General features: G+C 56.2%; 52 protein-coding genes (2 of these 52 running past the window's edge). 23 read left to right on the top strand and 29 right to left on the bottom strand.

The window, feature by feature from the left end; genetic code table 11:
* The 5 genes from Q0835_RS17825 to Q0835_RS17805 form a co-directional block, all read right to left on the bottom strand.
* Positions 1-1,234, bottom strand: the 5' portion of a protein-coding gene (locus tag Q0835_RS17825; RefSeq protein WP_298963513.1) for an NAD(P)-dependent oxidoreductase. 113 nt of this gene lie to the left of the window's left edge; the window shows 1,234 of its 1,347 coding nt (coding positions 1-1,234); the start codon lies at positions 1,232-1,234; the stop codon falls past the left edge of the window.
* Between the two features lie 377 nt (positions 1,235-1,611).
* On the bottom strand, positions 1,612-1,866 hold the full coding sequence (locus Q0835_RS17820; RefSeq protein WP_298963511.1) for a hypothetical protein: 255 nt from the start codon (positions 1,864-1,866) through the stop codon (positions 1,612-1,614).
* 230 nt (positions 1,867-2,096) lie between these two features.
* Positions 2,097-3,761 (bottom strand): CRTAC1 family protein, encoded by a 1,665-nt coding sequence (locus Q0835_RS17815; protein ID WP_298963509.1) that lies wholly within the window; start codon positions 3,759-3,761, stop codon positions 2,097-2,099.
* A complete protein-coding gene (locus tag Q0835_RS17810) occupies positions 3,758-5,185 on the bottom strand; it encodes a di-heme oxidoredictase family protein (RefSeq protein WP_298963507.1) in 1,428 nt (475 codons plus the stop codon). The genes Q0835_RS17815 and Q0835_RS17810 overlap by 4 nt, the downstream gene beginning before the upstream one ends.
* A complete protein-coding gene (locus Q0835_RS17805) occupies positions 5,182-6,444 on the bottom strand; it encodes an ROK family transcriptional regulator (RefSeq protein WP_298821645.1) in 1,263 nt (420 codons plus the stop codon). Before Q0835_RS17805 ends, Q0835_RS17810 begins: the two co-directional genes overlap by 4 nt.
* 268 nt (positions 6,445-6,712) lie before the next feature.
* Here Q0835_RS17805 and xylF point away from each other — a divergent pair, with 268 nt between their 5' ends.
* The 5 genes from xylF to xylA all read left to right on the top strand — a co-directional run bounded on the left by xylF (position 6,713) and on the right by xylA (position 12,901).
* Positions 6,713-7,744: a D-xylose ABC transporter substrate-binding protein gene (xylF, locus tag Q0835_RS17800; protein WP_298821642.1), complete on the top strand. Its 1,032-nt coding sequence runs from the start codon at positions 6,713-6,715 to the stop codon at positions 7,742-7,744.
* 134 nt (positions 7,745-7,878) lie between these two features.
* Positions 7,879-9,168: a sugar ABC transporter permease gene (locus tag Q0835_RS17795; protein ID WP_298963506.1), complete on the top strand. Its 1,290-nt coding sequence runs from the start codon at positions 7,879-7,881 to the stop codon at positions 9,166-9,168.
* Positions 9,169-9,171: 3 nt separating this feature from the next.
* On the top strand, positions 9,172-9,960 hold the full coding sequence (locus tag Q0835_RS17790) for an ATP-binding cassette domain-containing protein (RefSeq protein ID WP_298821637.1): 789 nt from the start codon (positions 9,172-9,174) through the stop codon (positions 9,958-9,960).
* Positions 9,961-10,109: 149 nt separating this feature from the next.
* Positions 10,110-11,561 (top strand): xylulokinase, encoded by a 1,452-nt coding sequence (gene xylB, locus Q0835_RS17785; protein ID WP_298963497.1) that lies wholly within the window; start codon positions 10,110-10,112, stop codon positions 11,559-11,561.
* Positions 11,562-11,581: 20 nt separating this feature from the next.
* On the top strand, positions 11,582-12,901 hold the full coding sequence (gene xylA / locus Q0835_RS17780) for a xylose isomerase (RefSeq protein ID WP_298963494.1): 1,320 nt from the start codon (positions 11,582-11,584) through the stop codon (positions 12,899-12,901).
* 24 nt (positions 12,902-12,925) lie between these two features.
* Here xylA and Q0835_RS17775 read toward each other — a convergent pair whose 3' ends face one another.
* The 3 genes from Q0835_RS17775 to Q0835_RS17765 form a co-directional block, all read right to left on the bottom strand.
* Entirely contained in the window at positions 12,926-13,090 is a 165-nt protein-coding gene (locus Q0835_RS17775; RefSeq protein WP_298963541.1) for a DUF2256 domain-containing protein, read from the bottom strand.
* Positions 13,091-13,092: 2 nt separating this feature from the next.
* Positions 13,093-14,646, bottom strand: a complete 1,554-nt coding sequence (locus Q0835_RS17770; RefSeq protein ID WP_298963492.1) for an FAD-binding domain-containing protein — start codon at positions 14,644-14,646, stop codon at positions 13,093-13,095.
* Positions 14,647-14,719: 73 nt separating this feature from the next.
* On the bottom strand, positions 14,720-15,229 hold the full coding sequence (locus Q0835_RS17765; protein WP_298821628.1) for an MmcB family DNA repair protein: 510 nt from the start codon (positions 15,227-15,229) through the stop codon (positions 14,720-14,722).
* A 169-nt stretch (positions 15,230-15,398) separates the two neighbouring features.
* Here Q0835_RS17765 and Q0835_RS17760 point away from each other — a divergent pair, with 169 nt between their 5' ends.
* Positions 15,399-15,881, top strand: coding sequence for a hypothetical protein (locus Q0835_RS17760; RefSeq protein ID WP_298963490.1), 483 nt, complete (start codon positions 15,399-15,401; stop codon positions 15,879-15,881).
* Positions 15,882-15,889: 8 nt separating this feature from the next.
* Here Q0835_RS17760 and sulP read toward each other — a convergent pair whose 3' ends face one another.
* From sulP to Q0835_RS17735, 5 genes are all read right to left on the bottom strand, one after another.
* Positions 15,890-17,674: a sulfate permease gene (gene sulP / locus Q0835_RS17755; RefSeq protein WP_298963540.1), complete on the bottom strand. Its 1,785-nt coding sequence runs from the start codon at positions 17,672-17,674 to the stop codon at positions 15,890-15,892.
* A 77-nt stretch (positions 17,675-17,751) separates the two neighbouring features.
* On the bottom strand, positions 17,752-19,422 hold the full coding sequence (locus Q0835_RS17750; RefSeq protein WP_298963487.1) for a bifunctional protein tyrosine phosphatase family protein/NAD(P)/FAD-dependent oxidoreductase: 1,671 nt from the start codon (positions 19,420-19,422) through the stop codon (positions 17,752-17,754).
* 105 nt (positions 19,423-19,527) lie between these two features.
* On the bottom strand, positions 19,528-20,421 hold the full coding sequence (locus Q0835_RS17745) for an MBL fold metallo-hydrolase (RefSeq protein ID WP_298821622.1): 894 nt from the start codon (positions 20,419-20,421) through the stop codon (positions 19,528-19,530).
* A gap of 32 nt (positions 20,422-20,453) precedes the next feature.
* The gene (locus tag Q0835_RS17740) at positions 20,454-20,891 is read right to left on the bottom strand and encodes a DUF6691 family protein (RefSeq protein WP_298963485.1); all 438 of its coding nucleotides are present in this window, start codon (positions 20,889-20,891) and stop codon (positions 20,454-20,456) included.
* A 4-nt stretch (positions 20,892-20,895) separates the two neighbouring features.
* Complete coding sequence (locus Q0835_RS17735) at positions 20,896-21,324, bottom strand: YeeE/YedE thiosulfate transporter family protein (protein ID WP_298963484.1); 429 nt, start codon at positions 21,322-21,324, stop codon at positions 20,896-20,898.
* 183 nt (positions 21,325-21,507) lie between these two features.
* On the opposite strand from Q0835_RS17735, the gene Q0835_RS17730 reads away from it, so the two are divergent.
* The gene (locus Q0835_RS17730) at positions 21,508-22,575 is read left to right on the top strand and encodes a DUF1176 domain-containing protein (protein WP_298963483.1); all 1,068 of its coding nucleotides are present in this window, start codon (positions 21,508-21,510) and stop codon (positions 22,573-22,575) included.
* On the opposite strand, the gene Q0835_RS17725 is transcribed toward Q0835_RS17730, so the two are convergent.
* Entirely contained in the window at positions 22,556-24,592 is a 2,037-nt protein-coding gene (locus tag Q0835_RS17725) for a bifunctional DedA family/phosphatase PAP2 family protein (RefSeq protein ID WP_298963481.1), read from the bottom strand. The genes Q0835_RS17730 and Q0835_RS17725 overlap by 20 nt on opposite strands.
* A 219-nt stretch (positions 24,593-24,811) precedes the next feature.
* Here Q0835_RS17725 and pap point away from each other — a divergent pair, with 219 nt between their 5' ends.
* Positions 24,812-26,284 carry a polyphosphate:AMP phosphotransferase gene (pap, locus tag Q0835_RS17720; RefSeq protein WP_298821612.1) on the top strand — a complete coding sequence of 491 codons (1,473 nt, stop codon included), beginning with the start codon at positions 24,812-24,814 and terminating at the stop codon, positions 26,282-26,284.
* A 70-nt stretch (positions 26,285-26,354) separates the two neighbouring features.
* On the opposite strand, the gene Q0835_RS17715 is transcribed toward pap, so the two are convergent.
* Positions 26,355-27,533 (bottom strand): aminotransferase class V-fold PLP-dependent enzyme, encoded by a 1,179-nt coding sequence (locus Q0835_RS17715; RefSeq protein WP_298963479.1) that lies wholly within the window; start codon positions 27,531-27,533, stop codon positions 26,355-26,357.
* Between the two features lie 383 nt (positions 27,534-27,916).
* On the opposite strand from Q0835_RS17715, the gene Q0835_RS17710 reads away from it, so the two are divergent.
* Positions 27,917-28,933: an N-formylglutamate amidohydrolase gene (locus Q0835_RS17710; RefSeq protein ID WP_298963477.1), complete on the top strand. Its 1,017-nt coding sequence runs from the start codon at positions 27,917-27,919 to the stop codon at positions 28,931-28,933.
* A gap of 197 nt (positions 28,934-29,130) precedes the next feature.
* On the opposite strand, the gene Q0835_RS17705 is transcribed toward Q0835_RS17710, so the two are convergent.
* Positions 29,131-30,348: an acyl-CoA dehydrogenase gene (locus Q0835_RS17705; protein ID WP_298963475.1), complete on the bottom strand. Its 1,218-nt coding sequence runs from the start codon at positions 30,346-30,348 to the stop codon at positions 29,131-29,133.
* Between the two features lie 157 nt (positions 30,349-30,505).
* Between Q0835_RS17705 and Q0835_RS17700 the strand changes: the two genes are divergently transcribed.
* Positions 30,506-31,429, top strand: coding sequence for a LysR substrate-binding domain-containing protein (locus Q0835_RS17700; protein WP_298963539.1), 924 nt, complete (start codon positions 30,506-30,508; stop codon positions 31,427-31,429).
* Positions 31,430-31,623: 194 nt separating this feature from the next.
* Positions 31,624-32,532 (top strand): lipid kinase YegS, encoded by a 909-nt coding sequence (yegS, locus tag Q0835_RS17695; RefSeq protein WP_298821603.1) that lies wholly within the window; start codon positions 31,624-31,626, stop codon positions 32,530-32,532.
* Between the two features lie 19 nt (positions 32,533-32,551).
* Here yegS and Q0835_RS17690 read toward each other — a convergent pair whose 3' ends face one another.
* The 8 genes from Q0835_RS17690 to Q0835_RS17655 all read right to left on the bottom strand — a co-directional run bounded on the left by Q0835_RS17690 (position 32,552) and on the right by Q0835_RS17655 (position 39,356).
* Positions 32,552-33,343, bottom strand: a complete 792-nt coding sequence (locus tag Q0835_RS17690) for a cephalosporin hydroxylase family protein (protein WP_298963473.1) — start codon at positions 33,341-33,343, stop codon at positions 32,552-32,554.
* A gap of 14 nt (positions 33,344-33,357) precedes the next feature.
* Positions 33,358-34,176 carry an NAD(P)-dependent oxidoreductase gene (locus Q0835_RS17685; RefSeq protein ID WP_298963471.1) on the bottom strand — a complete coding sequence of 273 codons (819 nt, stop codon included), beginning with the start codon at positions 34,174-34,176 and terminating at the stop codon, positions 33,358-33,360.
* Positions 34,173-34,664 (bottom strand): DapH/DapD/GlmU-related protein, encoded by a 492-nt coding sequence (locus Q0835_RS17680; protein WP_298821598.1) that lies wholly within the window; start codon positions 34,662-34,664, stop codon positions 34,173-34,175. Before Q0835_RS17680 ends, Q0835_RS17685 begins: the two co-directional genes overlap by 4 nt.
* Before the next feature lie 34 nt (positions 34,665-34,698).
* Complete coding sequence (locus Q0835_RS17675; RefSeq protein ID WP_298963469.1) at positions 34,699-35,940, bottom strand: class I SAM-dependent methyltransferase; 1,242 nt, start codon at positions 35,938-35,940, stop codon at positions 34,699-34,701.
* Positions 35,937-36,482, bottom strand: coding sequence for a dTDP-4-dehydrorhamnose 3,5-epimerase (rfbC, locus tag Q0835_RS17670; protein WP_298963467.1), 546 nt, complete (start codon positions 36,480-36,482; stop codon positions 35,937-35,939). Before rfbC ends, Q0835_RS17675 begins: the two co-directional genes overlap by 4 nt.
* Positions 36,479-37,525, bottom strand: coding sequence for a CDP-glucose 4,6-dehydratase (gene rfbG / locus Q0835_RS17665; protein WP_298963465.1), 1,047 nt, complete (start codon positions 37,523-37,525; stop codon positions 36,479-36,481). The genes rfbC and rfbG overlap by 4 nt, the downstream gene beginning before the upstream one ends.
* Positions 37,526-37,531: 6 nt before the next feature.
* Positions 37,532-38,296 carry a glucose-1-phosphate cytidylyltransferase gene (gene rfbF / locus Q0835_RS17660; RefSeq protein ID WP_298963462.1) on the bottom strand — a complete coding sequence of 255 codons (765 nt, stop codon included), beginning with the start codon at positions 38,294-38,296 and terminating at the stop codon, positions 37,532-37,534.
* Between the two features lie 190 nt (positions 38,297-38,486).
* Positions 38,487-39,356: a glycosyltransferase family 2 protein gene (locus Q0835_RS17655; protein WP_298963460.1), complete on the bottom strand. Its 870-nt coding sequence runs from the start codon at positions 39,354-39,356 to the stop codon at positions 38,487-38,489.
* A gap of 230 nt (positions 39,357-39,586) precedes the next feature.
* Between Q0835_RS17655 and Q0835_RS17650 the strand changes: the two genes are divergently transcribed.
* The 3 genes from Q0835_RS17650 (at position 39,587) to Q0835_RS17640 (ending at position 42,430) form a co-directional block, all read left to right on the top strand.
* Entirely contained in the window at positions 39,587-40,327 is a 741-nt protein-coding gene (locus Q0835_RS17650; protein ID WP_298963457.1) for a sulfotransferase family 2 domain-containing protein, read from the top strand.
* The gene (locus tag Q0835_RS17645; protein ID WP_298963454.1) at positions 40,314-41,465 is read left to right on the top strand and encodes a glycosyltransferase family 2 protein; all 1,152 of its coding nucleotides are present in this window, start codon (positions 40,314-40,316) and stop codon (positions 41,463-41,465) included. Before Q0835_RS17650 ends, Q0835_RS17645 begins: the two co-directional genes overlap by 14 nt.
* Before the next feature lie 260 nt (positions 41,466-41,725).
* Positions 41,726-42,430, top strand: a complete 705-nt coding sequence (locus Q0835_RS17640; RefSeq protein WP_298963451.1) for an FkbM family methyltransferase — start codon at positions 41,726-41,728, stop codon at positions 42,428-42,430.
* Between the two features lie 20 nt (positions 42,431-42,450).
* On the opposite strand, the gene Q0835_RS17635 is transcribed toward Q0835_RS17640, so the two are convergent.
* Both Q0835_RS17635 and Q0835_RS17630 read right to left on the bottom strand, forming a co-directional pair.
* Positions 42,451-43,515 (bottom strand): glycosyltransferase, encoded by a 1,065-nt coding sequence (locus Q0835_RS17635; RefSeq protein WP_298963448.1) that lies wholly within the window; start codon positions 43,513-43,515, stop codon positions 42,451-42,453.
* Positions 43,505-44,452 (bottom strand): glycosyltransferase, encoded by a 948-nt coding sequence (locus Q0835_RS17630; protein WP_298963445.1) that lies wholly within the window; start codon positions 44,450-44,452, stop codon positions 43,505-43,507. The genes Q0835_RS17635 and Q0835_RS17630 overlap by 11 nt, the downstream gene beginning before the upstream one ends.
* A gap of 183 nt (positions 44,453-44,635) precedes the next feature.
* On the opposite strand from Q0835_RS17630, the gene Q0835_RS17625 reads away from it, so the two are divergent.
* The 6 genes from Q0835_RS17625 to Q0835_RS17600 are packed head-to-tail and all read left to right on the top strand — an operon-like array spanning position 44,636 to position 50,845.
* On the top strand, positions 44,636-46,258 hold the full coding sequence (locus tag Q0835_RS17625) for a long-chain fatty acid--CoA ligase (RefSeq protein ID WP_298963443.1): 1,623 nt from the start codon (positions 44,636-44,638) through the stop codon (positions 46,256-46,258).
* Positions 46,252-47,076 (top strand): SDR family oxidoreductase, encoded by an 825-nt coding sequence (locus Q0835_RS17620; protein ID WP_298821678.1) that lies wholly within the window; start codon positions 46,252-46,254, stop codon positions 47,074-47,076. Before Q0835_RS17625 ends, Q0835_RS17620 begins: the two co-directional genes overlap by 7 nt.
* Positions 47,073-47,573, top strand: coding sequence for a MaoC family dehydratase (locus Q0835_RS17615; RefSeq protein ID WP_298821568.1), 501 nt, complete (start codon positions 47,073-47,075; stop codon positions 47,571-47,573). Before Q0835_RS17620 ends, Q0835_RS17615 begins: the two co-directional genes overlap by 4 nt.
* Positions 47,567-48,553 carry a nitronate monooxygenase family protein gene (locus tag Q0835_RS17610; RefSeq protein ID WP_298963441.1) on the top strand — a complete coding sequence of 329 codons (987 nt, stop codon included), beginning with the start codon at positions 47,567-47,569 and terminating at the stop codon, positions 48,551-48,553. Before Q0835_RS17615 ends, Q0835_RS17610 begins: the two co-directional genes overlap by 7 nt.
* Before the next feature lie 21 nt (positions 48,554-48,574).
* Positions 48,575-49,810 (top strand): acyl-CoA dehydrogenase family protein, encoded by a 1,236-nt coding sequence (locus Q0835_RS17605; RefSeq protein WP_298963538.1) that lies wholly within the window; start codon positions 48,575-48,577, stop codon positions 49,808-49,810.
* Between the two features lie 3 nt (positions 49,811-49,813).
* The gene (locus Q0835_RS17600; protein WP_298963439.1) at positions 49,814-50,845 is read left to right on the top strand and encodes a phosphotransferase family protein; all 1,032 of its coding nucleotides are present in this window, start codon (positions 49,814-49,816) and stop codon (positions 50,843-50,845) included.
* 15 nt (positions 50,846-50,860) lie between these two features.
* On the opposite strand, the gene Q0835_RS17595 is transcribed toward Q0835_RS17600, so the two are convergent.
* The 3 genes from Q0835_RS17595 to Q0835_RS17585 all read right to left on the bottom strand — a co-directional run bounded on the left by Q0835_RS17595 (position 50,861) and on the right by Q0835_RS17585 (position 54,429).
* A complete protein-coding gene (locus Q0835_RS17595) occupies positions 50,861-52,966 on the bottom strand; it encodes a 3-hydroxyacyl-CoA dehydrogenase NAD-binding domain-containing protein (protein WP_298963438.1) in 2,106 nt (701 codons plus the stop codon).
* A gap of 89 nt (positions 52,967-53,055) precedes the next feature.
* Entirely contained in the window at positions 53,056-53,529 is a 474-nt protein-coding gene (gene tsaA, locus Q0835_RS17590; RefSeq protein ID WP_298963436.1) for a tRNA (N6-threonylcarbamoyladenosine(37)-N6)-methyltransferase TrmO, read from the bottom strand.
* 18 nt (positions 53,530-53,547) lie between these two features.
* The gene (locus tag Q0835_RS17585; protein ID WP_298963433.1) at positions 53,548-54,429 is read right to left on the bottom strand and encodes a substrate-binding domain-containing protein; all 882 of its coding nucleotides are present in this window, start codon (positions 54,427-54,429) and stop codon (positions 53,548-53,550) included.
* A 314-nt stretch (positions 54,430-54,743) separates the two neighbouring features.
* Here Q0835_RS17585 and Q0835_RS17580 point away from each other — a divergent pair, with 314 nt between their 5' ends.
* The 3 genes in view from Q0835_RS17580 to Q0835_RS17570 are tightly spaced (at most 3 nt apart) and all read left to right on the top strand, a layout consistent with a single transcriptional unit that may run on beyond the window.
* Positions 54,744-55,679, top strand: coding sequence for a branched-chain amino acid ABC transporter permease LivH (locus Q0835_RS17580; RefSeq protein ID WP_265680070.1), 936 nt, complete (start codon positions 54,744-54,746; stop codon positions 55,677-55,679).
* A gap of 3 nt (positions 55,680-55,682) precedes the next feature.
* Positions 55,683-57,017 carry a high-affinity branched-chain amino acid ABC transporter permease LivM gene (gene livM / locus Q0835_RS17575; protein WP_298821550.1) on the top strand — a complete coding sequence of 445 codons (1,335 nt, stop codon included), beginning with the start codon at positions 55,683-55,685 and terminating at the stop codon, positions 57,015-57,017.
* A protein-coding gene (locus Q0835_RS17570) for an ABC transporter ATP-binding protein (protein ID WP_298963431.1) crosses the window boundary here: on the top strand, positions 57,014-57,671 show its 5' portion. The gene runs 188 nt beyond the window's last position; 658 of the gene's 846 nt are visible here — the first part of the coding sequence; its start codon is at positions 57,014-57,016; the stop codon falls past the right edge of the window. The genes livM and Q0835_RS17570 overlap by 4 nt, the downstream gene beginning before the upstream one ends.

Raw genomic sequence — 57,671 nt, 5'->3', positions numbered from 1 at the left:
CCAGACTCGTCTGTCGGTCGTCACCCACAACGATCCGGCCCTTCTCAAGGGTTAATGACCCGCCCAGGTCCGTTTGAACCAATGTTTGCCCCACGGCCTTGAACACCATGTCGGCGGGCAACGTGATTGTTTCGCCGGTTCCACTGAAAGAACCGTCCTGGTCCTGGGTCCGCTCCAGCTCGATTCCCGCGATCGCGCCATTGGCGCCGACAAGGGCCTTCGGCTGAGCCCAGGTCATGATTTTGACGCCAGTGGTTTGCGCCAGATGCTGTTCATATTCAGAGGCGTTCATCCGGTCCTGGCCGCGGCGATAGGCGATGGTAACGTCTTCAGCGCCAAGCAGCTTGGTCTGTACCGCGATATCGACGGCTGTCATTCCTCCACCGATGACGACAACGCGACGTCCCACCGGAAGTTTGGAGAGATCCTTGGCCTGACGAAGGTCTGCAATGTAGCTGACCGCGTCCATTGAACCCGATTTGTCTTCACCCTCAACACCAAGCGAATTGACGCCGCCAAGGCCAATGCCCAGGAACACGGCGTCATAGGAGGCACGCAATTCTGAAAGCTCCAGGTTTTCGCCAAGGCGCATCCCGGTCTTTAGCTCGATGCCGCCGATCGATAGAATGAACTCGACCTCACGGGCGGCGAAATTGTCTACAGACTTATAAGACGCGATTCCGAATTCGTTTAGGCCGCCAGCTTTTTCCCGCGCATCGAAAAGGCTCACATCGTGACCGTGAACGGCAAGTCTGTGGGCACATGAAAGTCCGGCCGGGCCGGCGCCTATAACGGCAACTTTCTTTCCGGTAGCAGCGCCACGCGTAAATGGTGTCGTGTCGTTTTCAGCCATGTAGTGGTCAGTCGCGTAGCGTTGAAGCTGGCCGATCTTGACTGGTTTGCCTTCCGCGACTTCGCGCACACAAACCTGCTCGCACAAGGTCTCTGTCGGGCAAACGCGTGCGCACATGCCACCAAGGATGTTCTGGTCGAAAATGGTCTTCGCCGAACCTGTCGGGTTTCCGGTTGAGATCTGACGAATGAATTGCGGAATGTCGATGCTAGTCGGACAGGCCTGCATGCAGGGTGCATCGTAGCAGAAGTAGCAGCGATCGGCCTCGACCTGGGCTTCATGCGATTCCAGCAGCGGATGCAGGTCGCTGAAGTTTTCTGCGTAAACGTCCTCAGGCAAGCGCCCGGCGACAATGTCCGGGCCGGCTTTAGTCTGGGTCATAGAGATCTCCGGAAGGTTGGCGATCAAATTTCAAGGGGGCCTTCTTCGTTGTTTGAGAAGGCTTAGATCTCCATTGGAAAAAAATTTGAACAATTAGTCAAATATTTTTAGAACGATTAAAAACTTGAAGGTTAAATTCAGCAATAAAATTGCCGAAATTACAGCACCTTAGACCAAAAACACGGCATGATTAAAAATGCGCCATGGCGCATGGGGGCGCCAAAGCGCTCGAGTTTGACTATGGTTTTTGGAAAAACCGTGCGCAAACCTGACCGGAACAACGACTTTGCGGATAGCGAAAAACTGAACTTTTCAACTCAAAACCCGGCAGCGAACTGCAGCAGTTCCAATCGGGCAAGTCGGATTTTGATATCGCCTCAGTTCAACTTCTGGGAAGCACCAAAAGGGCCTTGCCATTCGACACTCTTAAGCTGCTTGTTCAGCATCGTGGCCAGACTGGTGACACCCAGCACGACCAGCGTTATGGGCCAGAATACAGAAGTTACCAGGACACCAAGAAGGCGACCGGGAGTGCTTAGCCTGTTGCCCAAGAGCTCGGCTGAAGACACAATCAGAAACAGCAACGTGACGGTACCATATAAAACGGTTCCGGCGAAAAACCCGACCATCATTTGCAAGTCCCACCTTTAGCTATCCAATACCGCGTCCCATGCCCTGTCGCGATATCCTACCCATCTTCATCACACGCGCAATATTTGGTGTAAATGTGGCAATCTCGCCTAAAGGTTGGATAAGTCAAATCAACCGAGATCGCTCTGGATCGCGGGGATAACTGCCGGAAAGCGGGCCAGACGCCAAATCAAAGCCGGGAACAGGAAGGTCCAAAAAGTCGTTGTTACGGCTATTCCGGATACCAGAACTTTGCCTTCTCGGATCCGCGCTCGATAATGACGTGTCCGTTGGCGAAAACCCGGTAACCATGGCTCCAATCACCATCCGGCCATTTGATCCGGACATTGGCACGCTCTGCAACACCAAGACCAAAATGTACAAAGCCCATCTGGCCAGATGCATGACCTGCTCCGACCTGTATGTCCTTGACCACAGTCCGGTTGCCGGTCTTGACACTGATCTTGGCACCAACGGCTCGTGTGTTCGGCTGCCCGGGCTGTCGTATGTCAACGGCGAGCCAGTTTCCAAGCGGTTTGGTGGTTTCAACTGAGCCTTGCCCAAGATTGCGGAACAAGCTAACGGGTGCAGCACGGTTCACAACAATCAGGTCGAGCAATCCATCTGAGTTGAAATCTGCCAGACCTGCCCCACGTCCTCTCCTGTCCAGGCCGATGCCGGCCTGGTCGCCGACCTCGGCAAATTTGCCGTTCCATTGGCCAATCAGCAGGTTGTCCGGGTCATAGGCTGCGAAGTCAGGCATGGCTTCGACGTTGCCCTTGGCAATGAAAAGGTCCCAGAGACCGTCATTGTTGACGTCCTGAAATTCCGAATGCCAACCGGTGGATGGTTTCAGGTCATCACCGGCATAAGGCCTGTGGGCAGTCACGCCCAGGTCGAAGGCGATATCCTGGTAAACGGGAACTGTCTCGTCATCTTCGCCGTCGAGTTTCTGCAGCTTGGTGTCACCCATGCTTGTCAGGGCATATTCCGGGAACCCGTCTACATCCAGGTCGATGGAAGCAATGCCCATGCCCCAGATTTTCAGGTGCTGCCAACCGTCTGCCCGCCGGAAAGGCCGCGCAGGACGCCCGGAAGGTACCGACCAGAGCTGCTCCTCACCGCCTCTGTAGTAGTGCCGGTCGTTCGATATTCTTAATGCGGGTTCGCCGGACCGGTTCCAGTCAGTGAAGAGAATTGAAAGCGTGCAGAACCCCGGCGAAAGGCGATTTGCCTCTGGGTATCGCACACTGCCATCAGTTGCGCTTTGCGGACGAAAGAGGAAGTTGTCATGGCATGTTCCCCAGGGCGAACCTGGAGCGGACCGGTCCACATAGTTGCCGAACGCGAGCGTGGGGAAGTCCTGCTCCGCATCGTATGTCGCAGAAAAGGCAGTTGTCCATTCCTGCCCTCCGTCAAATCCAAGAGCCCTGTTTGCAACTTCGAACCGGCAGTCGCCCTTGCCTTCCAGAAGCAGGTTTTCACCAAGCCGAAGCAGAACAAGGTCCAGAGTGTCATCATTGTTGAAGTCGAGCGGATAAGCACCAAGGACCTTGCCCGCCTGCTTGGCGGTCAATCCGCTTTCAACCGGAATGAATTTCAAGGCGCCGCCGGTCTGACTTTCATTTCGAAACAGAGCAGCAGGGTTTTTCCCGCCGGCGATAAAAATATCAGCTCGTCGGTCGCCGTTGCAGTCGAATATGGCCGTGCCACCACCGACAAAAAATTCCCATGCGCCGTCATATGTGTGGTTGACCCCGGCTGATTGAGCCTCTTCTGAAAAGACTGGAACAGGCGCAAGAGAGGTAAGGCGCTCGTCCGCAGCAGCTGCGGTAAATGATCCGGAAACCGCGTTTGCCAGAGCGCAAAATGCAAGAGAAAGGCTCAATCGGGTCATTCGGCAATCTCCAGACTGCGCAGGAATGCGATAACGGCCTGCCGGTTGTCCTCGGAAAGGGCCTCATAGTTCTTCCGGCTTTCCGTGGCCTCGCCGCCATGGGCAAGGATGACTTCGTTCAGCGTCGTCAGGTCACCACGGTGTCCATATGGCGCGGTACTGCCGATGCCCCAAAGTTCCGCGGTGATGAAGACATCCCGGGCAACGAAGCGCTGTGCAAGAAGCTCGTTGCCAAAAGTATCATTGGCTGCGTCCGCGATCTTGTGTCGTTTCAAATCGCCGTAAAGAGGCACCAGAACACGACCGTTTTCGTCCCGTGGCAGCGCCTGGACCCAGCTCAGCGTAGCCAGATCAAGGGCAAGAGGGGCCGTCATGTCGCTTTGTCTCAAAGTGCCTGCGGTATCGATTGGCCCCGGATCATGAAACACAAGACTGTCGAGCGGTAACGCAGGGATATGACAGGAAACGCAACCGATATCCGCAAAGACCTTTTCACCGTTGTCGGCTGCCTCTTGCCACGCATCCGGCAGGTTTTCCTTGCGGGTCGGCGCTGGAAGAGTTGCCTGGAAGGCGACCAGCGCCGATATCTGACCGGGCGACATTTCATCTGCAAAGCCGTCCAGATCATGATCGTCCGTTCCTGTCCAGGTACTGCCGAAGCGCTCGCTTGGCTGTATTCCGTGGTGGGCGTTCATGGCATTCACCGTGAATTGCCGGAGCGACGAAAAAACCCCCTTCTGGCTGAAGGGCCGAAGCGTCAGGTCGTCGTCGATGCCCTCAAGACCAGAGACATCCAATGTACCGTCAGGAAATGCGGTCAATGTACCAAAAGTGACACCTTTGGAGACAAGGTCGATCTCCTGGGCTTGCCGGCTCTTACGGGCATTCGCCAGAACAGATTTCCTTTGAGCCCGCAACTCTGCGGTCATTTCCCGTGCGAGCAGTTCAATCAGTCCTACACCCTGCAATGCATTGGTGTTGCGTTCGTTGGAAAACTGCGGGTCGATCGTGTCGAAGTCAGCGCTTTCGAACCCCTCGGACACAAAGACATTTGCGGTAAATGACCCGGCACCGCCTGTCACAGGCTCATTGTGGCAGGACGCGCAGGCATTGGCGTCTGGGCCCGCCAGTCGTTGAAATGTCAAATGTGAGCGTCTGCGCACCTTGGTTGGGACAATCGCACCAGTGGCATCCGGGCGTCCCGCTCCGTCGAGGGTAGTGAATTTGGCTGAGAACAGGTCTTCACCCAGGGGAAGTAGTATCTCAAGCGGGTCCTGACCTGATGCGGCCAGTGCATCGATATCGACATCCTCCTGAATTGCCCTTTCGCTCCAGGGCGGCACATCCGGATCCGCTACTGCAGGGCTGGCCATCATGGCCGTCAGGACGGTTGCCGGTAATGTCAGCTTCTTGGTGAATGTCATGCGGACACCTTCTTCCCGGAGCCTGCCGTTCGCTCTCCTGGCAGCGAATCTGTTCCAAGAAAGTCCTTGTCGAGCCGCTCCATGGACTGGGCGATTAGACCACTGCGGATAAAATCTTCATTCCAAGGCATCACATCGAGCGAAAAATTGTTCCTCAGATCGGCCACAAGGGCTTCCTCGAGCCCCTCCCACATGCCCTTGTCCATGAAGGAAAAGGCACGCATCGCCGCGCCGGTCAGAACCACCCGTTTCGGATCGATCATGGCGATCACCCGGGCAAGGCCGTAACCCAGAACGCGGCCGGCTTCATGAAATGCGGTGCGGGCGTCGTTGTCTCCGGAACTCGCAAGCTCTATCAGCCTTGCAAGCCCGCTGACACCCGCATCGATGGTGATCGGGTCGGTGGTTTCCGACATGTGTGACGCTGCCCGAACCAGAGCGTAGTCTGAAAGGTAGGCCTCAAGGCATCCCCTTTTGCCACACCGGCAAAGGGCACCGCCGGGAATGTGGTTGGCGTGGCCGAACTCGGCCGCTGTGCCGCTTGCACCGGCGAACAGTTGATTGTTGAGGTAGAGCCCCATGCCGACACCGTAGTCCAGCATGATCACGGCGAATGTGCCGCTGTAGCGGTTGGGATCGGACCAGTGCAGCGCTTCGGTGATCATGTTGGTGTCATTGGAGATGTAGCAATCGGCACCAAAGGCCTCGCGCAGGGGCTCAACCACCGGGATCTTTCTACCCGCAAATGCGGGGCTCCACGCCACAACTCCGCTTTCCGTTTCCACAACCCCTTGCGCGGCAACTCCGATTTCCCGGACTCGCGACGGGCCGACACCGGCTTCCTGCAGAAAATCTCTGATGGCATCCAGCAGCGTCGTGGGGAAACTCTGCGCGTCTGCCGCCGCACTATCGAAATAGGCGCGTTTGTCTTGGGTGACTTCTCCGGCGAAGTTGACCAGAGACATGTCGATATGGTTCACCGACAGGCGTACGCCTATGGTGTAAACCGCGTCGGGATTGAGTTTCAGCAAGGTGCGTGGACGTCCACGCGCCTGATGTGTTTTGGGCTCCTCACTTTCCAGACTGAGGATTAATCCCTGGTCCAGCAAGTCGGAGGTAATGGCCGTGACAGTCGCCGGACTGAGGCGTGTCATCTGGCCGAGATCGATCCGTGCCATGGGACCGTTTCGGCGCAGGGCCTGAAGTACGATACTGCGATTTTGCCGCCGGATCTGATCCCGGTCCGCCTTGCGTGTCATGCTCGCTCAGCTCTTCCCAAGGTGTTTCCTCTGCCCGGGTTTCTCCCGGTTTTTCTGCCCCCGTGCGTCATTTTTTGATCTCTCGGAGCAGAGTTTTGCAAAACCATGTTGACAGGAGCGGCGCTTTACTGCAACTTTTTTTCGGGCACCAAAAAAAATAACAACAAGGTTGTCCTAAATGAAAGCGCCGCAATCGGCGTTAGCGACATTGACGCATTTTAGGCATGGCCGACCGACGTGGGCCGCGCCAACTGGAGGAAACATCGCGATGCGTAAAATCACCACTTTGCTGGCGGGCGCTCTGCTGTCCGCGACTGCTCTGACCGCTGCCAATGCAGACGACGTTGTTGTCGGCGTAAGCTGGTCCAACTTCCAGGAAGAGCGCTGGAAAACAGACGAAGCAGCCATCAAGGGCGCTTTGGATGCAGCTGGCGCCAAATACATCTCCGCCGATGCGCAGAGCTCTTCCGCAAAGCAGCTGTCTGACGTTGAAGCACTGATCGCTCAGGGCGCAACCGCACTGATCATCCTGGCTCAGGACGCACAGGCAATCGGCCCGGCTGTTCAGGCTGCAGCTGACGAAGGCATCCCGGTCGTGGGCTATGATCGCCTGATCGACGATCCGCGCGCATTCTACCTGACCTTCGACAACGTTGAAGTCGGCCGCATGCAGGCTGCTGAAGTTCTTGCCGCTGCGCCCAAGGGCAACTACGTCATGATCAAGGGCTCTCCGACCGACCCGAATGCGGACTTCCTCCGCGGTGGTCAGCAGGAAGTTCTGCAGGCAGCAATCGATGCTGGCGACGTGAAGATCGTTGGCGAAGCCTACACCGACGGCTGGCTTCCGGCGAACGCACAGCGCAACATGGAACAGATCCTGACGGCAAACGACAACAAGGTTGACGCTGTAGTGGCTTCCAATGACGGCACCGCAGGTGGTGTTGTTGCAGCTCTAACCGCTCAGGGCATGGATGGCATCCCGGTCTCCGGCCAGGACGGTGACCATGCTGCTCTGAACCGTGTTGCCAAGGGCACCCAAACGGTTTCGGTGTGGAAAGATGCTCGCGAACTCGGCAAAGCTGCCGGTGAAATCGCAGTATCGCTCGCAAGCGGCACCGAAATGAGTGGTGTTGATGGCGCAGCTGCATGGTCGTCTCCGTCCGGTTCGGAGCTGACAGCCAAATTCCTGGCTCCGCTGCCGATCACCAAGGACAATCTGAGCGCTGTTGTTGATGCAGGCTGGATCACCAAGGACGACCTTTGCCAGGGCGTTTCCGGCGGCCCGGCTCCTTGTAACTAATAACAGTACGCCAAACGCGCGGCCCCGGTTAAACGAACCGGGGCCTCTTCACAGGGATCGCTTGAAAAAGAGCATTCCCCGGGATGGGCCACCCGATGCGAAAGCGTAATGGTCTCCAAGCAGGAGTAACCTCTATGTCCGACACTGCACTGTCGGGGCCCAAAGGTCCGACAGCACGAAACATCTTTGCCGCGTTGCAGCTCGATACTCGGCTGCTTGGCATGATCGGCGCGTTCATTGTCCTTTGTCTTGCGTTCAACGTTTTCACGGACGGCCGGTTTCTTACACCGCGTAACATCTTCAACCTGACGATTCAGACCGTGTCCGTGGCCATCATGGCGACCGGCATGGTGTTCGTCATCGTCACCCGGCATATTGATTTGTCGGTTGGCTCTCTACTTGCAACCGTCGCGGCAGTCATGGCGGTCGTGCAAACAGATATCCTGCCGTCAATGCTCGGGCTGGGTCATCAGGGTATTTGGATCATTGCCATTGTGATCGGCGTCATTGTCGGCGCTGTGATCGGGGCATTCCAGGGATGGATGATCGGGTATCTCGGCATTCCGGCGTTTATTGTCACTCTCGGGGGGCTGCTGGTCTGGCGTAACGTTGCCTGGTTCATCACCTCAGGACAGACGATCGGCCCGCTCGATGAAACTTTCACGATGATCGGTGGTATCGGAGGCACGATGGGCGAGACCGCGTCGTGGGTCTGTGGTCTGGTGGCCGTCGTGGCAGCAGTCTGGCTGCAGGTCGCTTCCCGTCGACGTAGGTCGGCCCACGGATTTCCGGTGAAACCTGCCTGGGCCGAATTCACGATGGGGGCCATAACGACGATTGCGATCCTTGGGTTTGTCTGGGTTCTGAATTCCTACGACATTCCAAAGGCACGTCTGAAGCGAATATTCGAAGCCAGTGGCGAGACCCTTCCTGAGGGGCTTACCATGGGTTACGGCATTCCTTATTCGGTTTTGCTCCTGATCATGGTTGCTGTGGTCATGACCATAATCGCGCGTCGGACCCGCCTTGGACGGTACATCTTTGCAACGGGTGGCAATCCGGACGCGGCAGAGCTCTCAGGCATCAACACACGTTTCCTGACGGTCAAGGTCTTTGCCCTGATGGGAGCACTTGCCGCCTTGGCAGGCGCGGTTGCGGCAGCGCGGCTCGGCTTTTCGACCAACGACATCGGCACACTTGATGAACTCCGTGTCATCGCGGCAGCCGTTATCGGGGGAACCGCACTTGCAGGTGGCGTCGGGACGATTTATGGCGCGATCCTGGGGGCGTTGATCATGCAGTCACTGCAATCGGGCATGGCCATGGTCGGAGTCGATGCGCCGTTACAGAACATTGTTGTCGGAACCGTCCTGGTTCTCGCGGTCCTGGTTGACATCATCTATCGCAAGCGCACGGGGGACTGATCAATGGACGCACCTCTCGTAGAACTCAAAGACATGTGCATCTCCTTTGGCGGTGTGCGCGCGGTGGACCATGTGTCTGTCGATCTTTACCCGGGTGAAGTCGTCGGTCTTCTGGGCCACAACGGCGCGGGCAAGTCCACACTGATCAAGATGCTGTCGGGTGCCTACAAGTCCGACAGCGGCGAGATCCGCATCAACGGCAAGGAAGTTCATATTCATTCGCCGCGGGACGCGCGCGCGCAAAATATCGAGACCATCTACCAGACCCTGGCTTTGGCGGACAATCTCGATGCGGCGTCAAACATGTTCCTCGGCCGTGAACTGACATCGCCGCTCGGCTTTGTCGATGACGATGCGATGGAAGCCGAGACCCGCAAGATCATGGGCCGTCTCAATCCGAACTTCAAAAAGTTCCACGCACCGGTGAAGGCACTTTCAGGTGGACAGCGCCAGTCGGTTGCAATTGCCCGTGCGGTCTATTTCAACGCCAAGATCCTGATCATGGACGAGCCGACGGCAGCGCTCGGTGTTCATGAGACGCAAATGGTGGCGGAGTTGATCGAGGAACTGAAGAAGCAAGGCCTCGGAATCTTCCTGATCAGCCACGACATTCATGATGTGTTTCAGCTATGCGACCGGATCGCCGTAATGAAAAACGGCCAACTGGTTGGCACCGCAAAAACGACGGATGTCACCGACGACGACGTGCTTGGCATGATCATTCTCGGCAAATGCCCCGCTGGTGCGACACCGGGCCCTGGTGCCCTTGTCGATGAGGCAGCGGTCGGATAAACCAACAGGACCCGCGAACTCGGTGTCGCGGGTCCATGTTCTTCGCGCATGCGCCGGTTGCTCTGATCGGGCAGGCGCGAGACACGTCGTGCCGATACCCGGCCAGGGGACTCGGCCTTCTTTTTGATGCAGTTTGAGGAACGCACCTCATGTATATCGGTCTCGATATCGGCACAAGTTCGGTCAAAGCCATACTCCTTGATGAGGACCAGTCACTGGTTGCCTCGGCAACATCGGACCTGACTGTCGAGCGCCCGCATCCAGGCTGGTCTGAGCAGGACCCGGACAGTTGGTGGACAGCGTGTGAAAACGTTCTTGATGCCTTGAAGGCTCAGGCTCCAGCCGCTTTGGCCGCGGTGAAGGGCATCGGACTTTCCGGGCATATGCACGGGGCAACTTTGCTGGATGACGCTGGCCAGCCGCTAAGACCCTGCATCCTTTGGAACGATGGCCGCTCGAGCAAGCAATGTGCAGAGCTGCAGGAAGCTGAACCGAAGTTTTTGTCCCTTGGCGGCAACCTGGTCATGCCGGGCTTTACCGCACCAAAACTTCAATGGGTCCGTGAAAACGAACCTGACATTTTTGCACGCACTGCCAAAGTGCTGCTGCCGAAAGACTATGTCCGGTTCAGGTTGACCGGTGAATATGCCGGGGACATGTCGGACAGCGCAGGAACTCTTTGGCTGGATGTTGCAAAACGGGATTGGAGCGACGACCTGCTTGCAGCAACAAGCCTGACGCGCGCTCACATGCCACGGCTTGTAGAAGGATCGTCATCTTCCGGTACACTGAAGCCGGATCTTTGCGCACGCTGGGGCATTGAAAAAGCCCCTGTCGTTGCAGGCGGTGGTGGCGACAATGCAGCGTCTGCATGCGGGGTAGGTGCGGTCGAGCAGGGATCAGCCTTCGTATCGCTGGGAACATCCGGCGTGCTCTTTGTTACGAACGACCGTTTTTCACCAAACGTTGCAGGTGCGGTTCACGCGTTTTGTCATGCCGTGCCGGACACATGGCACCAGATGGGGGTTATCCTGTCTGCAACCGACAGCCTGAACTGGCTGGCAGGCGTCTTGAAAAAGACACCTGCGGCACTGACCGCTGAACTGCCGGAAGTGTCGGCACCTTCGGCAGTTTCATTCCTGCCCTATCTCGGCGGTGAGCGGACACCACACAATGACGTCGACATCCGCGCCGGCTTTTTCGGGATCTCGCATGACACTGGCGATGCCGCACTGACACATGCTGTTCTCGATGGTGTTGCCTTCGCTTTGAACGATTGCCTTGAGGCCTTGAGTGTCGCAGGCACGCGTGTCGACCGACTGCTGGCGGTGGGCGGTGGGTCGCGCTCCAATGCCTGGCTTGAAATCATCGCCAGCCTGTTGAACGTGACCGTGGACGTTCCGGTTGACGGAGACTTCGGCGGATCGCTCGGGGCAGCGCGCCTCGGTCAGGCAGCTGCACTCGGGACGACGGAGGGCATTTTCTCAAAGCCTTCCATCAGGGCCAGTATAGAGCCTCGTCCCGCACTGACAGAATCATACGCTGAGGCCTATGGGCAGTGGCGCAAGCTTTATCCGGCTCTGAAGCAGTCCGGGTTCTGAAATTCCAAGGAGATTTGATCATGAGCACTGGGTTCTTTGGCGATTTGCAGCCGATACAATATGCCGGTCCGTCGAGCCGCGATCCGCTGACATACCGCCATTACAACAAGGACGAAATCGTTCTGGGCAAGCGCATGGAAGACCATTTGCGCCTGGCGGTTTGCTATTGGCACAATTTCTGTTGGCCTGGTTCCGATCCATTCGGTGGCGAAACCTTCATGAGATCCTGGATGGCTTCGGGTGGCGACCCGATGGATCAGGCCCGGTTGAAGGCCGATGTTGCTTTTGAGATGTTCCAGATCCTGGGCATGCCGTTCTTCACATTCCATGACCGTGATATTGCCCCTGAAGGCAAGACGCTTGCTGAGAGCAACGCCAACGTAAACGCGATTGCAGACATCTTTGAAAAGAAAATGGCCGATACTGGTATCAGCCTGTTGTGGGGAACGGCGAACATGTTCTCCAATCGCAGGTTCATGAGCGGAGCCGCCACGAACCCGGATCCGGATGTTTTCGCCTACTCTGCGGCACAGGTGAAGAATGCCCTGGACGTGACCCAGCGCCTGAACGGTTCAAACTATGTCCTATGGGGCGGGCGTGAGGGCTACGAAACTTTGCTCAACACCAACATCAAGCAGGAACTCGATCAGCTCGGCCGGTTCCTCAACATGGTGGTTGAGTACAAACACAAGATCGGCTTCAAGGGCGCCATCCTGATTGAACCAAAACCTCAGGAGCCGTCCAAACATCAGTACGACTACGATGTCGCCACCGTCTATGGTTTCCTGAAGGCCTATGGGCTGGAAAACGAAGTCAAGATGAACATCGAGCAGGGCCATGCGATCCTGGCCGGTCATTCCTTTGAACACGAACTGCATATGGCGCGGTCTCTCGGCATTTTCGGCTCTGTGGATATGAACCGGAATGACTATCAGTGTGGCTGGGATACCGATCATTTCGGCATGAACGTCCCTGAACTCGCACTGGCATATTATGAAATTCTGATGGCCGGTGGGTTCACCAGCGGGGGTACGAATTTCGATGCCAAGTTGCGTCGTCAGTCGCTGGATCCGGTCGATCTGATCCAGGCGCATGTCGGCTCCGCCGACGCAATTGCGCGGGGCTTGAAGGCGGCGGCTGAAATGATTGAGGACGGCCGGATGAAAGGCTTTGTCGACGACCGCTATGCCGGTTGGCAAAAGCCGGAAAACGCCGACATACTCAAAGGCGGTTCGTCTCTTGAAGCTCTGGCTGAAAGGGTACACGCCAGCGATCTGGAGCCTCAGCCGAAATCCGGCAAGCAGGAATATCTTGAAAGCCTCGCCAATCTGTTCGTTTAGGAGAACGGCACATTTCTGCGCTGGTCAGTCGGCCCGGCCAGCGCAGTCTTCAACAGGCGACCGCTGACGGCGGCAACGTTCCGAGCAATATCGAACGCTTTCCCATGTCTTCGCCCATTTTCTGCGCCACGAAAACGGGCGACCGCAGGCAGTGCATAGCTTCTCGGGCAGGTCGCCTTTCTTGCGCATCTTCATGTATCCTCTCCAAAGAGGTCCGATTGTCTCGGATCCTTTCGGCGGGCGTTGAGGCGGCTTGCACTCTGTCCGCGCATCGGAATTCCGCTTCTTCGGCTGCCATGTTTCGATTGGATATCGGCCGCCTTTCCCCGAAAAGCCTGGCCCTTGCGAACAGCCCAGACCTTTTCCCGTGCTTCCTTTGCTGCGCTTAAGTGATCGACCACAGGAAACGGATAAGTTTTGCCGAGTACCTGCGATGCGTTGTCCGCTTTCCAGGGCTCATGAACAAAGTTTGGATCAATCGAGGCCAGTTCCGGCACCCAGCGTCGGACAAAGTCGCCATCAGGATCCTGATCCTGTCCCTGTTTCACCGGGTTGTAGATCCTGATCGTGTTGATCCCGGTCGTCCCGGATTGCATCTGCACCTGCGGCCAGTGGATGCCCGGCTCGTAGTCTGTAAACAGTCTGGCGAGGTGGAGCCCCGGGGCTCTCCAGTCGAGCCAAAGATGATAACTGGCAACTGCCATCAGCATGGCTCGCATGCGGAAATTCATCCAGCCGGTATGCCGTAGCGCACGCATGCATGCGTCGACAAATGGAAGACCGGTTTCACCATTTTGCCAGGCCCTCAGACGTGTTTCGTCCGGTTCCCTTGACCTCAGTCCATCATAGGCGCGATGCAGGTTGTCGAATTCCAGACGCGGCTCGTCTTCCAGTTTCTGCATGAAGTGGCAATGCCAGTGGAGTCGTCCGGAAAAGGAGCGCATGGCTCCCTGCCACTTGCTTTTGCCAGGTTCGTTTGAGTGTTTCAGGTCGCGCTGTCGCTCCCATGTCGCCTGTGCGACTTCACGCATGGACAGGGTGCCGAACGCAAGGTGCGGAGAGATGCGGGAGCAAGCATCAAAGGCTTTGACCGGTGTCGCCATTGCAGCGCGATAGGGTTTTCCGCGCTTGAAAAAGAAGCTCTCCAGTGTGTCCAAGGAGGCCTTTCTGCCGCCAATTTGCCGTCCTTTGCACGGGTCTGGCGCAAGACCAATCTCGCTTGCCGCAGGCACATGTCCGGGGTCAATGGCGGACAAGGGTTTGAGGCATGGCGTTTCAATAGGCTCAATGGCCATGAACGTGTCCCAGCGGTTCGCCCACCCGTCTCTGGACTTAAGGCGGCGAATGACACCGGTTTGTCGACATTCGGTCCAAACGATCCCGTTCCTGCGACACCAGTCAGCGACCTGTTTGTCTCTCTGATAGGTCCAGTCGTTTCCCGTTTCCTCGTGAGACCACAGGCCCGCGATTGATGCCTGTTGCGAAAGTCGTGTCAAAACATCAGTCACAGCGCCGATGCGAACGATCAATGGCTGGCCCTGCAATGCAAGATCTTCCCTAAGGCCCTCAAGGCATTCCTGCAGAAATGCATATTGCCGTGCTGAAAAGTCCGACTGGTTCCAAAGCGCGGGCTCAACGACATAAAGCGGCAGGACGTGGCCTCTCAGCGCGGCACGTTTTAGAGGTTCATGATCCTGTATTCGCAGGTCCCTTTTGAACCAGACCACTTGAACTGAAGATGACACTGTTGCGCAGACCCGACGATTGACCTTGTTGTCTTTACGTTGCGCACTGCTTTCGGATTTGCAGAGCTCGACCCTACATCCGGTCGAGCACTTGAGTGCCGTCGGGGTCCGACAGGGAATGCAGGCGATTGGCAGCATAACGGGCAAATCTGTGAGTGACCGATTTGCGCGTTGCGGCGGCGAGTTTGTGCTCAGGCGCATCGCGCAAAATTTCAGCGCCATAGCCGTCGGAAACAATCAGCCCCGCTTCGTCCGGAAAAATGTCCAGCGGGACGTCAGGGTGAGTTGCAAAGAAGAGCCGGTCGCAATGTTCCCGATAGTCGGGCCATTTGCTGTCAGCGCGGAAATCGGCGATCGAAGACTTGACTTCGACAATCCATATTTCGTGTTTTGGTCCGAGCGCAATCAGATCAGCGCGGCGGGATGAGGCAAGCGTGACTTCCGCAAGCGAAGCGAAGTTGAGCTGCCGGAGCAAACGGGCTGTCCCGCGCCAAACCTTGAGCGCGGTGTCGGACTGACGCCCGTCCTTCAAGGGATCGTCGAGTTGCAGCCGGCCGGGGGATTGCCCAATATCGTTATTCATTCCAATTTTGTTCCACGTTTGTTCGATTTTTTCAAGGGTCATAGAGCGGTTGCACAAACGATAGAGTTGACCTCACGTGAGAAATTGCGTGTCCTAGAAGTCGTTTCGGAATGCACACACATGAACGTGTTGACCGATTGGATATTCCAAACCGGGAGGGGACTGGCGCTTGCGAAAACTATTGAATGTTGTCTTTCTGGCGAGCCTGTTCGCTGCCCTTTCTTCTGCGGCGCTTGCGGGCAAGGGAGATCGTCTTTTCCAGGTGCCCAAATCCGCCCCGCTTTTGCAGGGCAAGACGCTCGACTTGAGATTTGCCGAATTCGCCCAGGGGATCTGGGTTCGTGAACTGGAAAACTGCCCTGTGCCGCGTGTCGATCGAAGCGAACCGGGCTCGGCCTTGGTGATCTATCGGGGATTGCTGGAAACGCCGGGCAGGATTTGCCAGGTCTATGGAGCCGAACGCAGCGGGCGCATGACCCAGCGTGCTGCAATCAACTGCCTTTCGAACGATGGCGGCGAATCCATCGAGTTGGTGACCGTGCAGCCGCGTGGCTCAGATGGATTGCTCGTGCAGGAAGGCGAAAAAGTACCCGTTCACTTCAGGTTTTGCCGCAAGATCATCCCGATCCTGCAGTCCCAGAAAAGCAACTGACCCGGAAACTAGATCTCGGGTCCCGACCAGACGGCTGACCGAGCGGTTTTCTTGGGCGTGCGCGATTCCGCGATATGTGCCGTGAGGGGATCAAGGGCGCACAGGGCGTCGTACTGGCTCAAGAACACCTGACCGGTCAGGTGGTCCAGAAAATCAGTACGCTTCAATCGATCCATAACAGGTCCCTTGACTTCCGACAGATGAAAAGTGACGTCTGAATCCGAGAGCCGGAGATTGATTTCTTCAAGACTTTCCAGCGCGCTGGCATCAACGGCATTCACCGCGGGACACATCAGAATCACATGGTCTATATCCGGGTTTTCTGCCGCCAGGGTGTAGACCCGGTCCTCCAGATACCTTGAATTGGCGAAAAAGAGGCTTTCATCCACCCGCAAAGTCAGAACGCTGTCACTGGTAATGACCTTGTGCCTGTCGACATTGCGAAAGTGCTCAGTGCCTGGAACGATCCCGACGATCGCAGTATGAGGTCGGCTGGAACGAAAGAGATAAAGTGCTATCGACAGGCCGACGCCAGTCACCACGCCTTGTTCGACGCCAAAAAACAGAGTGACAAGGATGGTGGCCGCCATGGCCGCAAAGTCACTTTTGGAATAGGCGTAGGTCCTTCGAATAGCGCCAAAATCAACAAGCGAAAGAACGGCGACGATGATTGTGGCTGCAAGTGTGGCCTGTGGCAGATAGGTCAGAAGTGGTGTCAGAAACAGTGTCGCAAGCGCGATACCGACGGCAGTGAATGCGCCGGCTGCAGGTGTTGCAGCACCAGCATCGAAGTTGACCACCGAGCGAGCAAAACCGCCGGTGACCGGGTACCCGCCGGAGACCGCCGAAGCTATGTTGGATGCACCGAGGCCGATCAATTCCTGATCCGGTTCAATGCGTTGGCGTTTTTTGGCCGCCAACGTCTGAGCGACAGAAACAGACTCCACAAAACCGATGACCGATATCAGGAGCGCCGGACCGGCCATGGCCAGCCAAAGCTCGCTGTCTAAGGACGGCAGTTGTGGCGCTGGCAAGCCGGAAGGAATATCACCAACAATCCTGACGCCGTGCTCCCCCAGTTGAAAGGCAGCCGAAAGGGTCGTCGTTGCAGCAACGGCCGCCACCGGTCCGGCCTTGGTCAGGATGTCGGCCAGAAAGGGCTTCAGCCCCAGACCGAGCAACATCTTTTTCAGGCTTTTCCGGACCCAGAACAGAAAAATCGTCGCTGCGGACCCGATGGCGAAGGTGATCCAGTTGACTTCATTGAGGTGGGACGCGATCGACAGAACAATGTCGTAAAGCGTATGGCCATGGGCTGGAACACCAAGAATATGCTTCAGTTGGCTGGAGGCAATCAGAAGACCTGAAGCGGTTATGAAACCCGAGATGACCGGGTGACTGAGAAGATTGGCCAGAAACCCCAAGCGGAACAGCCCCATGAGCACAAGCATCAGGCCCGAGATAAAAGCCAGCACGATAGCTGCGCCCAGGTACTCCGGCGTGCCTTGCTGTGCAAATTCACCCACTGCAGAAGCAGTCATGAGCGACACAACGGCAACGGGACCGACGGCCAATGCCCGGCTGGTGCCGAAAATCGCATAGGCGACCAAAGGAAGGATGGAAGCGTAGAGCCCGATCTCCGGTGGAAGTCCCGCAAGCAGCGCATAGGCCAACGACTGCGGGATCAGCATGATCGTCACGATCACCGCGGCAACAAGGTCGCTGGTTGCCGTCTCCCTGTCGTAGCGGCTGCCCCAGTCAAGAACGGGCAAATATCGCTGAAACCGGATCATCATGTACCTTTTCGAGAGCAAAAAACGAGCCGGAAAACCGGCTCGAAGGAGGTTAGGAAAGTACTCTTCAACGGCGGTCAGGCAGCACTGACCTTTTCAGGTTTTGCCATCCATTCCTTGCCGCGCAACATGGCGCGCCAATAGACGGGTGGCAAAATGCGCTCCTTCAAGAGCCATGCAGTCCGCGTTGGCCTGGTCCCGTCCACCAGCCAACGCGGAAAGCTCGGCAACAGTGTTCCACCATAACCGAACTCGGCAAGCACAATCTTGCCGCGCTCAACCGTAAGCGGACAGGATCCATAACCGTCATATTGGGCCGTGGCGCTATGACCTTGTATGTCGGAAACGATGTTTTCAGCCACCACTGGTGCTTGTTTGCGCGCAGCTGCCGCGGTTTTGGCATTCGGCGCATTCATGACATCGCCCAAAGACCAGATATTTTCAAACGTCTTGTGCCTGAGAGTTGACTGGTCGACATCGACCCAGCCTGCCGGATCGGCGAGCGGCGAAACCCGGACGAAATCGGGCGCCACTTGGGGTGGTGTCACGTGGATCATGTCAAAGTCGACATCAACTCGCTTGGGCTCCGTGTCGGGGGCTTTTACTTCGAAAACCGCTTTTTTGGAGGGCCCGTCGATGGCGATCAGGTTATGGAAGAAATTCAGGTCGGCGTCATAAAGCTTTATGTATTCCATCAAGGCGGGAACATAGTCCTTGACCCCGAACAGAGCGCCACCGGCATTCATGAACTGAATATCGATCTGGCCAAGCCGTCCTGCCTTGTTCCAGTGATCTGCTGACAGATACATCGCCTTTTGCGGGGCACCGGCACATTTGATCGGCATGGGCGGCTGCGTGAAGATAGCGCGGCCTTCCTGCATTTTTTGAACCAGCTGCCAGGTGTAGGGAGCCATATCGTATCGATAGTTCGATGTGACACCGTTCTTGCCGAGTGTGTCGACCAGGCCTTCGATCTTGTGCCAATCCAGTTTGAGGCCCGGACAAACCACCAGGCGGCCGTATTTCACCACACGGCAGCCATCGAGAAGGATGGCATTGTCCTTCGGTTCGAAGGCGGCAACCGCCGATTTGATCCAGTGCACGCCTTTCGGAATAAGCGATCCCATGGTCCGTGCCGTATCGGAGGCTTGAAAGACCCCGCCGCCGACCATGGTCCACCCTGGCTGGTAGTAGTGCACATCTGCGGGGTCTATTATGGCGATATCCAGATCGGCTTTCCTGGAAAGAAGACTGGAGGCAACCGAAATGCCCGCAGCTCCGCCGCCGACAACCACAATATCGAACCTTGCATCCTCCACCGCATCCGTCGGTGTCCGCCCGCCATTTGCAATCCGGCGCACGACGCCGGCCATGTCGTAACCGGCTACCTTTGTCTGTGACAGAATGTCGGCCAATGGCAGCGTGTCGGCCTGCGACAACGACCAAAGCGTTGCCGAGCGAGTTCCTGTGCGGCAGTAGGCCAGAACCGGTTTTGGCAACTCCTCCATCAATTTGCTGAAGTCGTCCGCATCCTCGTCTTGCACCTTGCCGGCAACAATTGGCAGATAGCGCGCCTCCAGCCCGAGCTTCTTCGCAGCAGCTTCGATTTCCTCAAACACCGGTTGGTCCGCACCTTCTCCATCCGGTCTGTTGCAGATCACGGATCGAAATCCCTGTTGTGCGATGTCTGCCAGATCCTGCGGGCGGATTTGCGGGGCTACCGAGATGCGTTCATTGATGGGTTTCATGGGATTGCCGCCTCCTGTCGGCACCGACTGAAAATCGTCAGCTTGCGCCTTCCCGCATCCCCTCGCTCAGGGGGATGCGGGTTGGCGTTTTTCGTTTTCCGGGTTTCAGAGGCCGTTTACCGGCACCTTCAGGAAGGTTTTGCCATTGTCTTCCGACGGAGGAAGTTGGCCGGCGCGCATATTCACCTGAAGCGAGGGAATAATCAGCTTCGGCATGTCCAATACGGCATCGCGTTCCGTGCGGAACTTGACGAACTCGGATTTCGTCTTGCCACCACCGACGTGAATGTTGTGTTCCTTTTCGTCGCCAACAGTCGTTTCCCATTGAATGTCCCGGCCATTTGGGCCGTAGTCGTGACACATGAACAATCGCATGGCGTCCGGCAGGGCGAGCAGCTTTTGAATGGAATCGTAGAGCATTGCGGCATCGCCGCCCGGAAAGTCAGCGCGGGCAGAACCGCCATCTGGCATGAACAGCGTGTCCCCAACAAAGGCCGCGTCGCCCATGACGTGAACCATGCAGGCGGGCGTATGACCGGGCGTGTAAATCACGAACGCAGTCAGCTCACCGATCTGATAGGTGTCGCCGTCCTTAAACAGTTTGTCGAACTGGCTTCCGTCCCGCTGGAACTCGGTGCCCTCGTTGAACACCTTTCCGAAGGTTTCCTGAACAACAGTGATCTTTTCGCCGATACCCAGCTTTCCGCCGAGCTTTTCCTGAATGTAGGGAGCGGCAGAAAGATGATCCGCGTGTACATGCGTTTCGATCAGCCATTCCAGCTTCAGGTCTTTTTCCTGGATATAGGCAATGATCTCGTCGGCATGATCGTATGTGATCCTGCCAGCCGCATAGTCGATATCCATGACGCTGTCGACAACCGCGCAGGCCTTGGTGGCCGGGTCCTTGACCACGTAACTGATTGTGTTCGTTGCCGGGTCAAAGAAAGCTTTGACCTCCGGTGTGCGGGTCATGTCGACCGGGTAATTCGATGTGCTCATGTTCATCTCCCTAAAGCTTGTCGCTGCCTGGATCAGGCTTGCGCCGTGTCTGTCCGATAACGTGTCGAGATTGCCCATCTTGCTGCCAGCATGCCTGCGATGATCGCAGCGAATGTCATCAAGGGTTCAATCAGCCCAATCCCCAGGACCGGGACCAGACCGCCCGGGCAGAAGCCGCTCAACCCCCAACCGATGCCGAAAACGGCCGAACCACCGACAAGTCTGGTGTCCAGATCCTGCTTTGTTGGAAGTGTGAAGGCCTGTGCCAAAAGCGGTTGTTGCATGCGGAAAATCAGTCGGTAGCCGATTGCGGTGACAAGCACGGCACCTCCCATCACGAAGGCGAGGCTCGGATCCCAGGTTCCGGCCACGTCGAAGAAGTTCAGAACCTTGGCCGGGTTGCCCATTCCGGAGATCAGAATGCCGCATCCGAAGAGGAGGCCGAAGGAGAATGCAAATAGAAGTCTCATTTCATCAGCCTCCGAAAACGTGCCTGGTCAGATAAACGGTGGTTGCAGCTGTCACCATGAAGGTCACGGTCGCCACAATTGAACGGCCGGACAGCCTGGACATTCCGCACACGCCGTGACCGCTGGTGCATCCCGAGCCGAAAGTTGTGCCGACGCCGGTCAGAAAACCGCCGACGACCAGAAGCAGAGGTGAAGACGGGATGGAGATTGCTGGAAGCTGACCGCTGAGACCAAGAAAGATCAGCGGGCTTGCTATCATGCCGGCCAGAAAGGCTGTTCGCCACGCCCAGTCCTGGTTGAGTTGCGTGGTCAGAAACCCACTGACGATGCCATTGATGCCGGCAATACGGCCGTGAACGGCCATCAGCGCAACTGCGGCAAGGCCGATCAGAACGCCGCCGCCGAAGCTGAGTAGGGGTGTGAATTCGGTCATGATGAGCCCTTTGTTACTATATGTTCGAATATATGAATATAATAAAAAAGTAGCAAGTGACTTTCGACATCAACCAAAAGGGGGACTGGTTAAAAAGAACAGTCTGGCAGCATGCCGGAATTTGCGGCAACCTGCCTTGAATGCTGTTACGCAGATGATGCGACGACCTGGGGAGGGGCGCAGATGACGATCAATCGGGCTTTGTCGGCCGCATGCATGCTTGCCATATACGCGGCTGGCGGAAACATGGCCCAGGCCGCAGATGACGATATCAGGGTCTCTTTGAAGCTTTTCGGCAAGGAAGATATCGAACAGGGGATTGATCGGTGTCGTTTTTCACTTTGGCAAGGTGACAGGGATCCGAATGCGGACCGGTACGCTTTTCTGTTTCATGCCAATGCGGCAAATAACGGCTACCAGGGCCCGGCCCGCGTCAAGATAGGTGAAACCGTTTACGCTCTCTCCCGGTTGGCGGAGGGAGGCGAGAGTATCAACGGCCTTGCCTCGCAGTACTTCTATGCCACGGAAGACCGGGAAATCCGGGTACATATTGAGTTCAATGACGTGGGACTTTCAGGTGAACTTTATCGGATCAAAGATGCCGATATGACCGTCATTCAGAAGGGTAAGGTCCCGTTTGTCGCCAGTGCAAAAGGCCATCTGGGGTGCCTGCAACCGCCTGCGCAATCGGCCAAGGCAACGCCAGTCCGCGAACCTGAAACGCAAGTGCCGGGACCGCCAAACGGTATTCCGATCGGCCGCCAGACAATCCTGGATGATATGTCTCAATTGCCACCGGAAGCCGTTCAGCTTGTGCGTGAAAGTGCCGGTGATGAATGCGATGTCGACGGGTTTCACGCCTGGGGTGGCGCACGATATGTCATCAATGACTACTATCTGCTTTGGGAAGTGCCCTGCATCTCGGCTGCCTATCAGGCCGCAACAGCGCTTGTGGTCACGCAAAACCCGCCACAGGGCTGGGGCAATCTCCTGACGTTGCCCAATCCTCCCGGTGAAGACGGTGAAACTTACCAGGCCATGAATGCGGATATTCTCGGTCCGAAAGGGTTCATCCGTACGACCAGCCTCAATCGTGGTGTTGGTGATTGCGGCAGCTACCGTGTTCACCGGCTGATAGATGCCCCGGGCGAAGTTCTGGAGCTCGAACTTCTGGAATTCAGAGAGAAGTCTGAGTGCGACGGTATCGAAATGGCACCGGAGGATTGGCCGCTTATTTTTCAGGCGTACTGACAGGCTTGACCGAATTGGATGGCTGTTCGGCCAGAACGACTTCGGTTCCGTCCACGCGTTTGCGAGTCATGGCGCCTGACACGAGGAGCGCGGGATTATCGGCAGGGTCCGGAATATGAACATCGGTCCTTGGGCCCGAAAACTCACCCATCGGCCGCAGGATGTCTTCATGCACGACACTGCCGACGAACAGCGGGCTGATTTGGCCTGCGTCAAGGATTTCGTAGCGGCTTGGCCAGAGGCGAAGCACCCATCGTCCGCTCTCTGTTCCTGTGTCGTCATTGCGTATAAGCACAAGATCAGGCTGACGCCCGTTTTGAGTGCGCGGCAGAATGGGGAGTGAGTCGGGTGGCGTCTTGCCTTCTACGAAACCGCCTGCAGTTGTCAGGGACCATTTCGGCGGTTGTTGCCAGCCGTGTTTTTCCGCGGCAGTTGCAAAGGATCCAAGCGGGCCCGAATACTGGATGACCAAGGGCTCTTCCCTGTCGCCATTCAATTCGATCCGATTGGCCGGCAGGGCCATCCAGCCTCCCTCACGCCAACTGGTGGCGGTCATGATTTCCTTGTGGTCGCGGGGTTGATAGGTCACGAGCGCCTGATCGAAGCTTGTCGACAGATGCCATCCTCCAAAAACCGCCAGTGTGAGAACCACAAGGGAGCCTATCGTCAACTGGCCGATTTTTTCATTGTGAATTGGACCGAATACAAAAGCGAACGCAGACACCATGGCTGTTCCGAACAGCAGGCCCGCCAGCACGTCGGACATCCAATGCGCGCCGAGATAGACCCGTGAAAAGCCGATCGTTATCACGAAGGCAGCGGTAATGCTGAATATGGCGGCTTTTGCCCATCGATTGAGGTCATGAGCGGCCAAGACGGCGCAAATGCCGAAAAGAACTGCATTGAGCGTGGCATGACCGCTTGGAAAGCTGTAGGCGTCGGCCCCACTATAAAGTTCGATCGGCCTTGATCGATGCAGAAGCAGTTTGAACAAAGGCACGAACATTGCGGTGCCGACCATTGCGATAACAAAGCCGATGCCGCGCCGCCAGGCTTTTCGAACAAAGAGATAACCTGCGACGACAACCGCGACAGCGGTCACCACGATCCCGTCGCCGAGCGTCGTCATGAAAACCATGATCTTGTCGCCGGCCGGTGTGCGCAGACTGTCGAAAAGATTCAAGATTGCAAGGTCGGCGCGCACCAGCGGTTCGCCGGGGGCAACCTCGCTTACGACCCAGAAAAATGCCGGCATGCTGATCAGCAGCAACAAGGCGGAGGCAAGCATGCCGCTTGATCGTGGGTGTGCCGGGTCGAAGTTTCGAGCGATCCATTGTGACACCGGATTCCGGTGCCTTGCGAACCAGCTGACGATTGCCGCATGGGCGTTCGGAAAGAGAGGCAGGATAATCAGGATCAGCCAGCGGCCAAGCATGACAGCCAGGAAGATGATCAAGAGCAGGACACCGAGCACGAGCGCAAGGCGGCCGCTGATTTCGCCGATCGCACTCAGAGCGGACCCTGCAATGATACCCGGTCCCAGATGTGCTACCGCCCACGCAAATGCAGATGTGACGTTCACGACAGTAAAGCGGGAGAAATTCATACCCGCCATGCCTGCAATGCCGGGAACCACCGATTTCACTCCCGGCACGAAGCGTCCGATAAAGACACTTTTGCCGCCATGCTGTTTGAAGAATGCCTCGCCGCTGTCGAGCATGTGGGTATAATTTCGAAGCGGCCACATTTTTCTGATCTTGTCTTTGAACTTCCAGCCAATCCAGTAGGAAATGGCATCGCCCGCGGTCGCGCCGAGCGTGGTCCAAATGAAGATCGGCACCGGATCCAGATTGCCGAGTCCAATCAGTGTTCCAGCCCCCACAAGAACAACGGTTGTCGGGACGAACAATCCGATGATGAACAGAGCTTCGCCCATGGCGGCCAGAAAACAGATTATGCCTGCCAGAGATGGGTTTTCGGCTATGAACGTCAGAACTGGATCAAGAAATTCGGTCACAGAAATCTGTCTGTTGGATCAGGTATCAAAATCAATTGCAGAAACCGCCCGACATTGCTTTCGTGGCGGTATCAACTGTTGCTTCATATAAGCGCACATGCGTTCATCCAATAGCGAAAAATGGGTTTCTCACGTTGTTCATCTGCTCTGACGTGAAGCAGAGTTCTAAACATGCGGGTGCTCAACGCCGCGCGCGCCATGCTTTTTCTGGAGGCTTTGATGTTTGAATCAGCACGTTTACCGCAGAAAATGACAAAGAAGACTTTCAAGAAAATGGAGCCGGAGATCCGTGAGGCATTGCTGTCAGCGCAGCTGCCGGTCGTTGAAAAGCAGTCTTTTTCCACGCTGATTCTGGTCGATGGTCTGGACGGGGCAGGCAAGGGTGAGGCTGTCGCCAGGCTCTATGGCTGGATGGACGCCCGTCATCTTGTTTGCAACGCTTACGGTGAACCGATGGATGAAGCGCGGCTGCGCCCACCGCTTTGGCGCTATTGGCGCGATTTGCCGGCAAAGGGCGAAACAGCCATCGTTTTCGGCAGCTGGTACCAGTCGATCTTGCGTGATCTGATTTACAAGCGGATCGACGAAGACGCTTTCGAAAAGGCACTGGTGCGAATCCGCCGCTTTGAAGAGATGCTGTCCAACGAAGACGTGCTCATTCTCAAATTCTGGTTCTACCTGCCCAAAAAAGAGCAGGAAAAGCGTCTCGCTTCGATCTCAAAGAAGCATGCCGCCCGTCATGTTCTTGCTGACTGGGCGGCGCTCAAGCATCACAAGAAGGCCAGTGAAGCAGGTGAAAAAATCATCCTTGAGACCTCCAAGGGATATGCACCCTGGTTCGTTATTCCCTCGCAGGATCCTGAATACCGGGATGTCGCCTTGGCTCAAACCGTTGCCCGGTCAATGAAGCTGAAACTCGAAGATGGTGAGCCAAGATCCGTCGCAGCTCCGCCGGTCGTCGGTGGTCTGACACGCGAGACTGCAGTCGACACAATTGACCTGACCGAATCGCTCGAAAAAGCTGAATATGTGGAACAGCGGGAACGTTACCAGACGATCCTGTCGGAGCTCTCAGACCGCAAGGCCATGACCAAAACAGGCGTGGTTCTTGTCTTTCAGGGCAACGATGCAGCCGGCAAGGGTGGAGCTATCCGCCGTGTGATCCGCCCACTCGACCCGCGTATCTACAAGGTTCATCCAATTTCGGCCCCAACCGATGAGGAAAAGGCACGTCCCTATCTTTGGCGGTTCTGGCGGCGCTTACCGCGCAAAGGTCATTTCGCGATTTTTGATCGGTCCTGGTACGAGCGCGTTCTGGTTGAGCGTGTTGAGGGTTTTGCAGGTCATGAAGACTGGTTGCGGGCCTACAACGAAATCAACGAATTCGAACAGGAACTGACGGATTTCGGGTTTATCGTCTGCAAATTCTGGCTGGCGATTTCCGAGGATGAGCAGTTGCGCCGGTTCAAGGCGCGGGAAGATACGGCCTACAAGCAGCACAAGATCACCGACGAGGATTGGCGCAACCGATTGAAATGGGATCAGTATGCGATCGCAGCAGGAGACATGGTCGACAGGACGTCTACGCACTATGCCCCTTGGACACTTGTCTCGTCCGAAAACAAGCGCCATGCCCGGGTAAAAGTCCTCAAAACAATTTGCGAACGGCTGGACGACCGGCTGGAGAAGTGATTTGCAAGGCAAGTGCGGCGCTTGGCGACTTTGGTGAACCCGCAAACACGCGGATGCCGTTGCTAAAAGGTCAAAGCGACTGTGCCAGATAGTCCATGGCTGCCTGAGTACCACCCTTGCCATGCGGAATTCCGAGCCGTTGAAACCCGAGTTCAACAACCGAAAGAGTGCCAAGCAGCATAACCGCATTGACGTGACCCATATGCGCGATCCGGATACCCTTGCCGGAAAGGTCTCCAATAGTGCCCCCGACGGTCACGCCACAGACTTCCTTGGTAAACTCGCGCAGTGCGGCTGCATTTCCCTCTCCAATCTTGAGCACCGTGACGCTGTTGGAGCGAGCGGGTGGTTCGCTGACGTTGAAGCTCACAGCGCCGCCTTCCGACCACACCTGAATTGCTCGGCGGGTCGCTTCACCTAAAAGCGCATGCCTGTGCCAGGAATTTTCCAGGCCTTCCTCAAAAAGCAATTCCAGCGCTTTGCGGAAACCGAACAAAAGGTGCTCTGGCGGCGTGCCGCAGTATTTTTGGTAATGTTCTGCTCCCTGACGGAATGTCCAGTCAGTGTAGTTGGTCCTGAGGTCTGCAGACTTGTGAGCTTCGTCTGCTTTTGGTCCTGCAGCGACAAAGGAGAGCCCGGGAGGGCACATCAGACCCTTCTGGGATCCGGTGAGCGCAACATCAACTCCCCAGGCATCCATTTCAAAAGGCATGCAGCCAAGCGAGGCAATGGTGTCGACCATGAATAGGGCCGGGTGTCCGGCGGCATCAATTGCTTGCCTCAGTGCCGCGATGTCATTCCAGACACCTGAAGCCGTGTCGACCTGAACGACCAGAATGGCTCGAATTTCGTGCGACTTGTCCTGGGCAAGACGTTCTTCAAGGCGTTTGGGATCGACGCTCTTCTCCCAGGACCCCGGCAGGACTTCGACATTCAACCCATTGATCTGGCCGGCCTCGCCCCAGCCGAGTGCAAAACGGCCGGATTCCAGAACCAATACCTTGTCGCCTCGCCGAAGCGTATTGCACAAGGCTGCATCCCAGGCTCCATGGCCGTTGGAGGCGTAGATGTAGGTCTTGCCTTGGGTTCGGAAGGTTTCCTTGAGCTTGGCAAGGCAATAATCTGTGGTTTCCAACAAAGGTCCTTCGTAGATGTCCACGGCGGGACGGTGCATGGCGCGAAGCACTTCGTCGGGCACATTCGTCGGGCCGGGGATCATCAAAAACTCTTTGCCATTGCGCAACGTCACGGGGAGATCCTTGTTTTTCAAGCTGAGGTCAGAACAGATTTATCGGAAGGGTTGGTTTGAAGGCGGATGCCAAAATTGTCGCTACTGCGCTATCCGTCAAGACCGCAACAATGCTGAACGTGGGTGTTGATTGTCTGCCCAACCGTCGGCTTGTTGCAATTGCGAACAGAGGGATGGAGCAATTGTGATAGCTTAATCTTGACGTGTCAAAAAGGGCGCGTGAATCCAGGCAGGCTTCAACACTCTGAAAACAAAGACAATTAGCTAGTCGGTTGAGGGCTGTGAATAAGTCACGCGCTGCAGTTGAACAGAATATACCTTGTTTCCTCTAAGCAAATTCTTCAAGTTACAACCGGTCGGTATCGTCAGTTAGGCGTTGCAGCATGATCCTGGTAAATGAAGGTGAAAGCCCTGTTATTCTGTGCCTGCCTCACAGCGGCACGGACGTACCCGAAGCTGTGTCAAAACGACTGAATGCAACAGGACGCCTGCAGGCGGACCTGTCCTGGCAACTGGACCGCGTATTTGACTTTCACCATACCTTGGATGTGACTTTCATTCGCTCGACGGTGTCCCGCTATGTGATCGATCTGGACAAGTCCGTCGATGAGAGCGACGGTGATCTTTGTCCGGTGACGACACTTGATGGAAAACGGATCTATCAGGAAGGCGAGGAGCCCGGACCAACCGAGACCGAGCAACGTGAACTGCTCTTTTATGATCCGTTCCACAAGGCTTTGAGGCAACAGCTGAATAGGTTGTTGAAGAGGCATGGCAAGGTCATTCTACTGGATTGCCAGTCCATGCGCTCGCATATTAAGGGCGTGACCGGCAAAGGTCTGCCTTTGGTCAGTGTCGGCAGCATGGACGGCAGGTCAACCGACCTCGACCTCCGCAACCTCCTTGTTGGTTCGTTTCAAGGTCTTCCAGGTTTCTCAATCAGTGTTGACGAGCACGCAAAGGGCGGGTTGATAACGCGCACCTTCGGGCAACCGGACCGTGGTGTGCACGCCATGTCGCTGCTTTTGGCGCAACGCGCCTATCTGCGACATGAATCGCCGCCGTTTGAGCCTGACAAGACCCGCGTTGAACGTTTGCGCGAAGTGCTTCAGGACATGTTGACCAGACTGATCGACTGGACTGCGCTTCCAGACAAAAACGGAAATGAGGCAAGTCACGTCGAAATCAGCCAGGAACTGGAAGCTGACAACGATCCATCTGGCGAGATGTCTGACGATGAGGTCGTTGCACCAAATGCTGAAGAGACGGAGCATCGTCAGGAAGCAAAAATCGAAGTGGCACCGGCAGATGCCTCACAGTCGACTTCAAATGACAGTGGCGAACCGGAAAACGGCGAACCCGACGAACTGCCGGATAAACCGCTTCTGGTTGCTGAATAGCACTGTCACGTCGCCAATCGATTGAGGCACACAAACGAACCATCGCCGTTGCACTGATCAGCGCCATTCCGGTGCCCAATCGCTGCATGCTTCAGCTCGCATCCTTGAGTGAACGGGAATAAAGCATTCCTCGAAGCAATCTGCATATCGGAGCGTCCGGCAAGACGCCGATGGCAAAGTTCAGATGTTCGATGCCGTTAGAAGAAAGCCTGCAGGCCGGTCTGTGCCCGACCGAGGATCAACGCATGAATGTCATGCGTTCCTTCATACGTGTTCACCGTTTCCAGGTTCTGTGCATGGCGCATGACATGATATTCTTCCTGGATACCGTTGCCGCCGTGCATGTCGCGAGCCTGACGGGCAATATCCAGCGCTTTGCCGCAATTGTTGCGCTTGATGAGCGAGATCATTTCCGGAGCAACATTGCCGGCGTCGAACAGCCGGCCAACGCGGAGCGCTGCCTGAAGGCCGAGCGTGATCTCGGTCTGCATGTCCGCCAGTTTTTTCTGAAACAGCTGTGTCTGGGCCAGCGGTCTGCCAAATTGTTCCCTGTCGAGGCCATATTGCAGGGCACGGGTCCAACAGTCTTCAGCAGCGCCCATTGAGCCCCAGGCAATGCCGTAGCGAGCCCGGTTCAGGCAACCAAACGGCCCTTTCAGTCCGGATACATTGGGCAATAGAGCGTCTTCACCAACCTCTACGCCATCCATGACGATTTCCCCGGTGATCGAAGCGCGCAGGGAGAGCTTGCCTCCAACTTTCGGAGCGCTAAGGCCTTTCGTGCCCTTGTCGAGTACAAACCCGCGGATGGCTCCGTCATGCACTTCAGATTTTGCCCAGACGACAAAGACATCGGCAATTGGAGCGTTTGAGATCCACATCTTGGTGCCCGTCAACCGGTAGCCGCCATCGGTCTTCTCCGCGCGCGTACGCATACCCGCGGGGTCAGAACCGGCGTCGGGTTCTGTAAGGCCGAAACAGCCGACATACTCACCGGTGGCAAGCTTTGGCAGATATTTCTGCCGCTGTTCTTCCGAGCCATAAGCGTAAATTGGATACATGACCAACGATGATTGAACACTCATCATGGACCGATAGCCACTGTCGACACGTTCAATTTCCCGCGCGACAACACCATAGGAAACATAAGATGCCCCTGCGCAGCCGTAGTCTTCGGGCAACGTTACACCGAGCAGGCCAAGCTCGCCCATTTCATTGAAGATTTCCCGGTCAGTCTTTTCCTCCCGGTAGGCTTCGATGATGCGCGGCTGAAGCTTGTCTTGCGCAAAGGCACGCGCCGTATCCTGAATCAGCTGTTCATCTTCGTTCAGCTGGCTTCTCAGCTGGAACGGATCTTGCCAATCGAAGGTGCCGCCACCTGCTGGCGAGGATTTGATTTGAGCCGGTGCATTCATGACTGTATTCTCCCGCGGGGCTGTCGAGGCTGCCGAATTCGGCGTCTCGTGACAGTGTTCATTCTGTTTCCTCTGGTTTTAGTGCAGTTACGTTTGCAGAAAAGCGAAACCTGCTCCATCATTCATGACAAAATGGAATGAACTGAAAGCAATCGCCATGCGCCGTGCATTCGTCCCACCCGCCGATACGCTGATCGCCTTTGAATGCGCAGCCCGGCATTTGAGTTTCACACGTGCCGCAGAAGAGCTGCACCTGACACAAGGCGCGATCTCAAAACAGGTGCGCCAACTGGAAGACAGACTGGGCGTGGAGCTGTTTCGCCGTGTGCGGCAGCGCATAGTGCTGACGGATGCTGGCCGGCTCTACCTGCACGACATTCGTGGTGCCCTTGAGCAAATGACTGCGGCCACGCGCCAGGTTATGTCCTATGCCGGTAGCGCAGACGTTCTGAACCTTGCCGTTCTGCCGACATTCGGCACACGCTGGCTAGCACCCCGTCTCGCAGGGTTTGCGCGCCGGTATCCGGATGCCGGGCTGAACTTGAGTGTGCGCCTGCAGCCATTCGATTTTGGCGAAGAGCCGTTCGATGGTGCAATTCATCATGGAGATCCGGTCTGGGCCGGCGCGATTGCCGAACACTTGTTCGACGAAGAGGTTATTCCGGTCGCATCCCGGGCATTTAGAGACAGGCACGAGATACGTTCGCCCCAGGACCTTGTCCGTGTGCCGCGGCTGCAACTGGCAACAAGGCCGTTTGCCTGGAGGCAATGGTTCGATCTTGCTGGTGTGGAAACCGATGCTGCATTCCAAGGCGCGCGTTTTGAACAGTTTGTCATGATCTCGGAAGCCGCCATCCATCATGCGGGTGCTGCGCTCATTCCACGCTTTTTCGTAGAGGCGGAACTCTCCTCCGGCCGTCTGGTGCGCCTGTTTGACCTCTCCGTAAAGCAACAAAGCGCTTACTATTTTGTCTATCCGGAAGGACGCACATTGCACCCGGTCGTTTCCGCATTCCGTCAATGGCTGATGGAAGAAGCCCGCGCCGCGCGCACGGCGCGCGAAAGCATGCTCCCGGGGTGATCTTCAAACGCCTCCATGCTTGCGATCGTTCTGAGCACGAATTGCCGCAACGCTCCAATGGCCTGAGTGATACACTTTGAAACTGGACCGCCGCTTGATCTGGCTCGAAACATCTCCACATGCGCGATGCAATCAGTTATCTGGACCGGATCTGAAGACATCACCGCGAACACCTGAGCGGAAGGGACAGAACTTTGGACAAACAGCATCTGCGGCTGATCCTAAACGGCAAATCTGCTGGCCGGAGCGACGTAAGGGCTGCCGTTGAGGCGGTGCGCACCATGGGTCATGAAGTATCGGTTCGGGTCACTTTCGAAGCCGGAGATATCACCCGGCTGGCTCGGGAGGCCCTCAGGGATTATCAGGATCAAAAGATCGACACACTCGTCAGTGGCGGTGGTGATGGAACGCTTCACGAGGTCGTCGATGCCGTTCTGCACAGCTTGCCGGAAGGTGAAAGACCCCCCTTCGCTTTTGCCGTGCTGCCGCTTGGCACCGCCAATGATTTCGCGCGGCACATTCGCCTGGACCCTTCAGATATCACCTCCTGTCTCCGATTTGCCGCCAGGGCAAGTGCCAAGCCGATGGATATAGGTGAGGTCAACGGTTGTTCCTTCGTCAATATGGCAACTGGGGGGTTCGGCACGCAGGTCACGGCGCAGACCGATCCCAACCTGAAGCGCGTGCTGGGTGGGGCCGCCTATCTATTTACCGGTCTCAACCGCTTTTCCGAACTTGCAGCCTGCCAGGCACGGATCGAGGCAGAGGGATTTGAGTGGGAAGGCGCTTTTCTAGCCCTTGCCATTGGCAACGGCCGGCGCGCCGGCGGCGGCATTCGCCTCTGCCCTCGTGCCAAACTGGACGACGGTTTCCTCGATCTGACAATCCTGCCCTTCCCAAAGTCAGGAAAGGCTATAGACCTTCTCCAAACCCTCCTCGACCGGGGCGCTGATGATCTGACACACGGCCTGATCATGCGACGAGTTCGCCATGTTAAGATCGAAACCGAAAAGTCTGTCCAATTCAACCTCGACGGCGAACCCAGAAATGGGCAATCCTGGCAGATTGCGATAAGGCATCACTGCATCGAAATGCGGCGTTGAGGTTCAGAAGTCTCGCGTGTTAACCCACACGCTTTAGCCAGCCATCCGGCGCTGCAGAAATCAGGAGCTTGTTGTTGATTTCCTGGTCGATCGCGAATTCCGGATGGGAGTGCAGGAATTCGTGCACGGCAGTCTTGGCATTGTTGCCGGGCGCCCAGGGTCTGTCCGGGAACGTGTCCTCCGGCAGATCCTCGATCACCGTGTCAAAGACAAGGCAATAACTGTCCTTGGACGCGAGCGAAGCATAAGCATTCAGTTCTGCCAAGACATGATCGTGGGTGTGATTGCTGTCGAGACAGACCAGAATACGGTCGTAGTCCCGGGCATAATTATGCACCCGATTGATCATCTCTTCCGAGATTGAGGAGCCTTCAAACATATCGATCTTGGCCGACATCGGATGAGCGGTCAGGGCGTCGCGGTTATGGGCGCGGATGTCGATGTCGATGCCGAGTACGCGACGACGGGCCGTCTTCGGATCCACTACGCCACCGCTTTTGACTGCATCGCAGTAGTCGAGCATGGCCAGAAGCGATGCGCTCATGATCAGCGAACCGCCATGGGCGATGCCGGTCTCGATAATCAGGTCCGGTTTTGTTGCCCAGACAATCTCCTGGAACACAGCCATGTCGGTCGGCAGCTGGATGATCGGCCGGCCGCCCCAGGCGAAATTATACATGTATTGCTGCTCGAATGCGGTCTTCATCCAATCCCGGGACTGGGCCTGCCAGGCTTCCTGGCCGGAATAGGTTGCGATGCGGGTCTCGCGTTCAATCTCGAATTGCCGGATCGGGTCGTTGGTGTTGGTCACACAATTGCTCCTGATTAGGCCGCGCTGCTGTCGCCGGCCGCGCGTAGCAGCTGCGGCAGATCGTCAAGCAGGGAACGCGGGGTAAAGTCAAATTCTTCTTTTAGTCTGGTAATGTTGATCGTGGGAAAAACTCTGCGCCTTCCGCCTGGCAAAAACGTGCAGGTTAGGCCTTCCGCGATGACAGTTTTAGCGATTTCGATGTGGCAGACCGGTTGACCGCTGGCAACATTGTAGGTCCGGTGAAAACCTCTGCGCGCGATCATTTCGGCCAGGCTTGTGACATCGGAGATGGCGACATAATCCTTGGACGAATCTGGACTTTCCAGAATAGAGGCCTTGCCGGTTTGAGCAAGGTCCTCGAGCAAAGATCCCAAAAACGTCGCCTTGCTTTGGTCCGGGCCGTAAACGTTGGATAGCCGGATCACTTTGACAGAGGGCCGGTCAAGCGAAAGGCATAGGGCTTCGCCCAACATCTTGGACAGATCATAGGTCGTGTTAGCGGAGGGGCCAACCTTGATCAATGCCTCCTCTTGGGTGTCTTCCGGGCCTTCGGCTTCTGCATAGATCCGGGTGCTTGAAAAAAACACGAGTGACTCGAATTCACAGGTTTCCAACACTCTTGCCAAGACGCCTGCATGCGCGTCGACCGTAGCCAGCGGCTGCAAGCGAAAATTTCCGGTCATGCCAATGCAATAGAAGACCCGCCCGAGCGATCCTTTGAGTTCGGCCAACTCGGATCGGCCTGGCGTGGCGACCTCATAGCCGAATCCTCTTAAGTAGGTCGTCAAGTTGCTGCCGATAAATCCGCTCGAACCGAGGACGGTTGCCTTCACGATCGCTCTCCGACTTGGCGCCAGGGATTGCCGGCAATCACCAAATAGGCCGGAACAATGCCTTTCACTACTGTCCCTGCGGCGATGACGCAGCCAGTGTTGACAACTGCTCCGTCCAAAAAAACGCAATTGGCTCCGATCCAGACATCGTCGCCGATGGTGATGCCGCCCCGGCTGGGTTGGAAGCCTTGGTCCACAATCAGTTTGTCACGGTCTTCAAAGGCGTGATTGACGGGCGCAAAGGTGCAATTGGCAGCGATGGCCACATTGTTGCCGATTGTCAGGCCGTGGCCGGTATAGATCACGCAACCGGAATTGAGCGTCACGTTTTCACCGATGTCGACATCCCCGGAGCCGCCGGCCGGTTTGATTTTGACGAAACTGTCGACAACCGTACGTGCGCCGATGCGTATGACGGTGCCGCGCACGCTGTCCTCGATATCGGCCAGCTTGGAAATACGTGCGGTTGGATCGATCTGAAGGGGCATCGGGCTCAAGGTCGTTTGGGTGCAAAATACAACTTCAAAGTGTATTGCCAGCAATACGGGTTTCGGGAACAAAGGTCACGAACTGAGTGCCTAGCTCCGCGAGCGAAGCATTCTGTCTTCGGACTTCGTCGGCAATGTTCCAGGGCAGAATGATTAGATAATCCGGCCTTCTCTCCGCCAACACGTCGGGAGACAGCACCGGAATATGACTGCCTGGTAGAAACTTCCCCTGTTTGGCCGGGGCGGCGTCGCACACAAACGGCAGAATGTCCGGTCGAACGCCGGCAAAATTCAATAAGGTGTTGCCTTTGGCTGCCGCGCCATATCCGGCCACGCTCTTGCCCTCACGCTTGGCCTTGAGCAGGAATGACAGTGCCCGGTCCTTAACCTCTTCCGCGCGGCTCTGGAAGTCGGCGTAATAACCCGGAGCGTCCATGCCTCGCCGCTTTTCCTCGTCCAGAAGGTTTTCCACGGAGGCTGTGACGGTCCGGTCGCTGTCTGCCCGGCAGCCATAAACCCGAAGGCTGCCGCCGTGGGTGGTCAGCTCTTCCACGTCAAACAGCTTGAGGCCCGCCGCTTCGAAGATACGTGCAACGGTTCCCAGCGAAAGGTAGGAAAAATGTTCATGATAGACAGTATCAAACTGGCTGAATTCGACCAGCCGCATCAGATGGGGAAATTCCAGGGTAACGACGCCTTTCGGCTTCAAAAGGCGGGCTAGGCCCCGGCTAAAATCGTTGATATCGGGCACATGTGCATAGACATTGTTGCCGATGATCAGATCAGCTCTTTTGCCTGCCGCTGCAAGCTCCTCTGCAAGGGCTTCGCCAAAAAATCGGTGTTCCACCGGAATGCCGAGGGCTTCAGCTGCTTCCGCCGTAGACATCGTTGGCTCGATGCCCAGACACGGAACGCCAGCCTTTAGGAAATTCTTCAGCAGATAGCCATCGTTCGAGGCCACCTCGACGACAAAACTGTCTTTTGAAAGGTCTAGCCGCTGCCGGATCATCTTCACATAGGCGGCAGCGTGGGCAAGCCAACCCCGCGAAGTCGAAGAGAAATAAGCATAATCCTTATCGAACAGGCTGTCGGCTGCCGTGTAGTCCTGCGTTTGCACCAGGAAACAACTGTCGCAGACCATCAGGCGAAGCGGGTAGGTGATCTCTGGTGCCGTCAGGTCGCTCGCCTCGAGATAGGCATTTGATGGCGGGGCATAGCCAAGATCGAGGAATTGCCGGGTCAGTTCGGCTCCACAATGGCGGCAAGTCTGGGTCATGAAATCGGCACTACCTTGGCAAGGGTCGGCAGCGTTTTGTCGCGGTCGGAGAGGCAAGTGATCTCCAACGGCCATGCGATGCCGATTTCTGCATCGGCATGGTGAAGACCGCCTTCGTCGCTCGGGCTATAGCTGTCGGAGTGGAAATACAGCAACTGTGCGTCGTCCGCCAGCGACTGGAAGCCGTGGGCGAACCCTTTCGGAATATAGATCATTTCGCCGCCATCCGCTGTCAGCATGACCGAGGCCCATTGGCCAAAAGTTTCAGAGCCTTGTCGCAAATCGACAATGACGTCGAAGACGGACCCGGCCATGCATTTGACCAGTTTGGCATCGGCCTTCGGAGGCCGTTGAAAATGCATGCCGCGCAGCGTGCCCGACAATACGCTGTGGGAGATGTTGCACTGGGACCAGGTGCTTGTCAGCCCGTACTGCTGAAACTCTTCCTGGCAGAACATTCGCGCGAATGAGCCGCGTTGGTCGCCACGGCGCTCCAGGTCAATGCGATAAGCGCCATCGAGCGCAAGGGGCGTGAAAATCATCTGGCGGCCTCAAAGGCAGCAATCTGGGCCTGGGTCAATTCAAGCGGGTCGGCGCCGAATGCCACCTGATGATACCAGTGCACCGTCTTGTCGATGGCGTCTTCGAACCGCCACACGGGTTTCCAGCCAAGCTCGTTGCGTGCCTTGTCGATTGAAAGGTTGAGCCGCCCTGCTTCATGCACCGCATCGGGATCGGATGCATCGATCCAGCGTCCGGGCCAATGGCAGATCATAGCATCAGCCAGGGTGCTCACGGTGTGAATGTCAGTTGGTTCCGGACCGAAATTATAGCCTGTCTGAAAGGCCCCGTCAGTCGCCTGATCAACCTTTTCGGCAAGCGTCAGATAGCCCTCCAAAGGATCAAGAACATGTTGCCAGGGGCGGATTGAGGCAGGATTGCGGATTTCGATGGACTTGCCGTTTTCAAGCGCACGGATGATGTCTGGCACCAGCCGGTCTTCTGACCAGTCGCCACCGCCAATGACATTGCCGGCGCGTGCCGTTGCAATCTTCAACTTATCGCCACCAAAGGAACGGCGCCAGCTGGTCGAGAGGAGCTCGCAGGCAGCTTTCGACGCTGAATAAGGGTCATAACCACCAAGCGGATCGTTCTCACGATAAGCGTAGTCTCGTTCGTTGTTTTCATAGACCTTGTCTGTGGTCACGATGACTGCAGTAACGGGCTTGTCCATCTGACGCAAAGCGTCAAGAAGATGCACGGTGCCCATGACATTGGTTGACCAATTACCGACCGGATCCTGGTAGGACCGCCGCACAAGAGCCTGTGCTGCCAGATGAAGCACGATTTCGGGGTCAAAGGATTGGATTTCGGCTGTTAAGGCCGCGGCGTGGCGGATGTCGACAAAGGCACCCTGCATGCGCTCGGGCAGCCTGAGTTGCTGAAAAAGGCTATCGTCACCCTCCGGAGGTAGGGCAACTCCGAAGATCTGAGCGCCGCGAGCGAGCAGCATTTCACTGAGCCAAGCCCCCTTGAAACCGCTATGTCCCGTGATCAAAACCTTTTTGTCTTGCCAGAAACCCATTACCGCCTACCAGATTTTCCAGGGTGCATTGCCGGTTTGCCAGAGTTGTTCCAGCTGGTTCTTTTCCCGGAGCGTGTCCATCGCCGCCCAAAATCCGTCATGCCGGTAAACGCCAAGCTGGCCATCCCTGGCCAAGCCCTGCAACGGTTCAGTCTCCCAAGGCATATCATCACTCGCAATCCGGTTGATCACCTTCGGTTCGCAAACGAAAAAACCGCCATTGATCCACTGGCCGTCGCCTTGAGGCTTCTCTAGGAAACTTGTCACCCGGTTGTCTTGGATGTCTAGAGCGCCGAAACGGCCCGGTGGCTGAATGGCGGTCACCGTGGCATCCAGCCCGCTCGCCTTGTGCTGCGCGACGAGCTGATCGATGCGGACATCGGCGACGCCGTCGCCATAGGTCAGGCAGAAGGTATCGTCGATGTAATCCGACACGCGTTTGATACGGCCGCCGGTCATGGTGCTTTCGCCGGTATCCACCAAAGTCACCTTCCAAGGCTCAGCCTGCTGGCGATGAACTTCCATACGGTTCTCGTCCATGTGGAAGGTCACGTCGGACATGTGCAGGAAGTAATTGGCGAAATATTCCTTGATCACATAACCTTTGTATCCGCAGCAGATGATAAATTCAGTGATACCGTTAGCTGCATAAATCTTCATGATGTGCCAGAGGATCGGCCGGCCACCAATCTCGATCATAGGCTTGGGTTTCAGATGGGATTCTTCGCTGATCCGAGTCCCGAGACCTCCTGCCAGAATGACTGCTTTCATATCACACACCTGAATGGCCTGACCGGACCGGAGCCGAACTGCCGGTCGGCGACCAGGCTGCACAGGCACGAATAAGCCAAGCGTTTGCTGCGGCTGGCGCGCCGTGTAACCGGACACGGTTAAGCCGCCAAGTCTTGTTGTTTCGACGTCTATCTAGCAAAGGCCACCCTGGCTGCAAACTGCTTTCAACCTACTTTCTGAACCTGAGTGCTTTCAGCATGTGGTCTTCTAGGTCATAGCGGGTCTTGATACGGGATACGCGCCATAGTCTTCGGAACAACTTGATCCGGGTTGCGAGGGATACCGGAGGCAGTTTGCGGGTCACCTTGTAGCAACCGAGCGTATAGCTAAGACGCTGCCGGAACTTGTCGAAAAACGTCTTTGCCCCGTATTTTTCGAAGGATCCTGACCCCTCCATGAAAACAAACTCGGCATCTTTTACCCAGATCGCCAGGTCGCGCATGACGAATTCGGCAACTACAAAGGACGCCACACACCAAGCGTGCGGGTACCCGCTCCAGCGCCGGATCAGGATTTCTGCGCCACCATCGGCTCGCACCAAGCCGTAACACCACTCAGACGGATAGGCGAGTGCGTATGGCACTGTGCCTGCTGCAAGCGACTGTGGGTAGCCGAAAATGATCGGGTCCGGGTGCAAGACACGTTCTCCGCCTTCACTTACTCTGCGGACCGTCGGGGCCGCCAACAATTTGTCGGGGTTTCGCTCCAACGCATTGACCAACAGCGACAAATAGTTCGGGCTCGACAGGTCGTCACAGGCGCGCAGACAGAAATAGTCGGAATGGTTTTGCCCATATTCCATGCAGAAAACGAAATTCTCCACGGCCGACAGGTGGGTCTCCTGGGTCAGAATTTCAAAACGTGGGTCTTGTTCGCAATAGGCACGCGCAATCTCAGCGGTGCCATCTGTCGATCTATTGTCGACGATTACGGCCCGAAAGTCCTGAAAATCTTGATGGGCGATGCAATCGAGGCTGTCGCGCATGGTCCGTTCGCCATTATAGATCGGGAACAGGACCAAGACCCTGGGTTTTGTCACCTTTGCCGTCCGTTCTGCTGATTACGGCCGGGGGTGAAGTTGCCAGGCCGCTTGAAGCGGGCGTTACTTAGACCCGCGAGCCCTATACGTCAACGCGCACGGCCGGTTCTGGTGGTGACAGCAGAATTGGACAGTCCTCACGGATTCGGATATGGCAGCTGCGGCCGACAGAGGCGGCGAGGTAATTGCGATCGGCAAGTTATTTGCCGCCGCGTTCGGGCAAGGACAGAATGGACGAGTACCAGATCAGGAATTTCTTGAAATTCGCTCCGTCCCGATTGGGGCTGGCGCCAAAAAAGCATCTCTTCATTCACATCCCCAAAAATGGCGGCATGGCAATTCGCGAAGCGCCGCAGTTGCAGCACAGGTTGGTGATCGCCAATCGTCGCCGTCTGAAATGCAGGGCCTATGCGGACAAGCTGAAGGCCTTCATGAGCGAACGCGGCGGCAATCCGGGTTATGAACATGCAAGGTTACGTGATGTTGATATGTCCGTGCGCCAGGCAACGCGCGCCTTCGCAATCGTTCGCAATCCATGGTCACGCACCGTTTCCAGGTTCAAATTCGCTCTGCAGACACGAACCTACGAAGATACATCACCGGAGGCCACCCTAGCCGAATTCGAGACATTTCTCGAAGAACGCCACGAGTGGGGTGGCGTCGAGTTTTTCTGGCACCGGGCCGTCGCTGGCTGGTATGCTCAGGAAGACTATGTTCTTGATGAAAAAGGCGGTCTGGCGGTTGACATTTTACGCCAAGAACACCTGAGCACTGAGATGCAGACCTATCTCGGTTTCACCAGCGAGCTCAAGCGACGGAACATCAGCACAAAGTCGCGGGCTGACTATCGCGATCTCTATACCGAGAAAACCATTCAGATCGTTGCCGATTGGTACGCAGCCGATATCGATCGCTTTGGATTTGACTTCGACACCCCGGCAACAAAGAGCATCCTTTATGCCGAGACCTGATACCACTCAGGAGCCAGGCGTTTTCGCTTCGCTCAGCCATCAGCTGCTGGACGCTTTCGGCACGTTGGCCGCGGATCAACTTGTCTTACCACCTGATGGGGTGACGGCTGTTGTTCTAGCCTATAACGAAGCCCTTCGATTTCCGCATTTTCTGGATCATTATCGCACTTTAGGTGTGCGGCATTTCATTGTGGTCGACAACGCCTCTGACGATGGCACTGGTGCGCTTCTCAAGGGCCAGGCGGATGTCAGCGTCATTGAGACGCACAAGCCCTACAGGGATTACAAGTCCGTTTGGCGGCAGCTTCTCTGTGACCGCTATCTTCAGGAACGCTGGGTGATTTTCCCCGATGTCGATGAATTGCTAGTCTATCCAGGCTGGTCTGATCTCTCGATAAACGACCTGACGCGTTATCTTGAAACGAGTGGATACCAGGCCCTTTTCACACCGATGGTCGACATGTATCCGGATGGACCACTGAACAACTTATCGTACCAGCCAGGTGAACGGTTCCTAGATTGCTGCCCTTGGTTCGATGGCGATGGTTACCGCTACAATCCGCTGAAAGGGTCTCACGGCAAGCGTTACAAGACGCCTGCGCGACATGTATTCGGCGGTGCTCGCGAGCGTCTTTTCCATCAGCAGGCCAAGCGGCCCAGAAACGCGCTCGACCGCTGGCTACTGGGTTCCGTCTTCTCCTTGCAGGCCAAAGCAAGCGATACGGCGTTTGGCCGCAAACTGGATCATCTGCTGTTCAAGCTCGTAAAAAACGCCTTGCCGAGCCCTGCAGCTGTTCAAAGCAAGATCCCGCTGCTCAAATGGCAGACCGGCACCTGTTTCTCAGGCGGTGTGCACGGCATTGACCGTGAGGTCTCCGCCGCGCCCGACTGGGGCGTCTTGCTACACTTCAAATATCTCGATGATTTCAAAAGCAAAGTTGCCGAGGCGATCAACCGCAAGCAGCACACCGACAATGCCGGTCACTATTTGGACTACAATTTTCAAATCGAGAACTTGATGGACAAAGGTCTGCGCTCATCCGTTAGTCGCAGGTTCAAGGGGGTGGAGACACTGATAGATTGCGGTCTCATGCGCGAAACTCCAGCTCTAAGGAATTGGATTTCTCGTTTGAGATAGTCTGTCGGATGTGTGTCTGATTCAGGGTTGTTTGATTTTTAGACCGAAATTGCGCCAAGATCTAAAGTCATCGGCCATGTCGGGCATTCAACGGATTTGATCTGAAACTTAGTTTGCAAACTTCTGCGAATAGACAAGTTTCAGCTGGCCTCGTCAAAGTTAATTTGCGAATTGTGTATGTTCTTTAGCTCCGCATTCGCTATAGCGGTGACAATAACGCTTCCACGAAGTGGTACTGAACGTTCTTGACTGTGAAAAATATGTTCGAAAAAACGTTGGCCAGTCTGGCCTATAAAATCCGGCGGAAGCTGGACCTCAAACTTATCAGTCTTAAAGGCATTCAACTCACGACCGATTTGCAGGATGTGCCCAAGGGTGTGCGGAAGCAGCTTTTTCAAAAAAGATATGAAAGCGAAGAATTGGAGCTGGTTCGCATGGCGTTGGAGCCTTCCGATCGCGTGCTGGAAGTTGGTGCCGGGATCGGGTTTATCGGAATCGCCTGTGCAAAAATCTGCGGCGCCGACAATATTTTGTCTTACGAACCGAACCCTGCGATGAAATGCGTTATTGAAAAGAACTATGCGCTGAATGGGCTGGAGCCGAACTTACGCTGTAAAGTACTGGCTGTTGAGGCCGGCGAGATTGAGTTCTTTTTTGATGAAAGCGTCTTGTCCTCATCATTGATCGACCGCCAACATGGCGGTGCCACACGCGTTCAGGCAGATGCCATTTCCACAGTGATCGATGAATATGCACCTTCAACGATCGTGATGGATGCCGAAGGTGCTGAAATCGATCTTCTTAGGAAGTGCAATCTGGATGGGGTCAATAAAATCATCATCGAGATGCATCCCCATATCGTCGGGCCCGAGAAGATCGACGCGTTGCGCAAGTATCTTTCCGACAAAGGTTTTTCGGAGATAAAGGCTCTCCGGAAGTGCTATTATTATGATAGATTGAACTGATTTTCAGGCTAAAAAAATTGCTAGGTTTCGGAATACAGCAGATCATCATATTTGGCCACTATGCCAGTTTCTGAATACTCGCGCTCAAGCCAAGCCGCGCCAGCTTCCTTCATGTTTTGAGCCAGGTCTTTGTCGCAATGCATGCGTTCTATGGCCCCAACCAACGCATCCACATCCCCACATGGACTGAGCAGTCCTGTCTTGCCATGCTCAATCAGCCAGCTTGGGCCGGGCGAGGCGGTGGCGACGACGGGGAGGCCGGCGTTCCAACCTTCCAGGACGACATTGCCGAGGGGCTCATCGTCGGTTGGACAGAGGAGAATGTCGGCGGCCTTCAAGAATGGAGCCGGGTCGCGCTGCCAGCCAAGGAAATGGACCCGGTCTGTGACACCGCGCTTTTTGGCAAGTTCCTTCATGTCGTCCAGAAGTTCGCCGTCACCGATCAGCCAGGCGTGGACAGTCTCCGGCAGTCTTGCGACGGCCTTAATCGCAAGGTCGAACCGCTTGCGTTGCACGAACCGGCCCAGATGGATCAGCACGGTTGCATTGTCCGGTGTGTTGTAATCCGCACGGTTCACGGACCGCATGTCTTCAGGCAGCGGATCGACAAAGTTGCTGATCACATGTGCCCGTTCCTCGGGCCAGCCCATCTCGATTGCCTGCCGGATGATCTCGGGCGTGTTGCCAATGAGCTGTTCCACATTGCCATAGGTGTGAAAACCGTCCGGCCAGTCGCCAAGGCGGAGGAACGTGCGCATGTCGGGGCCGGGCTTCGGCAACCATTTGCTGGCGGGGCTCATCCAGCCCATGGTCACGCGCGCGCCAAAGCTCTTGACCTGACGCGCGATGTTCCAGCGAATGACGTGGCGCTTGATATGTGATCGGCTGAAAGTCATCTCGCGCACCTCGCAGTGCTCTGCAAGTTCATCGCGCCAGGGCCGGTCCTTGCGAATAAAGGCGATCTGTTCGACGCCCCGTTTGGCAAATGCCCGAGTGAGACGCACGAAGAACCTCTCCGCGCCGCCGTCAACACCCAGGTGAATATGGGCAAGCTTCTTCAGGTGCAGGGGCGCATCAGTGGCCATCGATCACATCATAGTAATTGTGGGCACGGCCAAGCAGGCCACGCAAATTGCCGGACCCTTTCATCAACCGGATCAGGCCATAATAGTAAAGTTTTTCGCCGCGTTTTTTGGCAAAGGGCTTCAATGTGAAGCCGACGAGTGTCGCCAGCGACCCGAGAAACATGCGTCTGAGGCTTTTGGGGATGAAATGCAGCGCAGCTTTCAGCCGTCCTTCGCGCAAAACAATGTTGAATGCACCGGAGGTGGCAGCCATGTGCATACGGCTGAGAAGCCGCCCAGTGGTTACACGCGAGGCAGGAATATCCTCTTCTACAAAGGCATCGTCCACCCAGATCATTTTGACACCGGCTGCGTGCGTGCGGCGAAAGAAGTCGATGTCCTCGCTGCCGAATGTCAGGCGTTCGTCAAAGCGAAGTCCAAGGCCGCTTTTGGCGACAATGCGAGCGCTCATCAGTATGTTGTTGGTCGGAGCCTCTGTTATTTCCGTGCCGGTTGGACGCGGTTTTAGCAGCTGGGATTTCCACCAGTGAGGCGCAGGTTTTTCGTAGATCCGGCGAACCGGTCCGTTGGCGACCTCAGCATCAAACGCCGTGCAAGCGGAAAGCAGTTTCTCGATCCAGTCCGGTTCGGCGCGCTCGTCGTCATCGATGAGAGCGATCCAGTCCGGTTCTTGCTCAAGCGCAGCTTCCAGGGCGCTGTTGCGCGCAAATGGGATGCCCTTCCGTTTCTCGGCGGAAAAATGGACAGGCACGCTAATTTTTTCGCGCACTTCTTCTGCCGTGTTGCCGGTAAAATGCGGCTTGGTTTCATTTTCAACGACAACCACCGACAATTCGGTCCCCGCCGGCCTGACCAGCTTTTCAAGGCTTTCAAGGCAGGACATCAGCATCTTGGGCCGCTGCGCGGTGCACACGGCAATGACCAGTTTCTGGGTCATGAGAAAAGCGCGATCATTCCATCAGGGTCGAAATTGTTCGGGCAGGGTTTGGCGTAACTGATGACCGCTGTCAAAGGGTTTCCGGTCTTCGCCCCTTTCTATGTGCTCCAAGCCGCGCTAGGTTTCATGTCTAACCCTTTAAAAGCACCGCGAAAATCGTGGGCGTGTTCTGGGAGGAAACACATGAAGGGCATGATGATGCACCGTCCGCTGAAAATCGCGGACCTCATCACGTTCGCAGCGGAAAATCACCCGTCTGCAGAGCTCATCTCCGTACGGACTGAAGGTGACATTCACCGGACGACGTACCGGGAAACTGCCGGCCGGATTGCACAGCTTGCGCACGCTTTGACAGCGCTCGGTGTGAAGGAAGGTGATCGGGTGGCAACGCTTGCCTGGAACGGCTATCGGCATTTTGAGCTTTACTATGCCATCTCCGGATCAGGCGCTGTATGCCACACCATCAATCCGAGACTGTCCGCCGAGCAGATGACCTATATTGTCGGTCACGCCAAAGATCGCGTTCTCTTTGTGGACCTGACCTTTGTGCCCATTGTCGAAAAGCTGCGGGCGCAGTTGCCGGAAAACCTTCAAGTCGTCGTAATGACCGACAGGGCGCATATGCCCGAGACAACGCTTGAAGGCGCGCTTTGCTATGAAGAGCTTCTGGACGGACAACCGCAGGAAATCGACTGGCTGGACTTTCCAGAAGATCAGGCTGCCGGTCTTTGTTATACCTCCGGCACAACGGGAAACCCAAAGGGCACGCTGTTTTCCCACCGTTCAACGGTCTTGCATGCATTAAGTCTGTGTGTGACGATCCCCAAGGTCTTGCGCGAAGGCGTTCGTATTCTGCCTGTCGTTCCCCTGTTTCACGTTAATGCCTGGGGGCTTCCCTATGCTGCGCCCCTGGCGGGCGCCAGCCTTATCTTTCCAGGTGGGGCGCTCGATGGCAAAAGCCTTTTCGACCTGATGGATGGTGAAAAGGTTGTGTCGGCTTGGGGTGTACCGACCGTTTGGCTCGGGCTCTTGAACGAGATCAACCAGCGCGGCCACTTACCGGACGGGTTCTCGGACATTGTGGTGGGCGGGTCCGCCGCCTCCCGATCCCTGATCGATGCCTTTGAACAAAAGAATGTCAACGTCTGCCATGCCTGGGGAATGACGGAGATGAGCCCGCTCGGCACCCAGTGCAATCTGCCACCTTCCATGGACGGGATGCCGGTTGACCAGCGTGTCGACCGGAAGCAGTCTCAGGGAAGGCGCGTTTTTGGGGTCGATCTCAAAATCGTTGACGACAACGGCAATCGTCTGCCGCATGACGGCTCAACTCCTGGCCATCTCTATGTAAGGGGCAATACGATCACCTCCGGATATTTTGAGAACGAGGCAGCATCCAAGCCTGTTTTTGATTCAGAAGGCTGGTTTTGCACCGGTGACATTGCATCCATTGATCCCGATGGTTTCTTGCATATCACCGACCGTTCCAAGGATTTGATCAAGTCGGGCGGAGAATGGATCAGCTCGCTCGATCTTGAAAACATCGTCATGTCGCATCCGGGCATTGCCAACTGTGCCGTCATTGCTGTGCCGGACCCTAAATGGGACGAGCGACCGCTGCTGATTGTGCAGGCCCGTGAAGGCGCGCAACCTCAAAAGCAGGATATCTTGGACCGGCTGGCGGAGCGCGTCGCCAAATGGCAACTGCCGGACGATGTCGTATTTGTGGATACGCTTCCGCTCACGGCGACAGGCAAGGTCTCAAAGCTCACCTTGAGAAAACACTATTCTGAGGGGACATCATGAGGCCTGACAGCGTGTTTGGCCTAGAAGGACAGATTGCCCTTGTAACCGGAGGAGCAACAGGCATCGGTAGAATGGCCGCTGAAGGCTTGATGGCCGCCGGCGCGAAGGTGTTTATCGTCAGCCGCAGGGAAGAAGCGTGTACTTCTGCAGCCGATGCCTTGAATTTGCTGGGCTATTCGGGGGAGGCAATCGGCTTTGGCGGGGATGTTTCGAGCGAAGAGGGTATAGACGCGCTGGTGCGATTGCTCGGCGATCGAACGGACAGGTTGAATATCCTGATGAACAATGCGGGCACCAGTTGGGGCACGCCGCTTGGTTCGTTTCCGTATCACGCCTGGGATAGGGTGATGCGCGTCAATGTCACCGGTCTTTTTCATCTGACGCAGTCGTTGCTTCCGCTGCTGGAAGCCTCGGCAAGTGACGACAACCCTGCGCGCGTCATCAACGTGGGTTCCGTGATGGGCGAAACGGCACATGGTGACCGGGCATACAGCTACGCGGCTTCCAAGGCGGCTGTGCATCACTTGACGCGTATCCTGGCCAAGGAACTTGCGGAAAAGCGCATCACGGTGAATGCGCTGGCACCTGGTCCATTCATCAGCAACATGACAGCATTCGCCACTGCGGACGAGGAAGTCCGCAAGCGGGTCGGGGCGCAGGTCCCGCTTGGCCGTGTCGGCCGGCCGCAGGATATTGCCGCAGCATTGCAATATCTGTGCGGACCCGGTGGCTCATACGTGACCGGGGCAATTTTGCCGATCAGTGGCGGTATCAATGTCGAAACGGGTCCGGATCTTTTCCAGGAGGCGTATGAGTGACTGTATTGCTGTCGGCTCAGGCGCTCACAGTTGGGGAACTGGAACAGAAGGTTGGTCAGGAAGTTGGCGTGTCCAGCTGGCAGCAGATCGATCAAGCGATGATTGATGCCTTCGCAAATGTCACCAACGATCACCAGTTCATCCATGTCGATCCGGAAAGAGCGGAGAAAACGACGTTTGGCGGGACGATTGCGCACGGCTTTCTCACACTATCGTTGCTCTCCGCAATGGCTCAGGAGGCGCAGCCGACAATCATCGGTTCGCAGATCGGCATCAACTACGGGTTTGACAAGGTCCGCTTCCTGACGCCGGTTCGGTGTGGCGACAACGTGCGCGGGCGGTTTGTGCTTGCCGGTTTGACACGGCCAAAGACGGCTGAAATCGATGTTGTTTGGGATGCAACGGTGGAGATTGCCGACGCACGGCGTCCGGCATTGGTGGCAAGCTGGCTCAACCGGTTTTTTCTGGCAAAGGATGCCGAGGATATAGAATGCTGAGTGACCGGCGATTACCGCCAGCCTTGCAAAATTTGCGTCTGCCCGCTGTGGCAGCCCCTCTCTTCATTGTGTCCTGCCCCGATTTGGTTATCGCACAATGCATATCGGGCATTGTCGGCAGCTTTCCGGCCTTGAATGCGCGGGATGAGCCGGGAGGCCCGGTGATGCTCGAAGTCTGGCTTCAGCAGATTACCGAAGCACTGGACCGCCACAATCAGGCACACCCGGACTGTCCGGCAGCGCCATTTGCAGTCAATCAGATTGTTCATCGGTCCAATGAGCGTCTGGAAAGGGATGTTGAAATCTGCGCGCGTTGGAAGGTGCCGATCTGGATCACTTCCATGGGTGCTCGTGTTGAGGTCAACGATGCTGCGCACTCCTGTGGAGGCATTGCCTTGCACGATGTCATCAACAATACCTATGCCCGCAAGGCGGTCGACAAGGGGGCTGACGGTCTGATTGCGGTCTGTTCGGGTGCCGGTGGCCATGGAGGGCCGCAGTCGCCATTTGCTCTTGTGCGGGAAATTCGAGAATGGTTCGACGGACCGTTGCTTCTGGGTGGCGCTGTCTCGACCGGCGAAGCGCTTTTGGCAGTAAAAGTTCTAGGTGCTGATCTCGGCTATGTAGGATCGCCCTTTGTTGCAACAGATGAAGCCAACGCCGAACAGGCCTATAAGGACATGATGGTGACCGGTGGTGCGGAGGACGTCATGACGTCAAAGCTCTTCACCGGACATCCAGCCAATTATTTGAAAGATTCCATTCGGAAGGTGGGTCTCGATCCAGACGCGCTTCCCGGAACCTGGGAAGTCAGCGTGATGCCCGATGACAGCAAGCTGCCCAAGGCCTGGCGGGAGATCTGGGGTGCGGGACAGGGCATCGGTGCGATAAAGTCCGTCGGTCCTGCGTCCGAAGTGGTCGACAGGCTGGAAATGGAATTCCGCACCGCCCTAACCCGGCTGCGCTCTGAGTTGATTTGAGGGAGAGAGATATTGGCCAACATGGATCTGGGTATCTCCGACCGGGTACGCCCGCTGATCGAAAACGTCCGGCAAATGGTCGAAACCGAAATTGCGCCACTCGATCAGGAATATCACGAAGAGGTCGGTCGCCATCCGAGCGGCAACCGTTTTCGGATGACAGAGCGGCAGCTGGAAATCCTCGATCATCTGAAAGCTTTGGCAAAACAACGCGGACTATGGAATTTCTGGCTCACCGACAGTGACCGGGGCTTCGGGCTAACGACGGTGGAATATGCCTATCTGGCAGAAGAGATGGGAAAAGCCGGAATCGCGGCTGAAGTGTTCAATTGCAACGCGCCCGATACCGGCAACATGGAGGTTCTGGAACGCTATGGTTCCGACGCTCACAAGCAGCGTTGGCTGAAGCCGTTGCTGGAAGGGGAGATACGGTCTGCCTATCTGATGACAGAACCGAACGTCGCCTCCTCCGATGCCGTCAACGTGGCGCTTGAGGCGGTTCAGGACGGTGATGCGTGGGTGCTCAATGGCGAAAAGTGGTGGGCGACGGGCGCTGGCGACCCGCGCTGCAGCCTTTATATCGTCATGGCCAAAACCGATCCGGATGCACAAAAGCATTCCCGTCATTCCATGTTTCTTGTGCCTGCTGACGCAACGGGTATTGAAATCTTGCGCCCGATGCGGGTTTTTGGAGCAGACGACGCACCTCATGGCCATATGCATATTCGTTTCACAGATGTGCGCGTGCCTGAAACCGATCTGGTACTGGGTCAGGGACGCGGCTTTGAAGTGGCTCAGGGGCGTCTCGGCCCGGGTCGAATTCATCATTGTATGCGGGCAATTGGCCAGGCTGAAAAGGCTCTGGAGCTTTTGTGCAAACGTGCCCTGGACCGCGAGGCCTTTGGCAAGAAACTGGTCGATCTGGGCGCGAATTACGACATCATCGCGAATGCGCGCATGGAAATCGAAATGGCCAGGCTATTGTGCCTGAAAGCGGCCTGGAAGATGGATACAGTAGGCACACGTGCGGCCCAACCCTGGATCAGCCAGATCAAGGTTGTCGCGCCCTTGATGGCGCTCAAGGTTGTCGATGAAGCCATGCAGATGCATGGCGCTGCCGGCATAAGCCAGGATTTTCCGCTTGCCGGCATGTGGACCAATCTGCGGACATTGCGATTTGCTGATGGTCCGGATGCTGTTCATCGCCGTCAGGTCGCCAGGGCGGAGTTGAAGAAACACACCAACAGCAAGGTTTGACCGGTGTCAGGCAAGGGAAGCGACCTGGATATCGACGCAGCGGCCCTCTGGCTGGAGCAGCATTTGACTGGATTTGCTGGCCCGGTCCAGGCAGAAAAGTTCAATCGAGGGCAATCCAATCCGACGTTTCACCTCAAGGCATCCTCTGGGCACTATGTATTGCGCCGAAAACCTCCAGGTGAGCTGCTCAAGTCAGCGCATGCTGTTGATCGAGAATTCAGGGTTCAAAGAGCGCTTGCCGGATCGGATGTGCCGGTCGCAAACATGCATGTTCTGTGCGAGGACATCGACATTATCGGCTCTTCCTTTTATGTGATGGAATGTGTCAGGGGCCGAAATTTCGATGATCCGCGTTTGCCGGAGCTGGATCGCGAAGCGCGGGCGGGCATCTATGCGGAGATGAACCGGGTTCTTGCCGCCATTCATTCAATTGATTTGGCTGCGCGTGGCCTTTCGGACTTCGGCCCCGCGGGTAACTATTACCGACGGCAGATTGATCGGTGGAGCAAGCAGTATCGTTCCAGCGAGACCGGAACCATTGCTGCGATGGACGAGCTGATAAGCTGGTTGGACAACAATGTCCCGGATGACGACGGCAACCGGACCCTGGTCCATGGAGATTATCGCATTGATAATCTGTTGTTCGACGAAAACGGTGTCGCCTGTGTTGCAGTTCTTGATTGGGAGCTGTCGACAATCGGACATCCGTTTGCCGATCTTGCGGCGTTGATCATGCAATGGCAGCGCCCGCCCGGCGCGGAAGGGCGCGGTCTGGCTGGTGTTGACAGATCAGCGTTGGGCCTGCCGGAGGACCAGGTTTTTATCGACAGCTATTGTGAACGTATGGGCCTGCCTGGCATTCCCGGGTTTGGTTTCTACCTTGCCTTCTGCTTTTTCCGGATGGGAGCCATCCTGCAAGGTGTCAAGAAACGGGCGTTGGACGGAAATGCCTCCAATCCGGAACTTGGCCTGAAACTCGGGGCCAGTGTCCCGGACTACGCGTCCGGCGGTCTTGCGGCAACTCAGACCGTCTAAGGGTGCCTGGCCTCCTCAGGCGTTGCCGTTCATCTCTGCGAAAGTTCCGCCGTCTTTTGCGAGTTTGCGGAGAAGACCCGGAACCTGCCAGTAGTAGCCATCCTCGGAGGCATAGGCTTCGATCCTTCTGACGATTTCTTCAGCGCCTATCTGGTCTGCCGTGTGCATTGGACCGCCGCGGAAGCGGGGAAAGCCGTATCCGAACAGAAACACGGCATCAATGTCGATAGGACGCAGGGCAATGCCTTCTTCCAAGACCCTGGTTGCCTCCAGGATCATCGCGGTCATGAAACGGTCAGTGATTTCCTCAGCCGCAAAGGGGCGTGGCCTCACGCCGGCTTTGCTGCGTTCCTGGTCAACAATTGAGAGCGCGTCCGGGTTGGGACGTGGACCTTCGGGCCCATAGAGATAGAAGCCTTTTCCGGTTTTGCGCCCAAACCAGCCCTTTTCACAAAGGCTGTCGGCAATTGGAATGTATCTTTCCTCGGACGGACGTGTTGCCGCGCGGCGTTTGTTGGCAGCCCAGCTAATGTCAAGACCTGCGAGGTCGGCAACCTGGTAGGGCCCCATGGCAAAACCGAAACCGGTCATGGCCTTGTCGATCTCTTCCGGTGCTGCGCCATCCATCATCATGTAGTCGGCGGCTTTCTTGTAAAACGTCATGATGCGGTTGCCGATGAAGCCGTCACAAACGCCCGACCGAACGGCAATTTTCCTGAGTTTCTTGGCAAGGGAGAAACCCGTCGCTGCCGTCTCGGCACTTGTCTTGTCGGCGACGACGATTTCCATCAGGCGCATGATATGGGCAGGTGAAAAGAAATGCAGTCCGAGGACGTGTTCAGGTCTCCGGGTTGCCGCAGCGATCTGATTGATATCGAGATAGGAGGTGTTGGACGCCAGAACAGCCCCAGGTTTTGCAACGTCATCGAGCCTTCCGAAGATATCCTGTTTGACAGTCATGTCCTCAAACGCGGCCTCGATGATCATGTCGGCGTTGCAGAGGGCTGTGTAATCGGTGTCGGTATGCAGTTTCTCCGCAAGAATCTTGTCTCGCGCCTCGGCTGAAAGCTTGCCGCGTTTGACCGCGCCTTCAAGATTGCCGGCAATTGTTGCCCTGGCACGCTCGAGCCCGGCACCATCGCGTTCGGTCAGTGTGACCGGAAATCCTGCAAGCAACGCTGCGGTCGCAATGCCGGAGCCCATTGTGCCGCCGCCAATCACACCAATTTCATTGATATCAGTTGGTGTCGCGTTGGCTTCGGGTACCTTTGCAACAGCGCGTTCTGCGAAAAAGGCATGAATAAGCCCAGCCCGTTGGGGACTGTCCATGCATTGATTGTAAAGCCGTCGTTCTTCCTTCAGCCCCTGTTCAATCGGCAGCATACAAGCAGCAATGGCGTCGATGCATTTGTGCGGTGAAAACAAGTGGGGCTGCCGTTTGCGAAGGGAGCTGCGCATATCATCAAGAGCCTTGTCGTCCGCTTCGACGGCCAGCGTCCCTGTTTTCCTGGTTTGGAGAATATTTCTGACAATCTCTTCAGCAGCTTGCAAAGCGACCTCGTGCGGGTCTCCGTCCTGAATTCTGTCGATGAGCCCGATTTGGAGAGCTTCATTGGCTGAAATGGGTTTGCCGCTGGTCACAAGGTTCAAGGCCGCGCCGATACCGGCCAGGCGAGGTGCCCGTTGGGTGCCCCCTGCGCCTGGCAGGATGCCGAGATTGACCTCCGGAAAGCCGACCCTTGTCCCTTTCAGCGCAATGCGCGCATGACAGGAAAGTGCAACTTCCAACCCGCCGCCCAAAGTGGTTCCATGAAGAACACAGACTATCGGCACCGGGCTGTTTTCCAAGATATTGCAGACGTCAGGCAGCCAGGGGTCTTGTGGCGGTTTGCCGAATTCCCTGATGTCCGCACCTGCAATGAAAGTCCGGCCATGGCCGTAAAGTGCGATGGCCTTTACGTCCGGTTCGTTTTGAAGCGTAGCAAGCGCTTCACAAAGACCGGATCTCACGGCGTGCGAAGCCGCGTTGACCGGTGGATTGTGGATGGCAATCAGAGCGGTCTGTCCATGCCGCTCGATTGAAACAACGTCATTCACACCGGTCTGCGAACCTGACTGCATAAATACCTCCCGTCGCCGCTCACCCGAACGGCTTTGGGCGGGATTGTCAGTCCCGCGAGACACTTGTCAAGTTGACCAAAGGGAACCGCTTAAGTTGCTGCAGGCTTTGGCGAAGCTTTGGGCGAGAAGGCGCATCGGTCCGGTTTCAGATCCAGCAACGGTGTGCCGTTCAGGCAATCAAGGCCCCGCACAACCAAGGTTGCTCCGTCAACCGAAACGAGTTTCGCCAGGACCGTACCTATCGGATTGGGTCTTACTGGAGATCTCAGGGCAAACGTGCCGAATACACTGTCACTATGGCCCGGGTTCTGTACCACGAGGTCACGCCGCGCCTTGTCGAGCCAATAAAGGATTTCGATCCGGTCGTAATCTTCGATGCCTTTCAGAGCCGGAACCCAGGGTTCGAAGACTTCAATCCGGCACTTCGGGCCGTCGATGTCTCCTTGCCTTGGACAGTCCTTGCGATCACTCCAGGGCGTATGAATTTTGCCGATGAAGCGAAGGCGGGCATCATCGGGGGCGGTCGTAGGAACCATGATTTCGTGGGGACGGACGTCGCTCATTTCATATTGCCTGTTTTGTTATGCCGACAGCCAGCGCACGGTACCCGTCTCTTCAAGGGCATATCCGCCGAGCGCTTCGGCCTTGTCCTGAAAGTCCTGCGAACGCGCAAATTCGAAAAGCTTCTGAACAGGCATGGTGAAAAAAGAGCGCCTGTCGATGAGAAGATCAAACCGTTCGTCGATCAGTGGGATGAAAGCAAGCTTGAATTGCCGGGCCATGGACTGGAGCCCAAGGGCGGCATCTGCCTCTCCGGCAGCCACCATGGCCGCAGCCTCGTTTTCCGTGTGAGCGTAATCCTTGCTGCAGGCAAGGTCGTTTTCGCTCAGTCCTTCATCGTCAAGAAGTCTGGAGAACAGCAATGCAGCGCCTGCACCTGGTTGCCGCATGGCAAACCGCTTGCCCCTTAAGCTGGCGATGGACGGAACACTGGCTGCATCGTCTGGTGAAACAAGCAGACCGCGTTTGCGGACAGCCCAGGCGATCAAAACGGCGTCGGAAACGCCAAGATCCTTTACCGAGCTTATGTTCCAGCCACTCTCTTCAGGCAGATGAATGCCTGCAAGCGCAGCCGTGCCTGCTTCGAATTTTGTCAGGCCATCCCGGCTTCCGTTGCAAAGCGTCGCCAGACCGCATCCGCAAGCTCTGATTGCCCAATCCAAAAGAGGGTCGTGAGACCCTGCCAGAACATCGGGCCGTACAGCAGGTTTGATTTCGCCGGACCCTTCGATCCAGGCATGAAGCTCGGCAGATGGAAACAGAAGTTTCCCGGTGATCCGCCTGTGTGGGATTTCATCTGCAGCTGCAAGATCGTAGACCTTGCGCTCTTTGACCCGCAACAAGTCGGCCACTTCCTTGGTGGTCAAGAATTGGGGGGCGTGAGGGTCGTTTTCCGGCAACATCTGTCCTGCTTTTTGTCGGAACACTAACTGTCAATCAGCGCATCGCACAAGCTTGACAGCGAAGACAGCCGGTGCAGCGAGGTTGTGCAGCTCATACCATGCGCGGCGTCGAGCTGGGGTTTTAATGGTAAGAATGGGTCTTTGCCGAGAAATTTTTCCTGATTTGGACAAAAAACGGAGAAATGTGTTTTTCTCAAGCGGTTATCGCGAGAGGAATTGTCACTTCAAATCGGTCTTGGTAATGATTTCTTCATGAAGGCAAAAAAGGCCTCGCTAAAAAAGCGGCAATAGCCTCCGGGGGTAACAAGAACAATATGGAATACTTTCTTCAGCAGCTGATCAATGGCGTGACGCTGGGTTCGATCTATGGCCTGATCGCTATCGGCTACACGATGGTGTACGGCATCATCGGAATGATCAACTTTGCTCATGGTGATATTTTCATGGTCGGCGCGTTTATCGCGCTGATTTTTATTGTAACCCTCGGCATTACGGCATCCCTGCCTGTGGCGCTTTTGATCCTGGCGCTGATCGGCGTCCTGATCGTTTCCATGGCGCTGACAGCAGCCTGGGGTTGGACGGTTGAGCGCATTGCCTATCGGCCTCTGCGCGGCTCTTTTCGCCTGGCGCCGCTAATCACCGCGATCGGTGCGTCCATTGCCCTGCAAAACTTCGTCCAGATCTCTCAAGGAGCGCGCAACAAGCCGTTGCAACCGTTGATTTCCGGCGGTTTCACACTGACTGATGGTGGTGCCGACGGATCAGGTTTTATTGTTCAGCTGTCTTATACCCAGATCCTGATCATTGTTGTCACCGTGGCTCTGATGATCGGTTTCACGCTGCTCATCAACAAAACGTCTCTCGGACGCGCGCAACGGGCTTGCGAACAGGACCGAAAAATGGCGTCGTTGCTCGGTATCAATGTCGACCGTACGATTTCGCTGACCTTCGTCATGGGTGCCGGCCTCGCCTCAGTCGCTGGCTTGATGTTCCTGCTCTACTACGGCGTGATCGACTTTTACATCGGCTTTCTTGCGGGTGTTAAAGCCTTCACCGCAGCGGTGCTCGGCGGGATCGGATCGCTCCCGGGGGCAATGCTGGGCGGTCTGTTGATTGGCCTGATCGAGACGTTCTGGTCCGGATATTTCTCGGTCGAATACAAGGACGTTGCCGCTTTCTCCATCCTTGCAATCGTTCTGATCTTCATGCCCGAAGGTCTGCTCGGCAAGCCGGAAGTGGAGAAGGTCTGATCCATGTCAGTGAAATCCGATAACTTCTTCATGGATTCGGTGAAGGATGCAGCGGCGGGCGGCTTGATAGCGCTCGCGCTCTTTGCAGTCCTCATCGGCATGAAGGCTGAAGTCGCCAGCGGCCTTGGGGGGCAGCTCGGAATCGTCTACCGCTGGGGAGCTGTTGCTGTTGCGGTGGCCATCGTTTTCGGTGGCCGTCTGCTTCTGAACCTCTTTGTCTGGAAGGCTGATACGCCCGTTACTCAGACCGCCGGCAGCCTGCTGCCGAACTTGCAGTCGTTTGCACCGCTCGGTAAATATGCCATGCCGATCTTCCTGGTGCTGGCCGTGGTGCTGCCTTTCCTGCTGATGTCCGCCTATGGCGCGCGCGGCTCAAGGCAATATCTCGACCTCGCAATTCTGGTGACGACTTATGTCATGCTCGGTTGGGGATTGAACATTGTCGTCGGGTTGGCCGGGTTGCTCGACCTTGGTTACGTCGCTTTCTACGCAGTCGGGGCCTATTCCTATGCGTTGCTGGCGGAGTACTTCGGCTTCTCCTTCTGGATCTGCCTTCCGCTTGCCGGCATTCTGGCAGCATTCTGGGGCATCATTCTCGGGTTTCCGGTGTTGCGACTGCGCGGTGATTATCTTGCCATCGTGACCCTGGCATTCGGTGAAATCATTCGCGTCGTACTGCTCAACTGGTATGAATTTACCGGTGGCCCCGACGGCATCTCCGGTATTCCGCGTCCGAGCTTCTTCGGCATCGAATTCACGAGAGGGGAAGGTGGGTTCGCCGATACGTTCGGACTGGAATTCAGCTCGATCCACCGCATCATCTTCCTTTATTATCTCATCCTGCTCATGGCGCTGATCACGAATTTCGTGACGATGCGGCTTCGCAAACTGCCGGTCGGACGTGCCTGGGAGGCTTTGCGTGAAGATGAAATTGCCTGTCGCTCGCTCGGCATCAACACCACCAACACCAAGCTGACTGCATTTGCGCTCGGTGCAATGTTCGGTGGTTTTGCCGGATCTTTCTTTGCGACACGCCAGGGCTTCATTTCCCCGGAGAGTTTCACCTTCATCGAATCTGCGGTGATCCTTGCAATCGTCGTGCTTGGCGGCCTTGGCAGCCAGATCGGCGTTGTCATCGCGGCGATCGTGATGATCGGTGGATTTGAGTTCTTCCGCGGTCTGGAAGAATACCGCATGCTCGTCTTTGGTCTCCTGATGGTCATCATCATGGTCTGGAAACCACGCGGTCTGATCTCAACCCGTAATCCTTCAATCACGTTGAGTGGCAAGAAGGGCAAGGGGATCAGTTCTGATCTGGTGCAGGAGGGTCACGGATGAGCTCCTGGGACAACAACCCCGTCCTGACAATCGAGCACCTGACCATGCGTTTCGGTGGACTGGTTGCAGTTGACAATTTGTCTTTCAACGTCGGCCGCGGGGATATCACGGCTTTGATCGGACCGAACGGTGCCGGCAAGACGACCGTCTTCAACTGCGTGACGGGCTTTTACAAGCCAACTGAAGGCCGGGTGGTGATGAACCGCTCCAACGGTGAGCATTATCTCCTGGAGCGCATGCCCGATTTTCAGATCTCTGCGCGTGCTAAGGTTGCCCGGACGTTTCAGAACATTCGGCTTTTCGGCGGAATGACACTGCTGGAAAACCTGATGGTGGCGCAGCACAATCCACTCATGCTGGCTTCGGGCTATTCGGTGGCGGGCATTTTCGGTCTGTCCTCCTTCCGGAGTGCCGAACGCGAAGCCGTTGAAAAGGCTCGCTACTGGCTGGAAAAAACTGCACTGATTGATCGCGCCGACGCGCCTGCGGCTGATCTGCCATATGGAGATCAACGCCGTCTTGAGATCGCCAGAGCCATGTGTTCCGGTCCAGAACTTCTTTGCCTTGACGAACCGGCTGCAGGTCTTAACCCCAAGGAAAGTGCCGAACTGAACGCCCTGCTTCAGTATATCCGCAAGGAACACGACACCTCGA

The sequence above is a fragment of the uncultured Roseibium sp. genome, from assembly GCF_947499295.1.
Taxonomy (GTDB): domain Bacteria; phylum Pseudomonadota; class Alphaproteobacteria; order Rhizobiales; family Stappiaceae; genus Roseibium.
This window is presented reverse-complemented; position numbering and strand designations above follow the sequence as displayed.

Coding starts and splice junctions, on each gene's coding strand:
- Q0835_RS17820 (WP_298963511.1), bottom strand. CDS start 1,866: ATGATGGTCGGGTTTTTCGCCGGAACCGTTTTATATGGTACCGTCACG.
- Q0835_RS17815 (WP_298963509.1), bottom strand. CDS start 3,761: ATGACCCGATTGAGCCTTTCTCTTGCATTTTGCGCTCTGGCAAACGCG.
- Q0835_RS17810 (WP_298963507.1), bottom strand. CDS start 5,185: ATGACATTCACCAAGAAGCTGACATTACCGGCAACCGTCCTGACGGCC.
- Q0835_RS17805 (WP_298821645.1), bottom strand. CDS start 6,444: ATGACACGCAAGGCGGACCGGGATCAGATCCGGCGGCAAAATCGCAGT.
- xylF (WP_298821642.1), top strand. CDS start 6,713: ATGCGTAAAATCACCACTTTGCTGGCGGGCGCTCTGCTGTCCGCGACT.
- Q0835_RS17795 (WP_298963506.1), top strand. CDS start 7,879: ATGTCCGACACTGCACTGTCGGGGCCCAAAGGTCCGACAGCACGAAAC.
- Q0835_RS17790 (WP_298821637.1), top strand. CDS start 9,172: ATGGACGCACCTCTCGTAGAACTCAAAGACATGTGCATCTCCTTTGGC.
- xylB (WP_298963497.1), top strand. CDS start 10,110: ATGTATATCGGTCTCGATATCGGCACAAGTTCGGTCAAAGCCATACTC.
- xylA (WP_298963494.1), top strand. CDS start 11,582: ATGAGCACTGGGTTCTTTGGCGATTTGCAGCCGATACAATATGCCGGT.
- Q0835_RS17775 (WP_298963541.1), bottom strand. CDS start 13,090: ATGCGCAAGAAAGGCGACCTGCCCGAGAAGCTATGCACTGCCTGCGGT.
- Q0835_RS17765 (WP_298821628.1), bottom strand. CDS start 15,229: ATGAATAACGATATTGGGCAATCCCCCGGCCGGCTGCAACTCGACGAT.
- sulP (WP_298963540.1), bottom strand. CDS start 17,674: ATGATCCGGTTTCAGCGATATTTGCCCGTTCTTGACTGGGGCAGCCGC.
- Q0835_RS17750 (WP_298963487.1), bottom strand. CDS start 19,422: ATGAAACCCATCAATGAACGCATCTCGGTAGCCCCGCAAATCCGCCCG.
- Q0835_RS17745 (WP_298821622.1), bottom strand. CDS start 20,421: ATGAGCACATCGAATTACCCGGTCGACATGACCCGCACACCGGAGGTC.
- Q0835_RS17740 (WP_298963485.1), bottom strand. CDS start 20,891: ATGAGACTTCTATTTGCATTCTCCTTCGGCCTCCTCTTCGGATGCGGC.
- Q0835_RS17735 (WP_298963484.1), bottom strand. CDS start 21,324: ATGACCGAATTCACACCCCTACTCAGCTTCGGCGGCGGCGTTCTGATC.
- Q0835_RS17730 (WP_298963483.1), top strand. CDS start 21,508: ATGACGATCAATCGGGCTTTGTCGGCCGCATGCATGCTTGCCATATAC.
- pap (WP_298821612.1), top strand. CDS start 24,812: ATGTTTGAATCAGCACGTTTACCGCAGAAAATGACAAAGAAGACTTTC.
- Q0835_RS17710 (WP_298963477.1), top strand. CDS start 27,917: ATGATCCTGGTAAATGAAGGTGAAAGCCCTGTTATTCTGTGCCTGCCT.
- Q0835_RS17705 (WP_298963475.1), bottom strand. CDS start 30,348: ATGAATGCACCGGCTCAAATCAAATCCTCGCCAGCAGGTGGCGGCACC.
- Q0835_RS17700 (WP_298963539.1), top strand. CDS start 30,506: ATGCGCCGTGCATTCGTCCCACCCGCCGATACGCTGATCGCCTTTGAA.
- Q0835_RS17680 (WP_298821598.1), bottom strand. CDS start 34,664: ATGCCCCTTCAGATCGATCCAACCGCACGTATTTCCAAGCTGGCCGAT.
- Q0835_RS17675 (WP_298963469.1), bottom strand. CDS start 35,940: ATGACCCAGACTTGCCGCCATTGTGGAGCCGAACTGACCCGGCAATTC.
- rfbC (WP_298963467.1), bottom strand. CDS start 36,482: ATGATTTTCACGCCCCTTGCGCTCGATGGCGCTTATCGCATTGACCTG.
- rfbG (WP_298963465.1), bottom strand. CDS start 37,525: ATGGGTTTCTGGCAAGACAAAAAGGTTTTGATCACGGGACATAGCGGT.
- rfbF (WP_298963462.1), bottom strand. CDS start 38,296: ATGAAAGCAGTCATTCTGGCAGGAGGTCTCGGGACTCGGATCAGCGAA.
- Q0835_RS17650 (WP_298963457.1), top strand. CDS start 39,587: ATGGACGAGTACCAGATCAGGAATTTCTTGAAATTCGCTCCGTCCCGA.
- Q0835_RS17645 (WP_298963454.1), top strand. CDS start 40,314: ATGCCGAGACCTGATACCACTCAGGAGCCAGGCGTTTTCGCTTCGCTC.
- Q0835_RS17640 (WP_298963451.1), top strand. CDS start 41,726: ATGTTCGAAAAAACGTTGGCCAGTCTGGCCTATAAAATCCGGCGGAAG.
- Q0835_RS17635 (WP_298963448.1), bottom strand. CDS start 43,515: ATGGCCACTGATGCGCCCCTGCACCTGAAGAAGCTTGCCCATATTCAC.
- Q0835_RS17630 (WP_298963445.1), bottom strand. CDS start 44,452: ATGACCCAGAAACTGGTCATTGCCGTGTGCACCGCGCAGCGGCCCAAG.
- Q0835_RS17625 (WP_298963443.1), top strand. CDS start 44,636: ATGAAGGGCATGATGATGCACCGTCCGCTGAAAATCGCGGACCTCATC.
- Q0835_RS17610 (WP_298963441.1), top strand. CDS start 47,567: ATGCTGAGTGACCGGCGATTACCGCCAGCCTTGCAAAATTTGCGTCTG.
- Q0835_RS17605 (WP_298963538.1), top strand. CDS start 48,575: ATGGATCTGGGTATCTCCGACCGGGTACGCCCGCTGATCGAAAACGTC.
- Q0835_RS17595 (WP_298963438.1), bottom strand. CDS start 52,966: ATGCAGTCAGGTTCGCAGACCGGTGTGAATGACGTTGTTTCAATCGAG.
- tsaA (WP_298963436.1), bottom strand. CDS start 53,529: ATGAGCGACGTCCGTCCCCACGAAATCATGGTTCCTACGACCGCCCCC.
- Q0835_RS17585 (WP_298963433.1), bottom strand. CDS start 54,429: ATGTTGCCGGAAAACGACCCTCACGCCCCCCAATTCTTGACCACCAAG.
- Q0835_RS17580 (WP_265680070.1), top strand. CDS start 54,744: ATGGAATACTTTCTTCAGCAGCTGATCAATGGCGTGACGCTGGGTTCG.
- livM (WP_298821550.1), top strand. CDS start 55,683: ATGTCAGTGAAATCCGATAACTTCTTCATGGATTCGGTGAAGGATGCA.